Genomic DNA, 57,671 nt, shown 5'->3' with positions numbered 1-57,671 from the left:
ACCTGGCCACGATGCGTTCGCCCAAACCTGCCACTTCGTAATCAATTTCTATGTTTTGGGCGGTCGTTATTTTTATCGTTTGCATCGCTAACAAATATATTTTTATTGCCGGAAATAATTATCTTACCCAACAATTAAAAACGTCTTTATCGAAAAATTTATACCCTAAAAGAAGCATGCGCGAAGCTTTATTTATCAAACAAAATTCGGATAAGTGGCAAAAGTACGAGCAGATGCAAACGCAAGACCCGGACGAACTGGCGCAGCGTTTCATCAGCCTGACCGACGACCTGGCTTATGCCAAAACTTTTTACCCGCAATCTAAAACCACGGCTTATTTAAACGGCTTAACCGGGCGTTTGCACCAATCCATCTACAAAAACAAAAAGGAAAAAACAAACCGTTTTATTTTGTTTTGGGAGCAGGAACTGCCTTTGCTTTTTAAGAAGTACCAGCGGCAATTGCTGTACGCGTTTTTGTTTACGGTTGTTTTTGCCTTGATGGGCGCATTATCGGCCAAGTACGACAACAACTTTTTGCGTTTGATTTTGGGTGACCACTACGTCAACATGACGGAAGCCAATATTGCCAAAGGTGATCCGTTTGGCGTTTACAAGCGCGAAAACCCGTACACCATGTTCTTTGGGATTGCCTTTAACAATATTTTTGTGGCTTTTTACTGTTTTGTTGGCGGCGTGTTTTTGTCGCTGGGGAGTATTTACGCATTGATCCGAAACGGGATTATGCTCGGTGCTTTCGAGTATTTTTTCTTTAGCAAAGGTTTTGGGCTGAAATCAGTTCTGGTGATCTGGATCCACGGAACGTTAGAAATTTCTTCCATTATTATTGCCGGCGCCGCCGGTTTGGTTTTAGGCAAAAGCATCCTTTTTCCGAAAACCTACACGCGGATGGAATCTTTTAAACGCGGCGCAAAAGACGGGACAAAAATGGTGATCGGCTTGGTTCCGATTTTTATTGCCGCTGCTTTTTTAGAAAGTTTTGTAACCCGCCACACCGAAATGCCGACCTGGCTCAGCGTAACGATACTGTTTTTATCGGCAGTTTTTATCGTTACTTACGTGGTCATCTACCCAAATTATCTCCATAAAAAACTCAACCTAAACCTAAATTAAACCAACATGCAACCAAAAATTGAATTAGTTAAAACCCGCGATTTCGGGGAAATTATCGGCGACACATTTACTTTTATCGGCCAAAACTGGAAGCCTTTGTTAAAATCTTACGTCATTATTTGCGGCTTTTTTATTGTGGCAAATCTGATTGTGACATTGTTGCAGCAAAAACAGTTGATTGGAGCAATGGGCAATCAAATGACTAACGTTCCATCTCAAGAATGGCGTGGAAGGTTATTAGGGATGTTTGGAATATCTTATTTTCTAAGTTTAGTTTTCGGTTTGTTATCGCTTACTTCCCTTAGTTTATTGCCGCTTTCCTTCATGGCTTTGTACAAAGAAAAAGGAAACGTTGCGCCCGATACCGAAGAAGTTTGGGGCTATTTTAAACACTACTTTTTCCGTTTTTTAGGCAGCTATTTCGTTATCGCAATAGTCTTTATCATCGGTTTTGCGCTTTGTCTCGTTCCCGGCTTTTATTTGATGCCCATTTTATCGCTCATCCTGCCGGTCATCGTTTTTGAAAACGTGGGTCTGGGCCAAGGCTGGTCAAAAAGTTTTAGGCTGATCAAAGAAAACTGGTGGCAAACTTTTGGCGTGCTCATCGTCATCACCATCATCACTTATGCAGCCATGATGGTTTTCGTCCTTCCGGCAACGCTTTTAACGGTTGGCTCTATGTTTTTATCGAAAACAAAGCCAACTTCTTCCGGCCTGATGCTTACCACCGTCGTTTCTGCGCTTTGCTACGTGTTTTACATGTTGCCCTCCATCGCCGCCGCTTTGTGCTATTTCAATTTAAATGAACAGAAAGAAGGAACCGGTTTGATGAACCGCATCAACAACTTTGGCAATAATGATTTGGATGCAGGTTTACCAAAAGAAGAATACTAATTTGATGCTGAAAGTTTTCGGTTTGCTTTGCCTACTGTTTTTGAATGCTTCTTTTATCGCACAAAAATTGGTATCAAAAAAAGCTGCGGCCATTGTGCGTGCAGACAGCAGCAAAGTACAAATCCGGAATTTTAACGCCGTTACGCTAAATGATTACCGGCAGCAGCGCGATTTTAAATACGCTGCCGATGCGGAAGAAGGCTTATCCTTATGGAACCAGTTTTGGAATTGGTTTTGGTATCAGGTGGATAACCTGGCGCGCGGCCGTGTAACCGGCAGCATTTTGCAATGGCTTTTTATCATTTTGGGCACCGCGGCTTTGGTTTTTTTGGTTTTAAAAGTGATGGGAATGGACGTGATGCAAATTTTTACCGGTAAAACAAACACGGTCGAAATCCCTTACAACGAATCGGTCGAAAACATCCACGAAATCAGTTTTGAAGAAGAGATAGAAAAAGCCATTGCCAGCCGCAATTTCCGATTGGCCGTGCGTTTGCTTTTTTTGAATTGTTTGAAGAAGCTGAGTGATGCTGGTGCCATCCAATGGAAAGCGGATAAAACGAACTTGGCTTATCTGCACGAAATACAAAACCCGGAGCAGCAGCAAAAGTTCGGTTTGTTAACGCGGCAGTTCGAGTACGTTTGGTATGGCAATTTTAAGGTTGATCAGGAAAATTTTCAGCAGATCAAAAACGCGTTTCAGCAATTTAACCCAAAGCTGCGATGAAAGACCTGAAAATTTACGTAGCCATCGCTTTTGCGCTGCTCATATTTTATTGCGTGGTGCAGTATAACCGGCCAAAACCAGTGGATTGGAGCCCGACTTATCTCGACACGGATAAAATCCCCTATGGCACTTACCTGTTAAACCATCAGTTAAACGATATTTTTCCCGGCGCCACCATCCAAACTACCCGGATGCCGGTTTACAATACCTTGTTTGATGCGGTGAATGAACACCGTTACCAGCCCGGCAGTTACTTAATTATCGCGCAAAAAGCAGATATTGATGCCGCTGATTTTGGCCAAATGCTGGATTACATTAAAAAAGGGAATGCTGTTTTTATCGCCTCTTTTTATGTGAGCAAGTTTTTAAGCGATACGTTGAAATTAAAAATCAACAGCGAGCCATCGTTTTCTTCCACAAAAAAAACTAAGCTGAGTTTTACCAATCCGATGTTGGACCCAAAGAAAACTTATATGTTCGACAGGCAAATCGGCAATCAATACTTCAGTAAATTTGATACTTCCAAAGCTGTCGTCCTCGGCAAAAACCAATATAAGCACGCCAATTTTATCCGCTACGCTTTTGGCCGAGGCTTTTTGTATTTGATGCCGAGCCCCGATTATTTTACCAACTACAACTTGCTTAAAACCGAAGGCAGCGATTATGCCGCCAAAGCGCTTTCGTATTTGCCCGCAAAAGGAGAAATTATTTGGGATGAATACGCTGCGGCCGGGCCGGAAGGCGAGGGCGATTCGCCAATGCGCGTTTTTTTAAGCCATCATGAATTGCGCTGGGCTTATTTTATTGCTTTGTTTAGCCTGCTTTTTTTTGTGTTGTACGAGGCGAAACGCCGGCAGCGCATCATTCCGGTTGCCGATCCGCTTCAAAATACAACCGTCGAATTTGTGCAGGTGGTTGGCCAGGTTTACTACCAGCAGCGCAACAATTTAAACATCGCTGCCAAAAAAGTTACTTTCTTTTTAGAACAAATTCGCAGCCGTTATCAATTGAAAACTAACGTAATTGACCAGGAACTGATGCAAACTTTAATCCGTAAAAGCGGCGCAAATGCCGATTTGGTTGCGGATATTTTTAAACATATTGATTACGTGCAAACCGGAAAACAGATTTCGGACAAGGAATTAATCCAACTCAATCAGTTAACAGAACAATTTTACAAGCAAACAGGCTTATAATGGAAGAAGAAATTTTTAGCGCGAGGACCGATCTCACGCAATTAAACCAATCGGTAACTGAAATAAAAAATACGCTGGCAAAAGTAGTGGTAGGCCAGCAGGAAATGATTACGCTGCTGATTGCCGGAATTTTGGCCAACGGACACGTTTTGATTGAAGGCGTACCCGGCGTGGCCAAAACTTTGACGGCCAAACTCATCGCCAAATGTATTGATGCCAGTTTTTCGCGCATCCAATTTACGCCCGATCTGATGCCTTCAGATGTGTTGGGCACTTCGGTTTTCAACCCAAAAGAAAGCGAATTTGAGTTTAAGCAAGGTCCAATTTTTGGCAATGTTATTTTGGTGGACGAGATTAACCGCGCGCCGGCAAAAACGCAATCTGCTTTGTTTGAGGTGATGGAAGAGCGGCAAATCACGATTGATGGGCAAACGTACCCGATGCAGGAACCGTTCGTCATCCTCGCCACGCAAAACCCAATTGACCAGGAAGGAACTTACCGTTTGCCGGAAGCGCAGCTCGACCGTTTTTTGTTTAAAATTGAAGTGAAATATCCTTCATTACAAGAAGAAACGGTTATTTTGCAGCAACACCATCAGCAAAAAGCAACCGAACAATTAGACGAAATTAAACCGATTTTGACGGCTGCACAAATAGGAATTTACCGCAACCAAGTGCGTAGTTTGCATGTCGAATCCAAATTGCTGGAGTTTGTCGCCAAAATTATCCACGAAACGCGTAACAGCAAATCGCTTTATTTGGGCGGTTCGCCGCGTGCTTCGTTGGCCATTGTTAACGCCGCCAAAGCCATTGCCGCCATCAGCGGCCGTGATTTTGTTACGCCCGAAGACATCATTTACGTTACGCCTGCTGTTTTGCGACACCGCATCATGCTTTCGCCGGATAAAGAAATGGAAGGCGTAACACCGGATGAAGTGGTGCAGCAAATTATCCAAAAGTTAGAAATACCACGGTAAAAGAAGTATCTTGAAAAACCTTTACACCAATTTTTACCAAAACCTTTTCCTCGGCGGCCGCTTGTTTTTCGGTTTAGGCTTGTCGGTGATACTGTTTTTACTGTCCTTTTTTTTCAGTTGGATGGGCGATGTGCCGCTGTTCTTTTTTTGGGCTTTGCTATTGCTGCTGCTGATTGACCTGGTTTTGCTATACCGAACAAAAAATGGTGTTTTTGCCCGAAGGAACGCTCCCGAACGTTTAAGCAACGGCGACGAAAACGACTTGGGGATTTACGTAGAAAACTTTTATCCGTTCGCTATCAATTTGGGTTTGATTGATGAAACCCCCTTTCAATTTCAAAAACGTGATCTTTGGTTTAAAACCAGTTTGAAATCGCGTGAGCATAAAATGATCAATTACCAGCTTCGGCCAACTAAACGCGGTGAATATGAGTTTGGCGATATTCTTGCTTACGTTCAGTCACCAATTAAACTCATTAGCCGCCGTTACACTTTTGAGCAGGCAGAAGTATTGCCCGTTTATCCTTCTTTTTTGCAGATGCAGCAATACGAACTGCTGGCTGTTTCTAACCGTTTGACCGAAATTGGTGTTAAAAAGATTAGGCGGATTGGGCATAGCATGGAGTTTGAGCAGATCAAAAACTATGTTCCCGGCGATGATTACCGAACCATCAACTGGAAAGCCACTGCCCGAAAAGGCGATACAATGGTGAATGCTTTTACCGACGAAAAATCGCAGCAGGTGTTTTGCATCATTGATAAATCGCGGGCGATGAAAATGCCGTTTGAAGGTTTGAGTTTGCTGGATTATGCCATCAACGCAACGCTGGCTTTGTTAAATGTGGCAATGCTGAAAGAAGACCGCGCAGGTTTAATCACCGTTTCCGAAAAAATTGGCGCTGTGGTTCCTGCTGACCGTCGTTCCGGCCATCTTCATAAATTATTGCAAGTACTTCATAAAGAAAAAACGCGCTATTTAGAAACGAATATGGAAGCGTTGTACGGCACTGTTCGTGGGGCAATAAAACAACGCAGTCTGTTGATTTTTTTCACCAATTTCGAAAGCCTTGCTGCCATGGAGCGGCAGTTGCCTTTTCTGCGGAAAATTGCCCGTTTACATTTGCTTTTAGTAGTATTTTTTAAAAATACAGAACTGGAAAAAATAACACGAGAGCCAGCGAACGATGTAGAAGATATCTACATTAAAACCATTGCTGAAAAGTTTTTGTATGAAAAGAAACTGATTGTAAAAGAATTGAACCGATTTGGTATTCAATCCATTTTGTGCGATCCCAAAGATTTAACAGTTACTGCTATTAATAAATACTTGGATATTAAAGCAAGACAACAAATTTGAAAAAGTAAGTTTTTTTCGATAATTTTCTTTTAATACCAATTACAACAGAGAAAATAAAATAGTGGGGACTTCTAAAGCTACCCAGTCAATCAGGATAGTCCTAAAATGTTTCTTTTTTGTGCAAAGTGCTTTCATGTCTTTTATGGTACAAACTTAATGCCTGCAATTTTCTAAAGTGTCATATTTATATAAGTTTAAACATTTAATCGCTTGATTAAGTTAGAAAAGCAAATTCCTTAACAATTTCTTAAAGCAATACTTCTTTTACCACACCATTTTTGGCAGAAAATAGGAAAGCCTGTCTGATTTAACAGACAGGCTTTCAGTATATATTAAAAAGTGTTTAAGAATGAAACGGCTTGATTACATCATGCCGCCCATGCCACCACCACCCATTGGAGGCATACCGGCACCGCCTTTTTCATCTTCCGGGTCGTCTGCCAAAACCACTTCTGTTGTCAGCAACATGGCTGCGATAGAAGCTGCATTTTCCAATGCTACGCGGCCTACTTTAGTCGGATCAATCACACCGGCGCCAATTAAATTTTCGTATTTATCGGTACGGGCATTGTAACCAAAATCAGCAGTACCTTCTTTTACTTTTTGCACTACGATAGAACCTTCGATACCTGCGTTTTCGCAAATTTGGCGCAATGGTTCTTCAATAGCACGACGAATAATTTGGATACCTGTATTTTCGTCTTCATTTTCGCCTTTCAAATCCTTTAAAGAATCTACCGCGCGGATAAAAGCAACACCACCACCGGCAACAATACCTTCTTCAACCGCAGCGCGGGTTGCATGTAAAGCATCGTCAACACGGTCTTTTTTCTCTTTCATTTCTACTTCGGTAGCAGCACCAACGTAAAGAACAGCAACACCGCCGGACAATTTGGCCAAGCGCTCTTGCAATTTTTCGCGGTCGTAATCAGAAGTAGTTGATTCAATTTGAGATTTAATCTGGTTAACGCGGTTTTTAATTTCTTCGGATTGGCCTGCACCATTGATTATGGTTGTGTTGTCTTTATCAACCACAATTTTTTCGGCAGTACCTAAGTAAGAAAGGTCGGCGTTTTCTAATTTGTAACCTCTTTCTTCAGAAATTACCGTTCCGCCAGTTAAAATTGCGATATCTTCCAACATTGCTTTACGACGATCACCAAAACCAGGCGCTTTAACAGCAACCACTTTTAGCGAACCACGGATTTTATTAACAACCAAAGTTGCCAATGCTTCTCCGTCTAAATCTTCAGCAATAATTAATAACGGTTTGCCTGTTTGAACTTGTTTTTCCAATACCGGCAACAATTCCTTCATCGAAGAAATCTTTTTATCGTAGATCAAAATGTAAGGGTTTTCTAATTCCGCTTCCATTTTATCCGCATTGGTAACAAAATATGGGGAAAGATAACCACGGTCAAACTGCATACCTTCAACCGTTCTCACTTCAGTTTCTGTGCCTTTTGCTTCTTCAACAGTGATTACGCCGTCTTTGCCCACTTTTTCCATTGCGGTAGCAATTAAAGCACCAATCACTTCATCGTTATTGGCAGAGATAGAAGCAACTTGTTTGATTTTGTTATTGTCTTCACCAACAGTTTGAGATTGTTTTTTCAAATCTTCAACAACAGCCGCAACCGCTTTATCAATACCGCGTTTCAAATCCATTGGGTTTGCACCGGCAGCCACGTTTTTAATACCGGCCGTAACGATAGCCTGGGCCAAAACAGTAGCCGTAGTTGTTCCATCACCTGCAATATCGGCAGTTTTAGAAGCCACTTCTTTTACCATTTGTGCGCCCATGTTTTCTAAAGAATCTTTCAGTTCGATTTCTTTAGCAACCGTTACACCGTCTTTGGTGATAATTGGTGAACCAAATTTTTTGTCGATGATAACGTTACGGCCTTTTGGGCCTAAAGTTACTTTAACTGCATTAGCTAAAATATCAACACCGCGTTTTAAAGCATCGCGTGCTTCTACATTGTATTTAACTTGTTTTGCCATTGTATTTTTGAATTTTACTTTTTGAAATAAATCGTTTTAATAAAAATCAGTTTAAGTTTACAGCACCGCGTAAACATCTGATTCGCGCATAATTAAGTACTCTTTACCTTCGTAAGTAATTTCAGTACCGGCATATTTGCCATATAAAACCTGATCGCCAACTTTAACAACTAAAGGCTCATCTTTTTTGCCTTCGCCCACTGCAACGATGGTTCCGCGTTGTGGTTTTTCTTTTGCAGTGTCAGGAATGAAAATGCCGGATGCAGTCTTTTCTTCGGCAGCGGCAGCTTCTACCACTACTCTGTCTCCAATTGGTTTGATGTTTAATGACATAGTTATTTTTGAATTTTTAGTTTTAGATAAAAAATATGTTTTTGCAGACGGTTCAACAGCAACTGTGCCAAATGTACTTTTGTGCATATATTGGCTTATTGGCTGCTCTGGCTTGTCAAAATTACGTTTTTAAAAACAGAGGAAGCTGTTTTTAAAATAAACGAACGTGCCATCCTGGCAGAAAGAATAGAAAACAAAAAAGGCTTCCGGTTGTCCAAAAGCCTTTTTAGCTGATACTGTTTTTATGCCTATTTTTTTGCTGGCGACTGCGGGCTGGTTACCGGCGGCAAATTAAGCGGACCGCTGACCGGGGCAGTAAGTTTAGAAGCTTTTTCAATTTGTTCCTGGTTTTGGATGTTGGTAGCTCTTGCCGGCCCGCTTTTGGCAACCACATTGATGGCCAGCGAAAACACCATCAGCACAATGGCCAAAACCCAAGTGCCTTTTTCTAAAAAGTCGCCGGTTTTTTGCACGCCCATCATTTGCGTTGAACTCGAAAAATTAGAATTTAAACCGCCGCCTTTCGGGTTTTGGATCAATACGATCAAGCCAAGCAGGATGCACACAATAATAATCAGGATAACAAGCACTAAATACATTTCGGGTATGGGTTAATTTATTTTTTGTTCGATCAAATCAATTTGGGCGGTAAAGTAACGGTTTTTTTCCGGAAACTTCAACAGCAGCTTTTTATACGTATCCAGGGCTTTGTGGTAAAGCATTTGGTCTAAATAAATTTTGGCCAGCGTTTCCGTTACCAAAATGTCCGCATCTTCCGAGCTTCTTTTAGCCTTGTTTTCCGTGTCCAATTTATCGCTGCTAGGCGGATGGATGTGCGGTTCCTGGATGATAAAACGCTCGATCAACTGGTCTTCCTTGCGTTTTACCGGCGGCTCGATCACCGGTGGCAAACTGCTTTCCGCCATTTCGTGCGGCGGTTTGGTATGAAAAATACTTTCGATGTATTGCTGGTGCAGTTCCGGGCCAACACTCAAATTACTTTCCGGCTTTTCGTTTTGCTGGTTTTTTACGTAAGGCTGGTAAGTTCCGGCATATTCTTTCCGGGTTTTGTCGAGCCACCACATAAACGTGTACGGCATTTTGTCATCATGGTATTTTGATACCGTTTCGGGCTCCGTTTGTTCCGATAACTCCGGTTTCGCCAGAACAATTTCCTGCTTATCTTCCGCTTTTTCCTGAACAGAAGGCGTTTGGTTTTGCCCGAACTTGTTGTTAAAAGTGAAGTAATCAATAGAAGCAATGCTGCTCAGCATATCTTTTTCCGCCTTGTCCTGAATGGTGAAAGCCGGTTTTTCTTCCGTTTTAGTTTCAGGTTCAGTTTCGGTTTCAGGCTGAGGTTCAGCTTCAGGTTTTTGCGGCGATGCTGTTTTTACCACCCCAAAATCCATGTCCTCAATCGCCATGATCTCCTCAAAAACCTCTTCGTCAATTTCATTGGAAAAAGAAGCATCGGGCAAAGAAGAAGGGTCGGTTTCCTGTATAATATCTTCCTGTATTGAAAAAGGGCTCGGCGTTTCTTCAACCAAAACCAGTTCGGTTCCTAATTCCGCAGACTGTTCAACTTGTGCATCCGTGTTGATAAAATTTAAGCTGACATCTTCTACGCGAAGGTCGTTTTCGGCAGCCATCGCTTCTTCCGGTTTCAGTTCGATGCCAGGGTCAACGGTTGTCAATTGCTCTTCGGACACCAAATTTATGCCGGTAAAAGAAGCATCCGGATTTTGTTCGATTTTAGCATCAATAATTTCCGGCTGCTCTTCGGACACCAATTTTATGCCGGTAAAAGAAGCATCCGTTTTTGGCGGAACAATCTCTTCAGAAACCAAAACTTCATTGTCATCTGATAACGAAATTACCGTTGCAAAAGAAGCATTCAGTTTTAAAGGTTCTGCTTTTTGCGGGATTTGTACCGGCGGAAACAGTTTTTCCGGTTTTGCGGCAGCCAATAATTCCGGTTGATGGATTAGCTTAAACAAAACTTCGCGGTTGGCTACGTTCACAGCGGCAGCTTGCAATCTTTTTACCGCTGTTTCTGCTTCGCTTGATTGTGCCGCTTTGGCCAGCAGCAAGTGGAAAATGCTGCAAGCCGGATAAAGCTGCACCAACGCTTCCAAAGCTGCTATATTATTTATATTGGCAGCAGCCGGATTGGCAATCAAGCTTTGTAAAATTTCGGGCTTCGCCCCGGTTTGTATTTGTTCCACGGTTGAAAAACGATTTAGCTTACCAATTTGCAAAAGCCCGGTTAAAAATATCTTCCGTCAACTGTGGGATAATGGCCGCGATCAAAGCCTGTTCCTGCGTCCCGATATCGCCCTGGTAATCTTTGTAACGCGAAAACGGCTGCTCAAAACTCTGTTTCGGGTCTAAACTGTTGGTGTATTTTACAGTAACCGTAATCGTTAAACGGTTGGTGTTTACAATCGGCGCGGTGTTGGTGGTGTTGGCCGGCAAAACAGTTGGCGCGATGGAATAATTGGTGATGCGGCCTTCCAAAGTTGCATCTGCTTCTCCGCGAACCGTGCTTAAACGGGTTTGCGTACGGATACGGTCTTGCAATGCCTGGGTAAAAGTCTGGCTTAAATTATTGATAACCAAAGGCGCAACGTTTTCAAAATACATTACGTTTACGGTTTTTAAGTTTCCAACCGAACCACCGCTTAACGAATAAACGCCGCAGGATTGAAACAGCAACAGCAAAGGTACAATCAGCAGCAGCACATATTTTTTCATGGTAAAAGAAGCATTGCCTTATCGGCTTTTAATGGTTTTTATAAATTAAGTTCTTTGATTTTTCGGTACAAAGTGCGCTCGGAAATGCCCAATTCCTGCGCGGCAAATTTGCGTTTGCCTTTGTGTTTTTTCAACGCTTTTTTGATCAGGTCCGATTCTTTTTCCAGCAGCGAAAGCGATTCTTCCACTTCTTCGGCTTCGTGCGTAATGTTCAGTTCTTTGTTGTTGTTGTTTTGAACGATGGGCTGTTGAATGGTTAAAGTGGGTTCCTGCTGATGGTTTTGGTGAAGCTGGTTTGGGTTTTGGTGATGGTCGTTTTCCAGTTCCACATCGCGGTACAACTGGTTTAAAACCTGTGGGTTGGCCGAATAACTGGAAGCCACGCCGCCATGTTCAATGATATCTACCACTAATTTTTTCAAATCCGTCATGTCGCGCTTCATGTCAAAAAGCACTTTGTATAAAATATCGCGCTCCGAAAAATCGTCTTTTTTCTGTTGATTGATGCGCATCGGCAAATTGCTGCCGTTTTCCTGCGGGATATATTGCAGCAGGCTTTGCGCTGTAATGGTATGGTCGCGCTCCAAAACGGCCAATTGCTCGGCAATATTTTTTAACTGGCGCACGTTTCCCGGCCAACTGTAATTGATCAGCATTTGCTGCGCTTCTTCGTTCATTTGGATGGGCGGCGAACGGTATTTCGCTGTAAAATCAGCCGTAAATTTTCGGAACAACAAATAAATATCTTCTTTCCGGTCGCGCAACGGTGGAATCCGCAGCGGCACCGTATTCAACCGGTAATACAAATCTTCCCGAAACTTTCCTGATTTTACCGCTTCATAAACATCAACATTGGTTGCCGCGATGACACGCACGTTGGTTTTTTCGACTTTGGAAGAACCAACTTTAATGTACTGCCCGGATTCTAAAACCCGAAGCAAACGCGCCTGCGTTCCTAAAGGCATTTCGGCAATTTCATCCAAAAAAATAGTGCCGCCGTTTACCGTTTCAAAATAACCTTTCCGCTCGCCGATGGCACCGGTGTAAGCGCCTTTTTCGTGCCCAAATAGTTCAGAATCAATGGTTCCTTCAGGGATGGCGCCGCAGTTTACCGCGATAAAAGGGCCATGTTTCCGCGGACTCATCTGGTGGATGATGTGCGAGAAAACTTCTTTTCCGCTGCCGCTTTCGCCGGTTATTAAAACCGAAATATCGGTTGGCGCAACCTGGTTTGCAATATAAATGGCGCGGTTAAGCAAAGGAGAATTGCCGATAATGCCGAACCGCTGTTTTATTTCCTGTATCTCCATACTGTTTTTACCCTACAATTTTACCGATCAAGGTAGCCGTTGTACATTTTTCGATCAAAACGTTTACATAATCGCCTGGTTTAAAACGGTCATCCGCCGGAAAAACCACGGTTGCATTTTTATCGCTTCTCCCGCTGTAATCCAATGCTGATTTTTTGGAACGCTTCTCGATCAAAACCTGCTGCACCTGGCCAATTTGTTCTAACAAACGAAGGTGGGAATGTGCTTGCTGTTTGTCAACTATTTCTCGCAAACGGTGGCCTTTTACGTCTTCCGGAATATCATCCGTATATCTTTTGGCGGCTAATGTTCCCGGCCGTTCAGAATACATAAACATGTAAGCAAAATCGTACTGCACGTAATCCATCATGCTCAGTGTTTCCTGATGTTCTTCTTCGGTTTCAGAACAAAAACCAGTAATCACATCGGTAGAAATAGCACAACCTGGGAGAATGCGGCGAATGGCATCAATCCGGTTCATGTACCAGGGGCGGTCGTAAGTACGGTTCATCAGTTCCAAAATCCGGCTGTTGCCCGATTGAACCGGCAGATGGATGTATTTGCAGATGTTATCGTACTTTTTCATTGTGAACAACACTTCATCAGTAATATCTTTTGGGTGCGAAGTAGAAAAACGAACGCGCAGTTTTGGGTTGATCAACGCCACAAACTCCAGCAAACCGGCAAAATTCAGGGTGATGCCATCTTCATTCGTCCATTTGTACGAATCCACATTTTGGCCCAACAACGTAACTTCTTTATAACCGGCGTTAAATAAATCCGCACATTCTTTGACGATAGAAAAAGCATCGCGACTACGTTCGCGGCCGCGGGTAAACGGAACCACACAAAAAGAGCACATGTTATCACAGCCGCGCATAATCGAAACAAAAGCGTTGATGCCATTACTGTTCAACCGAACCGGACTGATATCGGCATAAGTCTCCTCACGGGAAAGCAACACGTTTACGGCTTTTTGTCCGCTGTCCACCTGTTCAATTAAATTTGGCAAATCACGGTAAGCATCCGGGCCAACCACAACGTCAACCAATTTTTCTTCTTCCAGAAATTTAGCTTTTAAACGTTCGGCCATACAACCCAAAACGCCCACTACCATTCCAGGGTTCCGTTGTTTGGAAACCTTGAATTCTTTCAGCCGGTTTCGCACGCGTTGCTCTGCATTTTCGCGGATGGAACAGGTATTGATAAAAACCACGTCCGCTTCTTTAAAATCCAAAGTGGTTTCAAAACCCTGATCGGCCAAAATAGAAGCCACAATTTCGCTGTCAGAAAAATTCATGGCGCAACCGTAACTTTCGATGTACAACTTGCGCCCGTTATTTTTCAGCACTGGTTTATCCAGCACCAACGCTTCGCCCTGCCGGCTTTCATCGTGTTTACTGGTTGGAAGATCCAAATTCATGAGTTAAAAAATTGAGAAGGCAAAAGTAAGAAAATCCTGATTAACTAAATGACAGTTTGGCAGCATTTACAGAACAAGCAGATGTAATTTTTCGGGCTGGTTTAAATGCGGCAATCAATTTACCAACGCCCATTTTTAAAAACTATTTCTATATCTTGTACAGATTTGTGCTGTTTAAGCGTATAAGCAAGCAGCAGAAAGATAATTACGGGATGACGTTTAAAAATTTGATCGGTAACAAGTGGTTTAAAAGAATTGGCTGGCCCTTGCTGGCTTTGCTGTTTTTGATGCTGCTGATCGGGCTGATCCTAAATATTTATTTTTCCCCGGTCCTTTCAACCCGATTAAAAAGTACCGTTTTTAAGCTGAGCAACGGTTTGTACCAAATTGATTTTGCCAACAGCAGTTTGCATGTGCTTCCCGGTTTTATCGTGATTGACCACCTCACGCTAAAACCTGACCTTGCTGTTTTTAACCGGCTAAAAGAAGCAGGCACCGCGCCAAATAATTTATATACTTTATCGGTTGATAAGATTGTATTGAAACATGTCCATCCGTACGATTTGTATTTTAAAAATCAATTGGTTATCAATGCCATCGAACTAAAAAACCCTTCGCTTAAAATTATTTACCGCCAATTGCGCAACCACGATTTGCCCGACAGTGGTAAAAAAACGTTCTATCAGCGCATTTCCGGTTCGTTAAAAAGCGTTCATATCGGGCAGTTGTTGTTTACGAATATTGATTTGCTGTACCAGGAAGAGCTGAACAACCAGACCAAAATTACCCGTTTAAAAGATGTTGACGTTACCGGAACCGATTTGCTGATAGATTCTTCCAGTCAAAATGATAAAACGAGGTTTAATTTTTTTAAAGATATTACGGCCGTATTCCACAATTATCGTGGCTTTACGGCAAATGGTTTGTACCAGTACCGCGCCAATTCGGTTACGTTTTCGAGCGCCAAGGCCAGCGTTAAAATTGCCGATGCTGTTTTTATGCCTATAAAAACAGCATCGGCAAATGAAGCTTTGGCAAGAAGGAGTTTTAATTTGATAACGGATTCGGTAGTGATCAACCGTTTTGATTACCACAACTTTATCAGTTACCGTAAATTTATTGCTGCGGATATTAACGTTTACGGAAACAAAGCCGAAGTTTTTTTCAACGGAACTTTGCCCAGAAAGCCTACCAATTTTTCGAAAAGCGGTTTGTATGCGCTGCTCAAAAACGTGCATCAAACAATGAATATCAAAACTGTGCGAATTTATAATTTGGATGTGGTTTATACAGAAATCAACGCTAAAACCAAGTTGCGCGGAGCCATCAGTTTTGGAAAATTAAGCGGCACAATCAGCAATATTGTTACCGGCGAAGACACAATCGGGCAAACCAACCGGAAGCTAACGGCAAACTTTTCCACCTATTTAATGGGTTACGGCAAGCTGGATTTGCGGCTGCAGTTTGATCCGGCCGATACTTCCAATACATTATATTACCAGGGAAATTTAAAATCAATGAATTTGGTGAATTTGAATCCGGCCACCAAACCGCTTGGCCTGATCCAATTTACAAACGGCATTGTAACCTCATTAAATTTCGATATGCAGGCCAACGCCAAAAAAGCGACGGGCAAGGTTACTTTTTTGTATCGCGATTTGAATGTGATGCTGCTGCGGAAAGATGAAAAAAATGCACTTAAAAAGATGCCTTTCGTTTCTATTTTGGCCAATGCTTTTCTGCTGATCCGCGACAATCCACGTTTTAACGATTCTGTCCGCGTGGCCAATGTGGTTTACCAACGGCCAGAAAACAGTTCTTATTTGGGTTTGCTTTGGCGTTCGGTTTATGTCGGCATCAAAGAATCCATTGGTTTATCGGCAGAAATCGAACAAAACCTGCGGCAAAAAGCAGCCGACTACAAACAGAACAAGCAGGAACGGATAGCGCAAAAAGCCGAGCGCCAGGAGAAAAGAAAAATGCGCCGGTTAAAGCGCATTGAAAAAAGGGCGTTAAAAGAAGCACGCCGATAAAGGTTTTTCTGTCATGCCGAACTTGTTTCGGCATCCCTCAGGATCAATGCTTCTTTTATCGGCATAAAATCAATGTCCTGAGAGATTCTGAAACGAGTTCAGAATGAATAAGAAGCTGTTTAAAAACGACTTTGAATATATTTTTTAATTGCCGTTGGCTTTAGCCAACGGAACAATGGCAGGCATTAAAGGGCTTTAGCCAAAAAATGGTTATCTTGATTCGGCTAAAGCCTGCTTTCTAATTTCTGCAACCGTCCCGTCAACGGGACGGCAATGAATTTCTTCCATAATATATTCTTTAAATCAAATTTAAACAGTTTCTAAGTGTTGCCACTAAAATTAAATTATTGTCATCCTAAACTTGTTTCGGCATCCCTCAGGATCAATGCTTCTTTTATCGGCATAAAATCAATGTCCTGAGAGATTCTGAAACAAGTTCAGAATGACTAATTATTTGCAAGCCTTTATTGCAATGCTTCTTTTATACGATATAATTCCAGTCGTTCAAGTCTTCAGTTCGCCCGTATTTCAGGTCATCCAAAGCGCGGCGCAGTTTAGGTGCAAATTCGCCTTTTGCAGGATCTGGCAACGAAAAAATTTCTCCGTTAAAACCAATTTCAACAATAGAAGTAATGGTTGCGGCCGTGCCAACGCCAAAAGCTTCGGTCAGTTTTCCGTTTTTAATGCCTTCCAAAACTTCGGTTACGGCAACGCGGCGTTCTTCCACCGGTACGTTCCAGCTTCGGGCAATTTCTAAAATACTGTCTCGCGTTACGCCTTTTAAAATCGTGTCGCGGGTTGATGGCGTTACGATTTTGCCGTCTATCACAAAAACGATGTTTGCCGCGCCCAGTTCTTCCACATAAGCATGTTCGCGCGAATCCGTCCAGATCAACTGGTCAAAACCTTCTTCCGATGCTTTTTTCATTGGCAACATCGAGCCTGCATAATTTCCTGCTGCTTTGGCAAACCCAAACCCGCCATCGCAGGCACGGGAATATTCAGTCTCGACTTTAACTTTTAAATTTTTAGAGAAAAAAGGGCCAACCGGACAAGTGAGCACACAAAACCGGTAAGTGGAGGAAGGGTGAACGCCCAAAGCCGCTTCGGTAGCAAACATAAACGGACGGATGTACAATGCGTGGTTTTCTTTATTCGGGATAAACTGGCGGTCAACTTCTACCAGTGCGGCAATGCTTTGTATAAACAAATCTTCGGGCAGTTGCGGCATGCACAAACGCTCGGCAGATTTGTTAAAACGTTCGGCATTTTTATTAGGGCGGAAAATAGAAACGCGGCCATCGGCCAGTTTATACGCTTTTAACCCTTCAAAAAACGTTTGTCCGTAATGTAAAGCAGAAATTGCCGGGCTCATGCTCATATCGCCGTAAGGCAAAATTTGGAAGTTTTGCCACTGGCCATCGGCATAATCGGCCACCAGCATGTGGTCGCTAAAATGCCGGCCGAAAACTAAATTTTCAAAATCAATTGCGGACAAACGCGAAGTTGCCGCTTTGTTGATTTGTATATCAAGCGTATCTGAAACCATGATGCTAAAAATTGAATTGTTATTGCTCGCAATTTACAATTTTTTGTTTGTTTTTTGTGGAGTGGGGAGCGAAGTTAAAGGAGCGTTTTTTCAATGCTTCTTTTATACACTAAAAAATTGGTTTGCTAAATTGCAATTGTAATGAAAACGGACGGCAGTGTTCGTAATCGGACATACGCAATCATGATGGAAAGTTGATAATAAGCTATTTAAGCAGTTGGCGCAATATCTGTTTCAAGTAAAGCTAAAATTAAAAGAATTTAAAGCAGATTGTAAAAAAGGTAATGCTTCTTTTATCACCCTAAATTTAGGGTGATAAAAGAAGCATTCAAAATAGGTTGAAAGATTTTTCCTGTTCCAAATAATAATTTGTGTGGTTTAAAAAATAATATGATGAATGCAATAGATTTCAAAATTGCGGTCCGGTCTTTTTTAAAAGGCAAATGGTATAACTTTTTAAACATTGCCGGACTGGCGCTTGGCCTGGCAGGTTTCATTTTTGTAACTCTTTACGTTGATAACGAAACCAGTTATGATCAGTGGAACAAAAATATAAATCGTATTTTTTTGGTGGAGAGGGAAATGCCAACCGGCCCGTCTCCTTACACGCCTAGCAAATTAGCGGCAACAATTAAAAGCCAATGCCCGGAAGTTGAAGAAACAGGAAGGACGAACACCGCTTTATTTCAGATTCCGTTTTATACTTCTTCAGGAAAGTTTTTAATCAAAAAATGGGTTGGCGCTGATTATTCCATTGCCAAAATACTCGGCATCAAACCAAAAGGCTTCAATTTAAACCCGAAAAGCACTACGCCAACCATGCTGCTTTCAAAAGCAACAGCAAACGTACTCTTTCCTGCCGGCACTTCTGTTCAAAACAAGACGGTGAATATGATGTCAAAATCAGGAATGCCAATGACGGTTGCAGGAGTGGCCGAGGATGCGCCGGGCAATACCACTTTGCAATTTGATTGCCTTGGTTTTGCCGGAGATATTACTTCCGGGAAAGATCAAAGTTATGCCAATCAAATTTATCAAACGTATTTGCTGGTAAGGCCGCACACTGATATTAACCTGCTTTCCAAAAAGATTGACAAAATTTATAAAGAAGCAGCATTGGCAGACACCAGCCAAGTTGCCAAAGAAGCATTAAGCCGAGCCGGAGCAGCTATTTATTTGGACCCATTAGAAAACCTACATTTAAAACCACATTATGCCTCGCATGTAAACGACCAAATTGTAAAAGGCTTGATCGTTCTGGCTTTGATCATATTAATTATAACCGGCGTTAATTTTACAAACCTTTATATTTCTCAGGCTTACAAACGATCAAAAGAAATTGGGATCAAGAAAGTTAACGGTATCATCAAAAGGCAGATAACGCTTCAGTTTTTGTTGGAAATATATATTCAATGCCTGATTGCTTTAATTGTTGCTGTTGGCATCGTAATCATTGCTTTGCCTTATTTCAATCAATTGCTACAAGTTAAACTATTGGTTTCTGGCATCAACTTCCACATCATTGTGCAATTGTTCCTTGCATTAATTTCGATTACGCTGATTGCAGGAATTTACCCGGCTTTAGTGATGGCCGGTTTTAAACCAGCCGAAGTTTTAAGGGGAAATCAGTTTTTTAACGGAGGAAAATTTTCCTGGCTGCAAAATTCGATAACCGTGTTTCAGTTCACTTTTGCTATTGTCTTCACCATAATTCTAATCGTTATCAACCAACAGGTTACTTACATGAAAACCGAAAATCCTGGTTTTACGGCCAAACAGGTTTTATATATTGATAACCTCGCACTGTTTAACAATCCTAAGAAATTTGAACCTGTTAGAAACCGGATCAAAGCTATACCCGGCGTGAAAAATGTTACCGTTGCTTCTCATGTTCCGGGCGGTATCATTCCGGCTTCTTATGACTATACTTTTCAAAGTAAAGCGTTTGCAATAAATACAATTGGTGTTGATTACGAATATTTTGAAACCTTAAATATTGGATTGAAAGAAGGAAGGGTTTTCTCATCGTCTTTTCCGGCAGATTCTGCAAATGCGGTTATTAATGAGGCTGCAGCAAAAGCAATGGAATTAAATGATCCTGTTGGTAAAACCATAAACGGACGTGGCAGCAGCTACAAAATAATGGGGATCATTAAAGATGTAAAAGCTAATGGATTTGAAGAAAATATTAAGCCAACAATCTATTTACTTAACTATCATTTTTGGATGCCTAAAACACAAATTATGATCAGTGCCGAAAGTAATGCCATACCAACCATCCTAAAAACGTTAAACCACCAATGGAAAGATATTGACAAACTTGACGGCGAGAATTTCAACTATCATTTTTTGGATGAGTTGTATGGCCAGCTTTTTATCAAGCAGGAGCAATTGCAAACAGTGCTGACCTGCTTTTCCATATTGGCCATATTTATTGCTTCGTTAGGCCTTTTTTCTTCGGCAGCATACTCAATTCATCTACGCACAAAAGAAGTTGCCATCAGAAAAGTGGTAGGCGCAAAGGCAGAACAATTGATGGTAACATTAAGTAAACCGTTTTTTTATCGGGTTTTAATTGCTAACGTTATTGCCTGGCCTATTGCAATAGCAATTGCAAACCAGTGGTTAGCAACCTTTGCTTATCGCGTTACGCTTTCCATTAATCCTTTTGTAATTGCTTTGGCGGTTTCAGTTTGTATCGTTGTGTTTACGGTTTGTTTGCAAACAATCAAAGCAGTTAAAATCAATCCTGCCGATAAGCTGAAAACATAAATGATAAACTGTTTTTTCAATGCTTCTTTTATACACTAAAAATTCGCCTAAAAATCTTATCTATGTATCACAAATGCACAGCTCATGGAATTTAGAAAGATATTAATTGGGATTGATGACAGCCGGCAATCAGAAAAAGCAGCCGTTTACGGGTTTGCTTTGGCCAAAGCATTGGGCGCCGAAGTTGGTTTGGTAGAAGTGGTAGAACCGATCATGATTGCGCCGGTAAATTCGGGCCTTGTTGGCAGCGATATGAATATGTTAAACACTACGTTTCCACCAATGGAAATCCTGGATGCGCAAGAAGAATCGGCCAAAACGGTAATGCACCGGTTTGTGGCGATGTATGGCGAAGAATTTCAAATCACAAAATTTTTGGAAAACGGCGACGCGGCAACTATTCTGATTGATACGGCCATCAAATTTAATGCGGATTTGATCGTAGTTGGCTCTCACGGCCGCAGCGGTTTTAACCGTTTGCTTTCCGGCAGCGTTGCTGAGGATGTTTCGCGCCATTCGGAAATCCCGGTGCTGGTTGTTCCTTTGAAGGAGAAATGATTTGAGTTGAGAAGTCGGAAAGTTGGGAAGACCGAAAGTCCAGAAGACCGAAAGTTTGAAAGCACTTTGTCATCTCGATCTAAAGAGAAAAATCTTCTTCCAAAGGTTATTATGCAATGCTTCTTTTATCGGCTAAAAATTGGTGAGCAACATTGAAATAAGATTTCTCCCTTCGGTCGAAATGACAGAATTCAATGCTTCTTTTATCGGCTAAAAATCGGTGATAAAAGCAGCAGTTGGGAAGACCGAAAGCGTTTTGTCATTTAGCACCGCAGGTAGAAATCTTCTTGCTAAATTCAATGCTTCTTTTATCGGCTAAAAATTGGTAGCGATACTGAAATAGGATTTCTCCCTGCGGTCGAAATGACAGCAGCAGGATAAAAAACCTAAACTTCCGCTTCCGTTCTTTCGCCGATTTGCTGGCGCCACATGGCGTAGTACAATCCTTTTAAATCCAGCAGTTCGGTGTGTTTGCCGGATTCGATGATGCGGCCTTTTTCCAGCACATAAATCCGGTCGGCATGCAAAATAGTAGACAAACGGTGTGCAATCAAAATCGTAATATGGTTTTGCTGATCCGAAACATCGCGGATCGTTTTTGAGATTTCTTCTTCCGTGATCGAATCCAGCGAAGAAGTGGCTTCATCAAAAACCAGTAAATCCGGTTTCCGCAATAGCGCTCTGGCAATAGATAAACGCTGTTTTTCTCCGCCCGAAACTTTTACGCCGCCTTCGCCAATCACCGTATTCAAGCCATGTTCTGCACGTGCCAACAGATTGTAACAGGCTGCTTTTTGCAATACATCCATACATTCCTGGTCGGTTGCGTTGGGCTGGACGAAAAGCAGGTTTTCGCGGATCGTACCCGAAAAAAGCTGCGTGTCCTGTGTTACAAAGCCTATTTTTTCGCGAAGCTGATCTAAGTCAATTGAGGAGCTGCTGATGTTGTTGTACAATACTTTCCCGCTTAAAGGCTGGTACAAACCAACCAGCATCTTTACCAGCGTTGTTTTCCCGGAGCCGGAAGGGCCAACAAAAGCAATGGTTTCTCCTTTTTCCACACTGAAATTAATATCGGTAATGGCATTGCGGTTGCCGGTTAAATGCCGAAAACTCACCTGTTCGAAAGTTAAGGTATTGATTTTTGGCAGATGGACAGGATTGGTCGGCTTCACATCAATATCAGTACTCAAAATCTGCTTAAAATTGTTTAACGAAACTTCCGCTTCGCGCCAGGAAAGGATCACGTTGCCCAATTCTTGAAGCGGGTTGAATAGGAAAAACGAATAGAACAAAAAAGTAAAATATTGACCGGCAGAGATGGTTTTTTGGAAAATCAGAAGTAATAAAACGATCAGCATGGTACTACGGACGAAGTTTACCGTTGTGCCTTGCGCAAAGCTCATGCTGCGCACATATTTTACTTTTTTTAGTTCGAGGTCGAGGATTTGGTACGTGGTTTTGTTCAAACGTTTGATCTCCTGTCCGGCCAAACCCAAACTTTTAATCAGTTCGATGTTTCGTAAAGATTCTGTAGTTGAACCCGCAAGTGTGGTCGTTTGGCTGACAATTTTCTTTTGAATGGTTTTTATTTTCCGGCTTAAAAACATGCTGACAAAAGTGATGACCGGGATAGCGGCAAAGTAAATGAGCGTTACTTTATAACTTACATTTAAGGAATAAACGATGATAAAGATCATCCCGATCAAACTCACAAATAAAACACTGATAAAAGAAGTAATAAATTTTTCGATGTCAATCCGTACTTTTTGCAAAATGCCCAGCGTTTCGCCGCTGCGCTGGTCTTCAAAAACCTGGTAAGGCAATTTCAGCGAATGTTCCAAACCATCGGCATACATCCGTGCGCCCACTTTTTGGGTGATGATGTTGGTATAATAATCCTGAAAATTTTTCGCAATCCGCGAAATCATGGCTGCACCAACCGCTAACCCGACCAATGTTAACACGCCGTACAGATAATCGTGGTAGTTTAAAGCACCGGCTTTGTTGATATAACGGTCAACAATACGGCCGGTAATATATGGATCGAGCAGGGAAAAACCCTGGTTAATGGCAGCCAGCAACAAGGCAAGGATAACGTAGCCTCGGTAATTTTTTAAATAATCAATCAGGATCTTCATAGATTGTATAAAAATACAAAGAGGGAATAAGCCTTAATCTATTCCCTCTTTTAAATTGGATTTGTATGACAGTTGTTAAACCGTCATAATGTCTTTTTCTTTCACTTCGGCCAACTGGTCAACTTTGATAATGTAACTGTCGGTCAGTTTTTGCACTTCGCCTTCGCCTACTTTAATGTCATCTTCGGATACGCCTTCTGTTTTCAATTTCTTGATCTTTTCGTTGGCATCTTTGCGCAGGTTGCGGATGGTAATTTTGCCGCCTTCTGCTTCGGCTTTTACCCGTTTTACCAAATCGCGGCGGCGTTCTTCGGTTAAAGGCGGAACGTTAATGCGGATAATTTGTCCGTCGTTTTGCGGGTTTAAGCTGAGGTTAGATTCGATGATGGCTTTTTCAATCGGCCCTAACATGGATTTTTCCCAAGGCTGGATTACCAAAGTACGTGCATCCGGAGAATTAACCGTACCAACCTGACTTAAAGGCGTAGCCGTTCCGTAATAATCCACATAAACGCCGTCCAACATCGCTGGCGAAGCTTTGCCGGCCCTAACCTTCGTTAGTTCGCTATCTAAAAACTCAATAGCTTTGTCCATGTGAGTTTTGGTATCTTTTAACTGTTTCTTAATGAGTTCGCTCATTGTTTAATTTAGTTTTTGCAAAAATAAAAATCCTGTTCCGAAATAGGAATGCCGATGCTGTTTTTATACCCCTAAAATTAGTGTACCAAAGTCCCGATCGCTTCGCCTTCGGCAATTTTTCGGAAGTTGCCTGCTTTGTTCATATCAAAAACAATGATGGGCAGCTTGTTTTCCTGGCACAACGTAATTGCCGTCATGTCCATCACGTTTAAACCTTTATCGTAAACTTCCTGAAAAGAAATTTCATCGTAACGAACCGCATTTGGGTCTTTTTCCGGATCGGCAGAATAAATACCGTCAACACGGGTTCCTTTTAAAACCACATCTGCTTTAATTTCAATCGCTCTTAAAGAAGCAGCCGTATCCGTTGTAAAATAAGGGTTTCCGGTTCCGGCACCAAAAATAACCACGCGGCCAGTTTCCAGATGCGTCATCGCGCGGCGGCGGATGTAAGGTTCGCAAATCTGTTCCATTTTGATGGCCGATTGTAAACGGGTTTCAATCCCAATCCCTTCCAGCGCACTTTGCAGCGCCATACAATTGATCACGGTGGCCAACATGCCCATATAATCAGCTTGTGCGCGTTCCATGCCCGATTTTTCGGCGCTTAATCCACGGAAAATATTTCCTCCGCCCACCACAACCGCTATTTCAATGCCCGAATGAAACACACTTTTTATATCCTCTGCATACTGTAAAACACGTTTGTTATCAATGCCGTACTGGCGGTCGCCCATCAAGGATTCGCCGCTTAGTTTCAAAAGGATTCTTTTGTATTTCATAAATAATCAATTAGGGTTTAGGTTGAGGATTTGCTAAAATTTGCCCGTTAAAAACAGTATGCACGTGTTCGAGATCAGCATTAAATATGATGAAATCCGCACGGCAGCCTTTTTTAACCTGGCCTTTTGTTTCGTCATTTAACAGTTTTGCCGGATAAAGCGAAGCCATATTTACCGCTTCAGCCAAAGCAATATCGGCATATTTAACACAGTTTTGTACGCCTTTTAACATCGTTAATGCCGAACCGGAAAGCGTTCCATCCGGCATCACGTAATGGTTCTGGTTGAATTGATGCTGATAAATGCCTTCATTCGTTTCGGTAACGGCATCGGTGATGAGGAAAAGTTTTTCGCCCAGTTCCCTTTTGGCCAAACGGATCATCGGGAAATCAACATGAATCCCATCAGGAACAATACTGGTGTAAGGTTTTTGCTCAAAAATAGCGGGGATAAACCCAGGTTCGCGGTGGTGCATTTGTGGCATGGCATTGTATAAATGCGTAACTGCTTTTACGGGAGATTTTAAAAAACAGTTTGCCTGGCTAAAAGAAGCATTGCTGTGCCCAGCCGAAAGGATGATGTTTTGCTGCGCGAGAAAATCCAACACGTCGTCGTCCTGCAATTCCGGCGCAATCGTCATCATTTTTATTTCACCTTCGGCGAGTTCAAACCAATGTTTTAATTCGGTTACCGATGCTTTTCGGATCAGTTCTTCCGGGTGCGCGCCTTTTCGTTTTGGGTTGAGGAACGGCCCTTCCAAATGCAAACCCAAAAAATTGCCGATGCTGTTTTTACGGTATGTTTTTGCGGCTGCAATTCCCTGTTCCACAATTGCGGTTGTGTTGGTGGCGATGGTTGCGAAAAAACCGGTTGTGCCTTGCTGCAGCAAATCGGTTTCCATTTGGTGTAAAGCAGCCGTGCTTGGGTTTCCACCGAACAACTTTCCGCCGCTGCCATAAATTTGCAAGTCAATTAAACCGGGGGCAAGGTAAGCGCCTTGAAGATCAATACTGTTTTTATCGGCATAAAATTGGTCTTGGCCGATCACATCCAGAACAAAACCATTTTCAACCAAAACTACTTTGCCTTCGGAAATTGTTCCGTTAGTTACCAGTTTCAAGTTATAAAAAGCGGAGATCATTTTTTAACCGATAAAAAAAGCACAAAAAAAATCCCCGCTGGCTGGCGGGGATTTGAAATATTTTACGAGCCTAAAGCAACTCTTTTAAAAGCAGTTACCGTTAGCCCTTTATCCACAGTGTTTAAAAACTGCGAAACAGTTTTGGAAGAATCTTTTACAAACTCCTGGTTTAACAAAGTGGAGTCTTTGTAAAACTTGTTTAGTTTTCCTTGAGAGATTTTCTCTACCATTTCTTCCGGTTTTCCTTCGGCACGAATTTGCTCTTTTGCAATTTCCAACTCGCGTTGAATCGTTGAAGCATCCACATCACCTTTATCAATCGCAACTGGGTTCATGGCTGCAATTTGCATGGCCACGTCTTTTCCGGCTTCATCAACACCTTCGGCAACATGGTTTAAAGCAACCAAAACGCCCAGACGGTAATTTCCGTGGATATAAGGTACCACGCGCGCACCTTCCAAAACTTCGTATTTTGAAATGCTGATGCGCTCGCCAATTTTACCGGTTTGGTCTAAAATGGCATCGGCGATGGTTAAACGGTCGTTGTCCACGTCAACGCCTAAAGCAGTTAATTCGTCAATGCTGGTTGGCCTTTCATCTACTGCACGGTTGGCAATATCATTTGCAAAAGCGATAAAAGCAGCATTTTTGGCCACGAAATCGGTTTCGCAATTTACTTCGATCAAAACGCCACGTGTGTTATCGTTATTGGTACGTGCGATAATCACACCTTCGTTTGATTCGCGGTCCTGACGGCTTGCAGCAACTTTAGCACCTTTTTTTCTTAAAAAATCGATCGCTGCTTCAAAATCACCATTGGTTTCAGTCAGTGCTTTTTTACAATCCATCATACCGGCACCGGTTTGCTGGCGTAATTTGTTTACATCTGACGCAGAAATTTGTACTGTTGACATTTTCTTTATAGTTGTCTGTTGCCGGTTTCCTGTTGCCAGGCTAAGCGCAACAAATTGGTTAATATTAATAATGGATTGCAAATTAAAAGTACTTGTTAGCCGACTTATAATTTACAATCCACCATTGTTTATTTGATCATTTCCTTTTCAAGGATAAATTAAGCAGCCCCGTGTCCTTCTGTTGCGGTTGTATCCACAGCAGTTGCAGGTGCTTCGGTTTCGGCAGCATTTCTTCTACGACGAGTTCCTTCAGCAACTGCAGCATCTGGCTGAGGCTGATCGGCTTTTGCTTTTGCGGCAGCAGCTTCTTTTTCAGCTTCGTCTTCTTTATCGCGTTTGCGCTCTTCCAAACCTTCTTCAATCGCTTTGGTCATGATGCCGCAGATTAAAGCAATAGATTTAGTTGCATCATCGTTTGCCGGGATCGGAAAATCAATGTTTGAAGGATCAGAGTTGGTATCTACCATCGCAAACGTTGGGATGCTTAGTTTTAAAGCCTCAGAAACAGCAATATGCTCTTTCTTTACATCCACCAAAAATAAAGCAGCCGGCAAACGGTTCAAATCAGCAATACCACCCAAAAGTGATTCTAATTTGATACGCTCACGCTGAATCATCAACCTTTCTTTTTTTGAAAGGATGCTGTACGTGCCGTCTTTCGTCATCTTATCAATGTTAGACATCTTTTTGATTGACTTACGTACGGTTGCAAAGTTGGTTAACATACCGCCCAGCCAACGCTCGGTAACGAAAGGCATGTTTACAGATTTTGCAAAATCGGCTACTAAATCTTTTCCTTGCTTTTTGGTAGCAACGAATAATACTTTACGGCCTGATTTTACGATTTGTTTGATGGCAGCCGCAGCTTCATCAACCTTGCTTAATGTTTTATTTAAATCAATAATGTGGATACCGTTGCGCTCCATAAAAATATATTGCGCCATTTTCGGGTCCCATTTGCGGGTAAGGTGACCAAAGTGTACACCTGAATCCAGTAATTCCTGATATGTTGTTCTTGCCATGGTTTGTTTCCTCCTAAAAAATTAACGTTTACTGAATTGGAATTTACGGCGTGCTTTTTTACGGCCCGGTTTTTTACGCTCCACCATACGAGGGTCGCGCGTCATCAAACCTTTTGCGCTTAAAGCAGCTTTCTTTTCGCCATCTAATTCAACAATTGCTTTGGCAATGGCCAAACGTACGGCACCGGCCTGTCCGTTTACGCCACCGCCTGCTACGTTAACTTTCACGTCAAACTTTCCGGCCGAACCAGAAACTTCTAACGATTGGGTAACAATGTACTGCAACGGTAATGTTGGGAAATACTCCTTGTAATCTTTGCCATTAACGGTAATGGCACCGTTGCCTTCCTGCAAATAAATGCGGGCAACTGCAGTTTTTCTTCTGCCGGATGTGTTGGTAACTGACATTTTTTTCTCCTTTAAAAATTAAAGTGTAATGGCTTTAGGGGTTTGTGCTTCGTGCGGATGCTCGGCGCCTGCATAAACATGCAGGTTGCCAAATAAGGCTTTGCCCAAACGTGTTTTAGGTAACATCCCGCGCACGGCTTTTTCTACCACGCGTGTTGGATGTTTTGCCATTAACTCCTTAGGAGAAATGAATTTCTGGCCGCCCGGGTAACCGGTGTAAGAAACATATTCTTTTTCGCTGAATTTGTTTCCGGTCAGTTTTACCTTGTCTGCATTGATAACAATAACGTTATCACCGCAGTCTACGTTTGGGGTGAATCCTGGCTTGTGTTTTCCCCTGATGATCATCGCGATCTTAGAAGACAAGCGCCCCAAAATCTCGCCTTGCGCATCAACAACAACCCACTCTTTGCTGACGGTTTTTTTATTGGCAGAGACAGTTTTGTAACTTAACGTATTCACTTGCTTTGTATTAAATTAATTAAACTTTTACTTTTCCCCGTAATTTTCGGGACTGCAAAGATACTGGAAAATGTTTTATTACAAAGCGTTGGAAGAGAATTTTTAGGTGATAAAAGAAGTATTCAAACTTATTTAAATTTAGTTCATAAAAATTGCAGTGCTTCTTTTATGCCTATAATTTTGGCACTTAATTGTTACATTGATATGGAAGTAAAATCAACCGCTTGTTTTAGGGCGATAAAAGAAGCATAGGAGATATTAAGCTTTCGAGCTGTGAAACAAGATTTGGAACCGTTAAACAAATTGAAGTTTAAAAACCTTATGTTAATACTTTTGCATTGTACTTTTATCTTTTCGCAAAGTTAAAGACCTCTGATTATCTTCAAAAAGCAAATCCGGATCTAACAGCCATTGTTCCATCCGCTCAACCATCTGTTGTAACTGAATTGTATCTAACTGGCTGATAGCTGTTTTTGAACGATTAAGATGGTGATACCAAACATCTTGAAAAAGCCAATCCAAAACTATCCTATTAAAGCAATGATTATATCGGACGGGTTTTGTAAATGATGCCGGCAGTATTTCGTTTAATAGTTGTTTGTATCGGTTGACAGGAGAAATATCATCTTTCATATATCAAAACCTATATTTTATCTCTGTAAAGACATAAGAGCCTGTTTAGATTCAGATTAGAAAAAATACAATACTTCTTTTATCACCTAAAAACTGGTATGGGCATCCATTTAAATAAAATTTAAAACCAAAAGCAAACAGTTTTTAGGCGATAAAAGAAGTATGCGTTTCTGAAGTTGCGGGAGATTGTTTAAGCCGGATTTGTAAACCGATCAGCTCTTTTAAAGAATAAATTTCATCCATTTCCACAAATGATAAATATTCGTCATCAATAATTTGGAAATCTTCTTTTTCTTCATTTGAAAGTACAGTAATCTCCGGAAAGTCGTCCAAAGGAATTGAAATGAAACGTTTATTGGAAAGTTCAAGAATTATTGTGTTCTCATCCTTAAAACTAACGTTTGTTATGCCAAGTGCCTGTTCTGTAAGATTCATTTTTTAATTATTTTTATTTGTTGGTGGTTGTAAAATAACGCTAATTGTTTAAGTAACAGGTTCTGATGTTCAACAATCAAGTTCTTAATTTCTAACAACTCTTTCGTTGTAAAACCACCTTTTTTATTTTCATCTAATTTGATATCCGGTTCTAACCAAAACTTACACGATCTGATCGGCCCTTTGTAATTATAAGCCACATGGATATGTTTCCGGGACTCGTAAATATCAGTAGCATAAATTAAAAAGATGTACCTGGATAAAATTAATAATTTGCCCAATTTGGTTTGATAACGCTTACCAAATCTAAGCAATCAACAACAGAAAATGAAATTGATTAAACAGCAATGCTTCTTTTATCGGCATAAAATTGGTAACCAGTTAGTTAAGCTGCACGCTGTCCGGGTTTTATTAATTTATATTCTTTTATCAATGCTTCAGCCGGGATATGCAACAACTCGCTAAATTTACGAATCATCGTAATTGAAAGTGCTTGTTTATAATTCAAAACTTTACTTACAGTTCCTTTATCTCCGTATTCTTTTGCCAAGTCGGCAGATTTATAGCCAAAATCTTCCATCCTGATTTTAATCATTTCTACAGGATCTACTTCTGGTAAATCCCATTGTTCTTTTTCATATTCAGAAATAAGGTGCACTAACAAAAGTTTTTCTTTGTGGTCATCAGAACCTTTAGGAGCACGTTTAATTTCTTCATATCTGGCAGTTGCTATTTTGTAATCCTGCTCAGATTCTATTAAAAACCATTGTGGCTTAGTATTCATCTTATTTTATCTCCTTAACATAGGACGCAAATATGATTAGATCGTTTCAGCATCAATCTCATCATATTCGTCATGAGTTCCTATAAATCTTATTTCTACTGTTTCATCGAGATAATCTACCTCGACAATTAAGCGATATTTATTTCCAACTATCTTAAACCTTGCCCGATCACCTTTAATGATTTTAGCTGTAGGGAAACTTTGTAGAATATCTATACTTTGTTTCCAAATAGCTTTTTCTGTTATCGTTCTCCAAACGGCTAAGCTTTTACCTGAATCAGCGTGTTTACGAGAGAAATCTTGTACTCGTTTTAAATAAATAATTCTCATGAAGTGAAATGCTTGTTTTAAATTTTTTGATCTTTTTCATTTTGAGAATGTTTTTTGTAAAGATACAAATAGTTGGCAAAAACCCAACTATTTGTAAGATAAAATATATCAGAGCTTTTGTAGTAAATTAGATGTTTTAAACAGCAATACTTCTTTTACCACCTAAAATTCAAACTCCTATCTTTGCCGCCGCTAAAACAACACGAACATGCACGCTTCCAACCTTGCGCACAACCTTCACGGTTCTGAGATTATTAAAATTGCCGGCGAAATCAACGAACTGAAAAAGAAAGGCGAGCAGATTGCCAACCTTACCATCGGCGATTTTGATTCTTCTATTTTTCCGATCCCGGAGAAATTACAACAATTAATTATCAAGGCTTACGAAGCGCATCAAACTAATTATCCGCCGGCCGACGGCGTTTTAGAACTGCGCGAAAGTGTTTCGTCATTTTTAAAAGCAAGTTTTGAGTTGGAATATTCAACACAAGAAATCATCATTTCCGGCGGTTCGCGTCCGCTGATTTATGCCATTTATTTGGCGTTGGTAAACGAAGGCGAAAAAGTGGTTTTCCCGTCGCCGTCCTGGAACAATAACCATTATTGCGATTTGTTGCGCGCTGAAGCCGTGATCGTGCCAACACAACCCGAAAACAACTTTATGCCAACCGCGGCAGATTTACGTCCGCATCTAAAAGGCGCGGCGCTGCTTTCGCTTTGTTCTCCCTTAAATCCGACCGGAACGATGTTTTTAAAGGAAGATTTGGAAGCGATTTGCGATTTGGTGATCGAAGAAAACCAAAGCCGCAGCAAAAGCGAAAAGCCGCTGTATATTTTGTACGATCAAATTTATTCGCAGATAACTTTTGGTGCGCACGAACATTTTAACCCGGTTTCTTTACGTCCTGAATTGCGCGATTACGTGCTTTTTGTGGATGGCAGTTCCAAATGTTTTGCAGCAACCGGTGTTCGCGTGGGCTGGGGATTTGGTCCGGCTCCAATCATCAATTATATGAAAGCCATTATTGGGCACATGGGCGCGTGGTCGCCAAAGCCGGAGCAGGTTGCCATGTCGCAATTTTTGCAGGAAGATGAAGCCGTTGCCACTTACTTAACGGCTTTCAAACAAAAAATTCAGAAAAGTTTAGATACCTTGTACCAGGGTTTTATTCGACTAAAAGAAAAAGGCTTTGCGGTGGATGCCATTGAACCGATGGGCGCCATTTACTTAACGTTGAAAGTAGATTATGCCGGAAAAACCACACCCGAAGGCAAACTTTTAGAAACCTCAACCGACATCAATTTTTACCTAATAAAAGAAGCACAGGTAGCTTTTGTCCCGTTTTCCGCTTTTGGTACTGATGATAAAACCAATTGGTTTCGTGCCTCGCTTGGTGCAAGTACCGTTGAGGAAATCGAACAAATGCTGCCAAGGATTGAAGCGGCACTGTCGAGGTTGAAGTAGTTTCCGGGTGTGAGTTGCCTGTTGCCAGTTCGTTTTGTCATCCTGAACTTGTTTCAGGATCCCTCTTCCAAGGTTTAACCTTTTTGATGGGATGCCGAAAAAATTCCGGCATGACAAAACGCCACCAATTTTATACCGATAAAAGAAGTATCACAACTCAGCCCAAAACCGGCAACCCGCAACTTACAACCGGCAACCCTACTCAAGCCGCCTTACTAATATACTTCACCAAACTCCTTTTAGCAACGGGCAGCAAAGTTTGTTCCAGCGGGAAATTAATATCGCAGGCCACCTGGTAAACGGCCGGGTTGGGCAATTGCTTCCTGCTGTTGATCAAATCAATCTTGATAGATTCGGGCGTGTGGACAAAACTCAAACTGTAATTGGCAATATACGAAGTGTTGATGCCGCGGAATTTATCGTCTTTCCCTTCAAAAACACTAATGCTGTATTCGTAAACGTGCAAACCTTTTTCATCGCCGTTGCGGATAAACAAATAACCAAAATCGGGAACTAACGGAATCACGCCAACCGAATCAATCAGCAAACGCGTCTCCACGAAATCGTAAATTTCTTTGCCTTGCTGCAAGGCCGGGTTCATTTTTTCTAACGAGTAAGTGATGATCTGCTCGATTTCCTGCATCACGTAATCGTCTTTCACCATCTTTTCATATGTCAGTTTTAAGGCGTCAAAATCAGCTTTGGTCAATCGCTGCGGAAAGTTTTGCTGCATCAAAACCTTGTTGTTTTTAAAATGCAGCAGGTTATTGTAATGAAATATTAGATCGCCTAAATCCGGGTACAACTGACTGCTGCGGAAATGCTTGTTGATGTGCTGCAAATAAGCCAGCAAAACGTACTTTTTGTGCTCAAAATCAATCGAGCCTTCAATAAACCAGTTGATGCCTAACGCCTTCATTTATTGCTCCTTTTAAAATTAAATTTAGATAAAAAATCACACTTTTGTAGCGATGCAAAAAGGAAACCTGTTTTTAATTCCTGTACCGCTGGCCGATGAGGCCGGTTTAAAATCTTTTACGCCTTTTTTGAAGGAAAAGATTAACCATATCAACGAATATATTGTTGAAAACGAAAAAACCGCGCGCAAATTTTTAAAAGAAGCCGGTTTGAAAACGCCCCAAGCCGATTTAACGCTGCACGATTACGGCAAACACCAGCGCGGCGGCAGTTTGTCGTATTTTTTTGGCGGGTTGGAAGCCGGAAAAGATGTGGGTTTGATGAGCGAAGCCGGTTGCCCAGGCGTTGCCGATCCGGGAGCGGATATTGTTGCCGAAGCGCACCGGCGAAACATAAAAGTAGTGCCGTTAGTTGGCCCAAGTTCTATTTTGCTGGCTTTGATGGCTTCGGGTTTTGATGGACAACGCTTTACTTTTCACGGTTATTTGCCGATTGACAAAGCCGAACGTTCCCGGAAAATCAAGGAGTTGGAAGGCTTTTCCGAACGTTACCAGCAAACACAGATTTTTATCGAAACACCTTACCGCAACAACCAGTTGCTGGAAGAAGTATTGAAAAGTGCGCATCCAAAAACGTTGTTGTGCATCGCCTGTAATTTAACGGCTACCGATGAAATGATTGCTACCAAAGATATTGCCGAATGGCGCAAGCAAACGTTGGATCTGCATAAAAAACCAACGATTTTTTTGTTGCAGCGGCTATAGATTTTATGCCGATAAAAGAAGCATTGGTGGAAAAAGCAACCAACTATTTTCGGGTTTCTTCGTTTCTGAAAAATGATCCCTGCCCAAGGCCATTATCCTGTTTTAATTGTCGGTGCCGGGCCTTCCGGTTTGATGATGGCTGCGCAACTGCTGCGTTACGGTGTTCAACCGATCATAATTGATATAAAAAAAGGGCTGACAGATCAATCCCGGGCCTTGGCCGTGCAAGCGCGTTCTATGGAAATTTACCGGCAAATGGGTTTGGCTGATCGTGCTTTGCAGGAAGGCATTCAGGCAGAAACGGTTTCCATCCAAAACGATCACGGAGAATTGGTCAAACTTTCGCTCCAAAACCTCGGACAAAATACCACGCCTTTTCCGTTTGTGCATCTGCTCGAACAAAGTAAAAACGAACGCATATTGCTGGATTTTCTTACCCAAAATTGTTGTCCGGTTTATTGGAACACGGGTTTGTCGGATTTTTCTACGGAGGAAAATAAAATTACGGCGCACCTAAAAAGTGATGATAAAAGAAGCATGATCACTTGCGATTGGTTGATTGGTGCAGACGGTGCGCATAGTTTCATTCGGAAAAAGCTACAAATTGAATTTAAAGGAGATGCTTATGCCAACAAGTTTTACTTAGCCGACATCGAACTGAACCAGTGTTTTGAGGAAAAGCAAATTACTTTAAGATTGGGCGATACTGCTTTTACCGGCTTTTTCCCGATGAAAGGCGTTAACCGTTTCCGTGTGGTGGCTACTTTGCCCAAGCAATTTGCAGATCGGGAAGAGGTTAAGTTTGAAGAAATAAAATCAGATTTAACTCGATCATTACCCGAAAATGTGGCGATAGAAAAATGCCACGCTTTTTCGATTTACAAGCTGCATCATCGCATGGCTGCAAAATTTAGCGATAAAAGAAGCTTTTTAATTGGCGATGCAGCGCACATCCATTCGCCTGTTGGCGGACAAGGCATGAATACCGGTTTGCAGGATGCGTACAATTTGGCCTGGAAACTGGCCGGCGTAATCAACCAAAACCTGCAGCCAGCAATTTTAGAAAGTTATGCCGAAGAACGGATGCCGGTTGCACGACGATTACTGCAAACCACGGATCGTTTTTTCAACCTCATCAATGCTCAAAATACTTTAAACCGGTTTTTTAGAAATAACATCTTACCAAATCTGATCCGCTTTTTTTGGAAGCAGGAAAAGTTCCGGGAGTTTGGTTTTGAAACGATTTCGCAAACCGGGATTAATTACCGCCAAAGCAAAATCAACTTAAATTTCAGTAAAGCTGAAAATGTAAAAGCAGGTGACCGTTTGCCATTCATCCAGATTTTTGACGAAAAGAAAAAGCAGCAAACCGATTTGCACGCCTGGTGCAGCAAACCAGGTTTTACTTTTATCGCTTTGGGTAAGCTAAAGGAAAATGATCTGTTTAACCTGGCGCGATGGATCACGCAGCATTATCCGCAGCAATTAAACTTTTTTTACCTGCCTTTTTCTGCTAAAAATAAAGCTGTTTTTGATTGTTTTGAATTGAAGGAAGACCAGCATAAAGCTGTTATCGTTCGGCCGGACATGTACATTGGTTATTTAAACGATACGATCCATGTGGATTTGATTGACCAATATTTGGAACAAGTTGCCGGGTGTATTAAGGCACCAAAAAAACATGCGTAAAAGAAGTATGGCCGCTTTTTGTCATGCCGAAATTTTTTCGGCATCCCATCAGAAAGGTTGCAACCGTGGAAGAGGGATCCTGAATCAAGTTCAGGATGACAACGCAACTTTTTAACCATGGATCGTTTCGCTTTTACCATAATTCTGCACCACCTGCGCCTCGTATTCCAAAAATGTTTTCCATCGGCTTTCCACATCAATTGTCGAAGCATATTTTTTGGCCAAACGGATAAACATCGAATAATGCCCGGCTTCGCTCACCATTAATTCATGGTAAAAAGCAGAAAGTTCGGCATCATGGATATGTTCAGACATCACTTTAAAACGTTCGCAACTGCGCGCTTCAATCATAGCCGAAAACAACAAACGGTCAATTAACTGTGCTTCCCGTCCGCCGCCTTTGATGATAAATTTGGCCAGTTCGTTTACGTAATTGTCTTTCCGTTCGCGTCCTAAAACAAAACCGCGTTGCAAAATAATGTCGTGCACACGTTTAAAATGATCCATTTCTTCCTGCACCAATTGCGCCATTTCCTGCACCAATTCTGATAAATTCGGGTTTTGTACGATCAACGTAATGGCGTTGCTGGCAGCCTTTTGCTCGCAAAAAGCATGGTCGGTCAAAATTTCTTCAATGTTGCTTTGCACCACATTGGTAACCCATTGCGGATCAGTTGGCAATTGCAGTTTTAAAATGGTTTTCTCGCTCACAAAGCAAAGATAGTGAAATGGGTTTTAGTTGATGGTTCATTGGTTATGGTAGCTACCATAACCAATGAACCATAATCTATGAACTTTTTTTCTTATTCCTCGTCGTTTAAAGCCGGATTGTTGGATAAAAGTCGGGCTTGGTGATGGATGGTGAGTACTTCAAGCAAATCCTTAGTTTTATAGCGATAAATAATAATGTAATTTCTAAATATTAATCTCCGAGCCTCAATATTTTTATAATTAAAAGGCGCGCCAGAATTGGGAAAAGTATAAAGTTGATCTATCGCTTCAATAATCAACCGTTTTTCAATTTTAGCGTATTTCACAGATTCTTTGGCGATATATTGGTAAATATCGTTCAAATCAGCTTTAGCGGTAGGAAGAATTTCAATATTTACAAGTCCTCTTCGCTTAGCCATTCTTTCTTAAATTCTTCCCAGTTCTGTCCTAAGCCTTTGTTGGATTCTTCCAATGCCTGTTCAATTTTAGCCGTCAGTTTTATTTGGTCAACTACCTCGTCAACATCAATTTCCTCTGGCATACGGTTGATTAAATGAAGTATTTTTTCTTTTGCAATCACCATAAGTTTTTCTTTTTATAAAGATAACGAAATTAACGGTACAAGTTTTTACTGTCAATAAATTCCAGCACGTTGTCCGGCAAAAAATACTGCACATTCTTTTTTTGGGCGATGGATTTTCGGATGAAAGTGGAAGAAATTTCAATCAGCGGCGTATCTGTTATCGTTACCGAAAAATGGTTGCTAAAAACAGTATCCTCAAAACCGGGCCTCGGATAAACATAGATTTGATAATCGCGCAGCAAAATTTCGTAGTTCTTCCACTTTTGCAGTGAGTTCAAATTATCAGAACCCATAATCAATGTAAATTGATGTTGCGGGAATTTTTCCTGTAGATGAATGAGCGTATCAATAGTGTAAGACGGCCGCGGCAGTTTCAGTTCAATATCGCTCACTTCTATTTTATCGGAGTTTTCAGTTGCTAATTTTGCCATTTCCAAACGATCATAAGTATTGATCAGATCGCTTGCTTTTTTGAGCGGGTTGTGCGGCGAAACCACCAGCCAGACTTTTTCCAAATCCGTGTGGTTGGCCATGTAGCTGGCAATAATTAAATGGCCGGTATGGATGGGGTTAAAAGAGCCAAAAAACAAACCAATCTTCATGCTTCTTTTATCGAGTAAAAATTGTTATCGGCCAATAAAATCAGAAACTAAATCCTTAGCTTCCTGGCAGGCCGTTTCCAGATCGTAGTTTTTCAGGATCACATCAAACTGCGGTGCGAAATTCAATTCTTTTTCGGCTTTGGCATAACGCTCCAGTAGCTTTTCTTCGCTGTCGGTCCCGCGTCCGCTTAAACGTTCAATCAAAACCTCTAATGACGGTGGTTGCACAAAAATAGCCAGCGCTTTTCCGTCGTATTTCCGCTTCAAATGCAGACCGCCAACTACATCAATATCAAAAATAACGTGTTTGCCCTGGTTCCAAATCCGTTCTATTTCTTTACGCAAAGTGCCGTAAAATGTGCCCGAGTAAACCTCTTCAAACTCTACAAATTCTTTCTGTGCAATACGGTGCAAAAACTCGGTTTGCGAGATGAAATAATAATCTTTTCCGTGCTGTTCGTCGCCGCGCGGTTTGCGCGTAGTGGCCGAAATGGAAAACTCCAAACTATCAAATTTGCTCAGCAAATGATGCACAATGGTGGTTTTACCAGCTCCGGAAGGCGCAGAAAATATGATGAGTTTGCCGTTTTGGTTCATAGGTTTTGGTTTATGGTTGATAGTTTATGGTTCATGGAAGCTGCTATGATCCATAAACCATGAACCATTAACTAAAGCACATTCAGCAATTGTTCCTTTATCTTTTCCAGTTCTTCTTTCATGCCAACAACCAATTTTTGTATGATCGCGTTGTTCGCTTTTGAACCCAGCGTGTTTACCTCGCGGCCAATTTCCTGAGCAATAAAACCTAATTTTTTACCGTTTGCATCGGCGCTTTTTAACGTTTCTACAAAGTAATCGCAATGCGTTTTCAGCCTGATTTTTTCTTCGGTGATGTCCAGCTTATCAATGTAATAAATCAATTCCTGCTCAAAACGGTTTTGATCAATGTTTTCGCGGCCAACAGCTTCGGCCAAAAAACTGTTTAAACGTTCTTTGATGGTAACAATCCGTGTTGGTTCTTCAACTTCAACTTTTTCAAGGTTTTCGAGAATGTTGCTGATGCGCAGTTTCAAATCGTTTTCCAGCATGTTCCCTTCGTCCGACCTGAATTGCTGAAAGGCTTCCACCGCTTTGTTAAAAACCTGTTTTACGGTTTTCCACTCGTCTTCCGAAGCTTTTTCTTCCGTGAATTTTACCACATCGGGCAAACCCAAAGCCAGTTGTAGTAGGTTAGAGGTTGGCTCGTTTAGCTGGCTGCTTACTTCTTTTAGCTGTTGTAAATATTGTTGGAGCAAAACCACATCAATGCTTGCGACCGCAGTTTTTACTTCATTTTGCTCAACATTAAAGCTGAGGTTTACTTTGCCGCGGTCAATCAAACGGCTGCATTCGTTGCGCAGTTCAAATTCTTTTTCGGCAAAAGTGCGGGGCAATTTAATAGACAGTTCGAGGAATTTACTGTTGAGGGATTTTATTTCGACTGTGTATTTTACGTTTCCCAAATCCTGGCTGCTGATGCCAAAACCGGTCATGGATTTAATCATTTGCAAAGATAAAAATTTATCAGTACGGCTAAAGTTTTAAGCTGACCGCACTTGTAAAGTTGCCGATACTGTTTTTACCGGCAAAAAATTGACCTTAACATACTTTAACAGCTTCGCGTTTGCTTTTTCGTATTTTTGTTGGAATGTTTAATCGAATCCTTTTTGTAATTAAGCTGATGTTGATCCTTGCTTTCATCGGCCAAAGTCCGGCTGTTTTTGCTCAACAGGAGTTTGTGCTGAAAGGTGTTTTGTTCCAAAAGCAAAACGCACAACGGGTTTCTGACGCCTTGATATTCAATTTAAAAAAGAAAATTACGGTTGCCAGCAACGATTTGGGCGCGTTCAGCATCAAAGCAAGTGTTGGCGATACCTTAAAAGTTTTCAAAAAAGATTATACCGAATATATTTTTACGGTTGTGGATGAAAAAGATGTTATGCTGCAACTTTCGCCGGTCATTCAATTAAGCGAAGTGCGCGTGGTTGGCCAAACCAAAAAGCAGGAACTGGAAGAAGCGTTGCGGCAGTATCGCGGGCAGGGAAGTATTTACAACGGTAAGCCGCCTGCACTTTCGATGGTTACAAATCCAATAACAGGTTTGTACGAACTTTTTGGGAAAACGCCACGTCAGGCCAAGCATTTCCAGGAATTTGCCAAGAATGAGATTGAGCAAACCAACGTGGATAAACGCTTTAACAAAGCTTTGGTTCAGCAAGTTACGGATTTGAAGGAAGAGCAAATCCAGCCGTTTATGGATTCTTACCGGCCAAGTTTCGATCAGCTTTCTGCCTGGAACGATTATGATTTGATCAATTATGTTAAGAAATCGGCACAGGGTTTTAAGGAAGGAAAAGGCTTGCCGCCGCTTAAAAAGCTGTATTAAAAGAAGTATGATTGCTGTCATTCCGGTTTTTGTCATCTCGACGATAGGAGAGATCTTCTTCAAAACAAAAAAGGTTTTAATGCTTCTTTTATCACCTAAAAATTATTGTTCTTGTTAAAAGAAGATTTCTATTCAAAGCGAATGTTAATGCTTCTTTTATCACCTAAAAATTGATGTTTTGTTGAAATAAGATTTCTCCCTTTGGTCGAAATGGCAAAGCAGACCATCAAATCCCCAAAGCTTCGCAAGCTTTTTCGGCGGCCAGTTTTTCGGCAGTTTTTTTGTTGAACTCTTTGCCGTTGCCTACCACTTCGCCATCAATACAAGCCTGCACGGTAAAAAGTTTGGTGCTTTCGCCCTGCTGGTTGGTAATCAATTCAAAACTAATGTCTTTGCTGTGGCGCTGGCACCATTCAATCAATTTACTTTTGAAATTGGTTTCCGTGTTTTCCAGTTTATGGATATCAATATGCGATTTGATAATTCGGTTTTCCAGAAAACTTTTGGTGAAGTTGTAGCCTTTATCCAGATAAACGGCACCAATTAAAGCTTCAAAAGCATCGCCCAGCAAAGAACTTTGTCTGCTGGTATTGATCACACGGCTGTCAAACTCGACCAATTGCTCAAAACCAAGCTTTCGGCCTAATTGGTTGAGGTTGATTCGGCTAACGATTTTCGAACGCAGTTCTGTCAAAAACCCTTCATCCTCATAAGGGTACATTTTGAAAAGGATTTCGGCTACGACCGAACCAAGCACGGCATCGCCCAAAAACTCTAACCTTTCGTTGCTGTTTTTAACCCCCTTTTTTACAACCTGCGCAACCGATTTGTGCCGGAAAGCCAAACGGTAAAGCATCAAATTACCGGGTACAAAGCCAAGCAGGTTTTTTAACAGCTTAACGTATTTTCTGTTGGGAGATAAGTAAAGCTTGTAAAACCTTGAAATCGGCATTAAAACTATTCTTCGTATTTTTTGAAAATCACAGAGGCATTGTGGCCGCCAAAACCGAAAGTATTGCTCAACGCAGTGCGTACCGTCCGTTTTTGAGGTTTGTTAAAAGTGAAGTTTAATTGAGGGTCAAACTCCGGGTCATCTGTAAAATGGTTGATGGTAGGCGGAACGATGTCGTTTTTGATAGCCAGCACAGAAGCAATGGCTTCGATCGCACCGGCCGCGCCCAGCAAATGGCCGGTCATGGATTTGGTAGAACTGATGTTTAATTTGTAGGCATCATCACCAAATAAACTCACGATAGCTTTGGTTTCGCTGATATCGCCAAGCGGCGTAGATGTTCCGTGAACGTTGATGTAATCAATATCGCTGGTAGTTAAACCGGCATCGCGCAGGGCGTTGCCCATTACCAAACGTGCGCCCAAACCTTCCGGGTGCGGTGCGGTAATGTGGTTTGCATCGGCACTCATGCCGCCGCCAACCATTTCGGCATAAATCTTGGCACCACGTGCTTTGGCATGTTCCAAACTTTCCAGGATCAGCGCACCCGCCCCTTCACCGGCAACAAAACCGTCGCGGTCTTTATCGAAAGGGCGGGAAGCTGTTTTCGGGTCGTCGTTTCGGGTGGACAAAGCGTGCATCGCATTAAAACCACCCATGCCGGCTTCATTGATAATGGCTTCAGAACCGCCGGAAATGATGACATCTGCCACACCCAAACGAAGATAATTGAAAGAATCAATCAAAGCATTGGTGCCCGAAGCACAGGCAGAAACGGTAGAAAAATTGGGGCCACGCAAACCATATTTGATAGAAATATGGCCTGGCGCAATGTCCAAAATCATTTTTGGAATAAAGTAAGGGTTGTAACGCGGCGTACCATCACCTTTGGCAAAGTTGGACACTTCATCCAAAAAAGTTTTTAAACCACCAATTCCGGCACCCCAGATAACGCCAATGCGGTTGGTGTCGAGGTTTGGAAAATCCAAATCTGCATCGCGCACGGCTTCGTCAACCGAAACCATGGCGTAATGCACAAAAGGATCCATCTTGCGCGCTTCTTTTTTGCCGAAAATATCTTCGGCAGAAAAGTTTTTTATTTCGCAGGCAAACTTTGTTTTGAATTTTGTGGTGTCGAAACTTTTGATGATGTCAGCCCCACTCACTCCATTGATCAGCGCGCCCCAATAATCCGGGACGCTGTTGCCAATTGGAGTAAGTGCGCCCAAACCGGTTACAACTACTCTTTTTAACTCCATTTATTTAGCAAAAAGCGCTATTATTTAACGTTTTTTTCCAGATAAGCGATAGCCTGGCCAACGGTGCCGATAGTTTCTGCCTGGTCATCAGGGATAGCTACATTAAATTCTTTTTCAAATTCCATGATCAGTTCTACAGTATCTAAAGAATCTGCACCTAAATCATTCGTGAAACTTGCTTCTGGTGTAACTTCGTTCTCGTCAACACCTAATTTTTCTACGATAATTGCTTTTACTCTGGAAGCGATATCAGACATAGTCTTTTAATTTTTTGGGTTAAATAAATCTGTGCAAAGAAAAATAAATTAAATCAAATATCAAACCGCAATAAAATTTTGATCGGCTTAAATCTTTTGCCGTACACATACTGTTTTTACCACTATATTTTTGATGTGGTAAATGTGGATAACTGTATAATAACTTCAAGTTTATTTAAGTTTGATTTGTAGTTTAGATAACCCTAAGCATCACCTGGTTTTGAGTAGAAAGATACTAAGTTTTGAGTTAGACCTCGACTTTATATTAATTGCCCTGCGGTCGCCGCTGCGCGATTACCGGCTTTGTTACCATATCAACAAAGAACTGTGCACCGATTTCAGGAAAACGGCCGATTACTGCCTGCCTTTGTTTGCCGGTGCCGAGCCGATGCAGTTTTCGCAATATGTGTACAACATTGAAGCTTCTGAAACAGAATTTTATGTTATTGCCAACCATGGCGCAAGCGGATGCCTGATCCCCGAGTTGGGCAGCACTAATTATTTTTTGATGATCAAAAACCATTTTGACGACGAAGACCTGGAAAATGTGTTGCTGAGGTTGAAAAAGATCGCATTTATCGAGTCGGTAAAACAAATTGACCCTAAAACAATCAAATCCCACGAAAACCTGTTGTTTTAAACATTTCGCTTAGTGTTTAAATTACACTAATTTTACCCTGGTAAAAGAAGCATCACAATTTATCTAATCAAAATTTATCTTTATAAATGAAAATTTCGCACAAAAGAACTAAAATAGTTGCCACGCTCGGGCCGGCTTCTTCTCAAAAAGAGATGTTGTTATCCTTAATCCGGGCCGGTGTTAACGTTTGCCGGTTAAATTTTTCTCACGGAAAACAGGAAGACCACCAAATTGCCATTGACAATATCCGTGAAATTAACGAACAGTACAAACTGAACGTTGGCATTTTGGCTGATCTGCAAGGGCCAAAAATCAGGATCGGAATGGTTAAAACAGGGGGCGTGCAACTGATCAACGGGGCAACAATCAACATCACGACGCACGAATGTGTTGGCGACGAAAAACAGATTTACATCACTTACGATAGTTTTCCGAAAGATGTAGTGGCCGGCGAAATGATTTTATTGGACGACGGCAAGCTGCAAATGCGCGTTAAAGAAACCAACAATAAAGATACCGTAGTTTGCGAAGTGGTTTACGGCGGAATTTTAACTTCCCGCAAAGGCGTTAATTTGCCAAACACCAAAGTTTCGATCCCGAGTTTAACGGAAGAAGATTTGGACAACCTGGAATTTGCCTTGAAAAATGATGTCGAGTGGATCGGATTGTCCTTTGTCCGCACAGAATTGGATATTGTTGATTTGAAACGTATCATCAGCCGGAGCGGAAAATCGGCACGCGTAATTGCCAAGATTGAAAAGCCGGAAGCGATTGAACATATTGATGCGATCATCGAAGCAACAGACGGCGTGATGGTTGCCCGCGGCGATTTGGGCGTTGAAATGCCGATGGAACAGGTTCCGTTGCTGCAAAAAATGATTGCCCGTAAATGCCGCGCCGCTTCTAAACCGGTAATTGTGGCTACCCAAATGCTGGAAAGCATGATCACGGCGCCAAGGCCAACACGTGCCGAAGTGAACGACGTGGCCAACTCAGTTTTGGATGGTGCCGATGCAGTGATGTTGAGCGGGGAAACTTCGGTAGGCGAGTTTCCGGTGATCGTGATCGAAACGATGCAGAAAATCATCAAAAACGTAGAAGAATTTGGCTATCCGTTTAACACGCCAAAACCGGTCAACGAAAAATCTGCTACCATTTTGTCTGATGCGGTTTGTAGTTCGGCAGTTTACCTGGCAGAACAAACCAATGCAATCGGGATTGTTACCATGACTTCATCCGGTTATACCGCTTTCGAAATCTCCAGCCATCGCCCAAAAGCCAATACTTTTATTTTTACCCGAAACCGTCATTTGTTGCGCACATTAAGTTTGCTTTGGGGCGTCCGGGGTTTTTATTATGATAAATTTGATGTCAACTCTACCGACAGCAGCATCCAGGAAATCAATGATATTTTAAAAAGCCAGAATTTGGTGGAAGAAGGCGATGTGGTGATCAACACGGCAGCCATCCCAATGGAGAAAAAAGGCAGGACAAATATGATTAAAGTTAGCGTGATCTAATTTTATGATAGAAGTTTTTATGTTGAAAAGAAGCCGGTTTTATTAAGTCGGCTTCTTTTTTTTGATTTTGATTTTTCCTTCAACAATCAATTATTCTTTTGGTGATGCTTCTTTTAGCACCTAAAAATCAGTGAAAGATTTAGGGCCGAGACCAATTTTTAGGTGCTAAAAGAAGCATCCAGTTTTTTTCAGATGTAAATTCAAACAGTTTCTATCCTCCTGGTTGATACTTCTTTTATCGCACAAAAATTGATGTATGATTAGAGCCGATACCAGTTTTTATATGCTAAAAGAAGCATTCAGTTTTTTTTCAGATGTAAATTCAAACAGCTTCTATCCTCCTGGTTGATACTTCTTTTACCGCACAAAAATCAGTAAAGGATCAGAGCCGACACTAATTTTTAGGTGCTAAAAGAAGCATTCAGTTTTTCTGAAAGTCAAACCCAACAATCACCAAAAACAAAAAAGCTGCCTCCTTTTGGAAGCAGCTTTTTCAAAAACTTTATACAATCAATTTTACAACTGAATCTTTTTAGGTGATTTTTGTGCTTTCACCCGGAAGTGCGGTTTGTTGGCCGGGTTGATTTCTGCCGCGCCAATCATGCCCATCGCACAACGGAAACCAACTTCGGCGTTCGTATCTTCTTCGTCCATAAAACGGCGTGTGGCCGGGTTCAGCCAGTAAGCGCGGTCGTTCCACGAACCGCCCTTGTAAACTTTAGAATGATCGTTTACCAAAGTTGTGTTACCGTATAAAGAAGAATTTACAGAATCTTTATAACCGCGAACATCAGGCGTAAAGGCTTTGCCCGAAGCATTTGCAGCAATAACCGCAGTTTGGTTTGGATTAGCATTGGCCGCATTGGTTTCTGCGGCCGTGGCAGCTTGTCCGTTCAGTTCGCTCCATTTTTGTTTTTTGGATGTTTTGGCCAAATCTTTAATTGGTTTGCCGTATTTATCTTTTGCCAATAAACCCCTGTCTGTGTTGGCCAACCTTTTGTTGGTGTAAATATTACCGCGAAAAGGGTTAAAATCTTCAAAATCTTCGTACGATAACTGGCGGTAAGTATCACCAGTCCACTCGTTTACGTTTCCGGCCATGTTGTACAAACCGAAATCGTTTGGCGGATAAGAACGTACCGGTGCCGTGATATCAGCTTTATCATTTAAATAACCACCGGTTCCCATGTTATCGCCGGCACCACGTTTAAAGTTGGCTAGGATCAAACCGCGCGTACCTTTTTTAGGGGAACGGACGCCCATACCGTTCCAAGGGTAAACTTTTCCGTCGCTGATGTTTTCATATTGCGTATTTCCGGCCAAAGCCAATGCGGCATATTCCCATTCTGCTTCGGAAGGCAAACGGTAAGGCTGTTTCAAAACACCATCTTCAATCCGTGCCGGGCGTGTAGCCGCTTTTCCGCCTTGACCTTTTATGGCCGGGTTTAAATCTTTCGGCATGTGTTTGCCGTCAATTCCGGCACCGCGGTATTGTCCGTTCAGGTAAATGTCTGTGTTAAAAGCAGCACCGGCACCCGTTTTACCGCTTTTGCTCATGGTTTTCCAATCGGTGATGATGCCGCGTTCGCGCAAAATCTCTTCGTTCACGCGTTGGGTACGCCAGTCGCAATAATCGTTTGCCTGGTCCCAGCTTACGCCTACAACCGGATAATCCTGGTAGCCCGGATGGCGCAGGTAATTATCAACATAAGGTTCGTTGTAAGATAAAGGCTGGCGCCAAACCAGTGTATCCGGCAAGGCATTGTAGTACATTTCGCGTTCTTGCGGATAAGTACGCTTGATCCAGTATAAATATTCCAGCCAGTCGGTATTGGCCACTTCCGTTTCGTCCATATAAAAAGAAGCTACGGTAACGCGGCGGCGGATGTTGTTGTAGTCAAACTGCAAATCTTCGTTTAAAGAACCGCCCAGCACAAAAGTACCACCTTCAATAGGTACCAAGCCCGGGCCCGGGGCAGGGTGTTTTTTGGCAAAAACCTGGAAACCGCCGTTGGTACGGTCGTTATAGGCCCAACCGGTTTTTGGCGATTTTGCTTTATTGCAACTGCTAAAAATCCCGCCAATCGCCAACACCAATAAAGTACATCTGTAAAAATTTCTTTTCATTTTTTCAATTCCTGTCGAACGTAAATTTAATACATTTCGTAAAAAACGCCAATAAAAAATTTAAGCATCAAAATTATCTTTTCAAAGATATTATTATATTGAACGAAATTACTTCTTTAGGGTTACAGCAGATCAAAAATTAGTTAGCTTTGGCAATAAGCAACTTATAAAGAAGTTATTTGCATGGTACAACGGTTTTAAGGTTTGTTTTATTTTTTCTACTATCGAAAAAAAATTAGCGCTTGCTTTAAACTTATTATTTTAGTTTGATGGATATCAATACAATTATTAAGCGGTTTTTAATACTAACAATAAGTTTAGGGTTTAATATGTATAATGCACAGGCGCAGGTTGGCGGTACCAATACCAATGGGAGTTCAACGGCAGGTGCTATCCAAACTGCCGTCCCTTTTCTTACCGTTTCCCCGGATGCACGTTCTGGTGCCATCGGTGATGCCGGCGTGGCTTTGGCAACCGATAAAAACGCAAATTACTGGAACCCTTCAAAACTGGCTTTTATCGAAAACGGCGACCAGTTTTCTTTGTCGTACAGCCCGTGGCTGCGCCGTTTGGTGCCCGATATTAACCTCGCTTATTTAAGTTATGCACATAAACTGGACGACCGGAACACCATCGGCCTTTCTCTAAAATACTTCAACCTCGGCAAAATCCAATTGGTGGACAATAACCAGCAGGACCAGGGAACTTATACACCAAACGAATTTGCCATTGACGGCAGTTTTGCCCGAAAGTTTGGCGAGAATTTTTCGCTCGGGACTTCGTTGCGTTTCATCTATTCCAACTTATCCAACGGCAGTTTTTCCGAAGGCCAGCAAACCAAAGCCGGAACAGCAGTGGCCGCCGATGTTTCTTTGTATTATCGAAACCCGACACAGTTTTTGGGCAAAGACGACTTGTTTGCCTTTGGCGTCAACATTTCTAACATCGGCTCTAAAATCAGTTATACCGAAACCGGGCAAAAGTATTTTTTGCCAACCAATCTACGGGTCGGTGTTGCCAACACTTGGTATTTAGATACTTATAATGAATTGACTGCAACTTTGGATGCCAATAAACTGCTTGTTCCTTCCAACCCTAACTCAACGGCTTCGGTGCCTTCCGGTATTTTTGGTTCTTTCAGCGATGCCGGTTTAAGCGGGGAACTGAAAGAAATTAATTTTGGTGGCGGCCTGGAATACTGGTACAACCACCAGTTTGCGTTGCGCAGCGGCTACTTCTACGAAAACCCAAATTACGGTAACCGCAAGTATTTAACGTTGGGCGTAGGCTTCCGTTACCAGGATTTCAACCTCGATTTTTCTTACCTCGCGGCCAACCAGCAGCAAAGTGCGTTGGCCAATACGTTGCGCTTTACTTTGGGCTACAGTTTTGGCAGAGATTTATCAAAAGGACGGTAAGCACGCATGAAAATAAAAGTTGGGTTTGGGTTTGATGTGCATCAACTTAAAAAAGGCCATCCGTTTGTGATGGGCGGCGTTCACCTCGAACATATTTCCGGCGCTTTCGGCCATTCGGATGCGGACGTTTTGGTGCATGCCATTTGTGATGCCTTGCTGGGTGCAGCCAATTTGCGCGATATCGGTTTCCATTTTTCCAATACCGATGAACGTTGGCGCGGCATCAGCAGTTTAATCCTGCTAAAAGAAGTCGTGCGGTTGCTTAGAGAAAAAAGCTGGACCATCGGAAATATTGATGCGATGATTTGCTTGGAAGCGCCAAAAATTAACCCGCATATCCAAGAAATGAAAACTAAAATTTCTGAAGCTGCCGGGATCAACGAAGAGGATATTTCCATCAAAGCCACTACCAACGAGCAAATGGGTTTTATCGGCCGCGAAGAAGGCGTGGTTGCTTATGCCGTTTGTTTGATCGAGAAAATTTAGGCGGTAAAAGAAGTATGCTTGCGCTGTTATTTCGACGTTTTTTGTCATCTCGATTCGCAGGAAGAGATATTCTTTCAACTTGATGCTTCTTTTATCACCTAAAAATCCAAAGATAACTTCTTGAATTTTTGAAGAAGATTTCTCACTTCGTTTCGGAATGACAAAGCGTAAATTATTCAAAACCGATTTCCTGTTTTCTTTTGAATAAACCAAATTTTTACCCGATAAAAGAAGCATCAATCATCGGGCGCACTTCAACCCAAAACCTTATTTTTGCAATTGATGATCAACAAAGCCACCATTGACCGCATTTTTGAAGCAACCGACATTGTTGAGGTGATCGGCGAGTTTGTGCAGTTGAAAAAACGTGGTGCCAATTACGTTGGCCTTTCGCCTTTTGCCAACGAAAAAACGCCTTCGTTCACGGTTTCACCGGTGAAAGGGATTTTCAAGGATTTTTCGACCGGGCTTGGCGGTTCTGCGGTTACTTTTTTAATGGAGCACGAGAAATTTACGTATCCGGAAGCGTTAAAATGGCTCGCCAAAAAGTATAATATTGAGGTAGAAGAAGACAAGCAAACGCCCGAAAACAAGGAAGAAGACAACCGCCGAGAAAGCCTGATGGTGGTTACTGCTTTTGCCGCCAGGTTTTTTCAGCAAAGTTTGCTGGAAACGCCGGAAGGGCAAAACATCGGGTTGAGTTATTTTAAAGAGCGCGGTTTTCGGGAAGATATCATCAAAAAGTTTGAGCTGGGTTACTCCCCTGATAATTGGGACGCGTTTAGCACGGCGGCCATCAAACAAAATTATCAGCAGGAATTTTTGTTGGAAAGCGGTTTGTCGGTGAAGCGTGATAACGGTTCGTTGTACGATCGTTACCGCGGCCGCGTGATGTTCCCGATCCATAGTTTTACCGGCCGCGTGGTTGGTTTTGGCGGGAGGACTTTGAAGAACGACAAAAGCGTTCCGAAATACGTTAACTCACCCGAATCGGAAATCTACCATAAATCCAATTTGCTTTATGGTTTGTACTTCGCCAAAAAAGCCATCCGCGAAAGCGATAATTGTTATTTGGTGGAAGGTTATGCCGATGTAATTTCTGTTCATCAGGCCGGGATCGAAAATGTGGTTGCTTCTTCCGGAACTTCTTTAACGGTTGAGCAAATCCGGCTGATAGGTCGTTCTACCAAAAACATTACGATTTTATATGATGGCGATGCGGCAGGCATAAAAGCTGCTTTGCGCGGATTGGATTTGATTTTGGAAGAAGGGCTGAACGTAAAAGTGGTTACTTTCCCCGATGGCCACGACCCGGATTCTTTTGTGCGCAAGGTGGGAACAAATGCTTTCAAAACCTACATTGATCAGCACCAAAAAGATTTTATCCTGTATAAAACCGGCGCGCTGCTAAGCGAGGCCAAAAATGACCCGATAAAAAAAGCAGAGGTGATCCGCGAAGTGGTGGAAAGTATTGCCAAAATTCCGGATTCGATCAAAGCTTCAGTTTTTGTGAAAGAATGCAGTTCGTTGCTGCAAATGGACGAGCGTTCGCTGCTGACCGAGCTGAACAAAATGCGGCAGGCTAAAGCGAAAAAGCAGGACCAGGCTTCGCCAAAACCCATTCAGCCGGAAACCGAACACACCGAAATTATACCGGTAAAAACAGTATCCGCAGAAGACACGCAGGAAAAAGAAATTGTGCGCCTGCTCATTACTTACGGCAACAAAATGATTGATTGGGACGGCATTGCCAACACGTACATCGGCCCGTTTATGATTTCGGAACTGAGCGATGTGGAGTTTGAAAACCCGGAAAGCAAAAACCTGGTGGATATTTATCGGCAGGAACTGGAAAACGGCCGTCTGCCCAATGAAGCTTTTTTTATCCATCATCCAGATCGTAAAGTGACCGATTTGGCCGTTTCCATGATTTCCACGCCTTATGTTTTAAGCGAGAATTGGTACGAGAAGCATAAAATTTTGGTTTCGAGCGAGGAAGACAATATGAAAGCCACGATTCTGGGTGCCATCTTCCATCTCAAAAAACGGAAAGTTGACCAGATTTTGGAAGGCATCCGCCGAAAATTGCAAAAAACAACTTCCAACGACGACATTGATGTGTTGCTGAACCAATATCAGCACATGAAAAAAGTGGAAAAAAATATTTCTGATTTTCTCGGTTCGGTAATTTTAAAATAATGGCCGAACACAATAACTTAGGCCGCAAAGGCGAGGAGCTGGCCAAACAACATTTGGAAAATGCCGGTTACGAAATTTTGGACGAGAACTGGCGTTTTCAAAAAGCAGAGGTAGATTTAATAGCTTATCACCATAAAACCATCATTTTTGTAGAAGTGAAAACGCGTACCGGAAACGCTTTTGGCGAACCGGAAGATTTTGTGGATTTTGCCAAACAAAAGCTGCTGGTAAGCGCGGCCGACGAGTTTATAGAACTGATGGATTTTAAGGGCGAAGCGCGTTTTGATATTGTCGCCATTTTGTTTGATAAGCAGGGCAATTATCGTTTAAACCATATTCAGGATGCTTTTTGGCCTGACCCATATTAAAAATAAAACATGAATAAAAAGTTGATCCTGTTAAGTTTGGCCGCTGTTTTAAGTTTACATGCTTGTCAAAATAAACCTAAAAACCAGGAAGATAACAGTACTTTAAGCCTAAGTCCGGAGGCTGGCGGAAATATTCAGGCCGGAAAAGATGTGCCTTTGCAGGTAAAAGCGCCGCAAGGTTACAAAGCAGATTCTGTGGTTTATTTGATGGACGATGTTCGGCTTGGTGCAAAAACAGATTTATCGGCTTTTACTTTAAAAACGGATACACTTCCGTTGGGCGTTAAGCAAATCACCGCCCAAATTTATCAGGGTAAAAACAGTACGCCGGTTACCACCAATATTGTTTTGCTAGCTGCCAAAGCACCGGAAGAATTGACTTACAAGGTAGAAAAGGTGTTTCCGCATGATACTTCGTGTTATACGGAAGGGTTGCTTTATCAGGATGGTTTTCTGTACGAAAGCGGCGGCGGCCGGTTAAAACCACCACAAGGCGAACCTGCCGAAGGGCAATCCAGTTTAAGGAAAGTTGATTTAACCACCGGAAAAGTATTGAAAAAAGCAATGGTTGACCCAACTGTATTTGCCGAAGGGATTTCTATTGTCGGCAATAAAATCATCCAATTAACTTGGACTGAAAAGATTGGTTATGTTTATGATAAAGCTACGTTCAAACTCCTCAACACGTTTAACAACAATGTTGGCCAGGAAGGTTGGGGAATGTGTTTTGACGGGAAGAAATTGTACATGGACGATAAAACCAACCGCATTTGGTTTTTAGATAAAAATACGTATCGCGCCATTGGTTTTATTGATGTTTATGATGATAAAAAAGCCATTGACAGTATCAATGAATTGGAATATATTAATGGGAAGTTGTATGCAAATGTTTATCAAACCAACGATATTATTGTGATTGACCCAAAGACTGGTGCTGTTTTACAAAGGATTGATTTGGCAAACTTGTACCGCGACCGGCTTCCAAATGCGGATGTTTTAAACGGTATTGCTTATGATGCAAAAACCAAACGTATTTTTATCACCGGCAAAAAATGGCCGCATTTGTACCAGGTTAAGTTTGTGAAAAAAGGGGTGTAAAAGAAGTATTCTCAAAAATCCAATTAAATATTTATGCAACCGTTTATCAAGAGTAATCTTTCGCAAATACAACAATTGATGCGTTTGTATGGCGTAGAGCAGGCTTATCTTTTTGGCAGTGCCGCATCAGGTAAAATGAAAGCTGATAGTGATGTAGATTTTTTAATTCGATTTTCTCCTAATTTGGATTTCCAAATTTATGGAAACAACTATTTTAAGCTACTGTATGCTTTGCAGGATTTATTGAAATTGGAAGTAGAGTTGGTTGCAGAAGAAACTTTAAATAATCCATATTTAATTGAAAGCATCAATAATAATAAGTTACTTGTGATATGAATCTTTAGGAGAAGAAATTACTTACTGATGTACTACAAGCTATTTCGTCTGTTGATGGACATTTAGAAGGAAAACGAATATTTACAGAATATAAAGCTAACAAAACCAAACGCCGTGCAGTTGAACGTGAACTTGAAATTATCGGCGAAGCTGTAAATAAATTATTGAAAATTAATCCAAGTATCGAAATTTCTTATGCTCGGATGATTGTTGATCTTCGCAATAAAGTAATCCATGCTTATGATAATGTAAATGATATTGTAATTTGGAATGTTGTTGTAAATCATCTCCCAGTATTACAAGCGGAAGTTGAAATGTTATTGGAAGATTAATTACAATTGAGTTTCATGAAAAAGTATAGATAAAAGAAGCATCTGCAACAATTACAAATGCTTCTTTTATCAACCCCAAATTACCGCCACTCCTTATACTGGTTAATCAAACCATTAGTAGAAGAATCATGGTCTTTAACCCGTTCATCACCTTTTAATTCTTTTTGGATTTTAACGGCCAATTGCTTGCCCAGTTCTACGCCCCATTGGTCAAAACTAAAGATGTTCCAGATGATGCCTTGCACAAATATTTTGTGTTCGTAAAAAGCAATCAAACTGCCGAGAGAACGCGGCGTAATTTCTTTAAACAAAATAGAATTGGTTGGCCGGTTGCCTTCAAAAACTTTAAAAGGCGCCAGTTTTTCTATTTCTTCTGCAGTTTTGCCGGCAGCTTTTAATTCTTCGGTTACTTCTTCTTGGGTTTTGCCGTTCATCAAAGCTTCGGTTTGGGCGAAGAAGTTGGACAGCAAAATCGAATGATGATCGCCGGTTGGGTTATGGCTTTGTGCCGGTGCAATAAAATCACAAGGGATTAATTTAGTTCCCTGGTGGATCAACTGATAAAAAGCATGTTGGCCGTTGGTTCCGGGTTCGCCCCAAATAATTGGCCCGGTCGAGTAATCAACTTCATTTCCGTTCCGGTCCACATGTTTTCCGTTACTTTCCATATCGCCTTGTTGAAAATAAGCAGCAAAACGATGTAAATATTGGTCGTAAGGCAAAATAGCTTCCGTCTCTGCCCCGAAGAAATTATTGTACCAAATGCCAATTACGCCAAGCATGACCGAAATATTTTGCTCAAAATCTGTATTTCTAAAATGTTCATCGGCAGCGTTGGCACCGGTAAGCAATTCCTTAAAATTATCAAAACCAATGCTTAAAGCTATGGACAAACCAATGGCGCTCCACAACGAATAACGGCCGCCAACCCAATCCCAAAACACAAACATATTTTTGGTATCAATGCCAAAAGCTTCCACAGCTTTGCTGTTGGTAGATAAAGCGGCAAAATGCTTCGCCACATCTTCATCTTTGCCGCCACCTTTGATAAACCAATCGCGCGCGGTATGCGCGTTGGTCATGGTTTCTTGCGTGGTAAAGGTTTTGGAAGCAATTAAAAACAGCGTGGTGGCCGGGTTTAATCCTTTTAAAATCTCGGTGATTTGCGTGCCGTCAACATTAGAATCAAAGTGCAGGTTCAAACGTGTTTTGTAAGGTTTTAAAGCTTCAGTAACCATCACCGGGCCTAAATCCGATCCGCCGATTCCGATATTCACCACATCCGTAATTTCATCGCCTTTGTAACCTTTCCACTCACCGGAAATAACCGCGTTAGAAAAAGTTTCCATCTGCTTTAAAACCGCGTTTACTTCTTCCGTAATGTTTTCACCATCAACAGTTAACGGTTTGTTCGTTACGTTTCTTAAAGCGGTATGTAAAACGGAACGGCCTTCGGTTTCGTTGATTTTCTCGCCGGTAAACATCGCTTCGATGGCTTCTTTTAGCTGGCATTCTTTTGCCAATTGGATCAACAATGCCAGCGTTTTTTCATCTATGCGGTTTTTGGAGAAATCAAACAAAATATCTTCAAACTTAATGGAGAATTTTTTAAAACGATCCAGGTCCTGGGCAAACAAATCCTTCATTTGTTTTTCGGCCATTTGCGGAAAATAATCAGTGAGATAGCGGAAAGCTTCGGTTTCGGTAAAATTTATTTTTGGTAACATGCTCTTGGTTTTAGTTCAAAACTATGTATTAAAAGAAAAGAGGTGCTTAAATTGTTCTGAATAGTTTTGGATTGAAACCAAGAATGCGTGATTCCAATTTTTAGGTGGTAAAAGAAGCATTCGGAAAAAGACGGAAAGTCGGGAAAACGGAAAGTTAAAGCATCGCCTAAACCCTTTTTATTTTGGGGAATATTAGCAATAGGATTTTACCTGTTCAAATTTATTTTTCGTCCAAATAAACCTCCGGGAGTTGCGCCAACAGGGGCACTAATTGTGGCGCTATGTGCCGTTAAGTTTGTGATATAGCTTTTTTCAGGAACCCCATTTAATCTAATACCAAAAGGGACAATTAAAATTGTAGCATCAGAAATCAGGCTATAACTCAAAGTATCCAGTTTTGTGCCTTCTTTGATATAAATCCGGTTATCTGTCCTTAGGTCAAAATAGTCGCCTGTTTGTCCTGCATAATTTACCGGGTGATTGTTTGCCCCAACTCCGGCAAAAGTCGAGTCGTTTATAATATTCCATTTTCCCAAAATGTTCGTAGTGTTTTTTGGGGAAACTGAACCTTTTTTGCAAGAAGCCGAAAAGAAAGTGATAAATATGGTTAATATAAATGAAACTTGGATTTTCATATTGTTCGATTTAATGTTATTTAATTGAATATTTAAAAAATCTACACACCATAAAAAGTACTGGTAAAAGAAGTATGCCGTTTTAGTTTATGTACAAACAAATTTGAAGGTTTGCTACAACAAAAACAAATTTTACATGCTTCTTTTATCGCATAAAAATCAGTGAAGTATTAGCTGCTTCCGCCAAAACCAAATTTCTATATTTGCGGCATGACAAAAGAACAAGTTCAAGACTTGAGGGATCGCGTAACTTCCCTGAGGAGGCATCTTTGACGTCGAAACCAAATTATACCGACTAAAAGAAGAAGAAGATTTGACCCTGGCGCCCGATTTTTGGGATGATTCGAAGAAAGCCGAAAAAGTGCTGGCTTCCATGAAAAGTAAAAAAACATGGACGGATGCTTTTAAAGCCGTAGAAACTTCGGTGGAAGATACCGTGGTGATGCAGGAGATGAACCAGTCCGGCGATGCAACGGATGAGGAAGCCGACGAGCAATACCAAGCAACTTTAAAACAACTCGAAGACCTGGAATTTAAAAACATGCTTTCGGCAGATGAAGATCAGTTGAATGCGGTTTTACAGATTACAGCAGGAGCAGGCGGAACGGAAAGCTGCGATTGGGCCAGCATGTTGATGCGGATGTACACTATGTGGGCGCAAAAACACGGCTACAAAGTGAGCGAACAGGATTTCCAGGAAGGCGAAGTTGCGGGCGTAAAAACCGTAACGCTGCAAATTGAAGGAGATTTTGCATACGGTTATTTAAAAGGCGAAAACGGCGTGCATCGTTTGGTGCGTATTTCTCCGTTTGATAGCAATGCCAAACGCCATACTTCTTTTGCATCGGTTTATGTTTACCCTTTGGTGGATGATACGATTGAAATTGATGTCAACCCGGCTGATATTGAGTTTGAAACTTTCCGTTCGGGCGGTGCCGGAGGCCAGAATGTAAACAAGGTAGAAACGGCCGTTCGTTTGTACCACAAACCTTCGGGCATCATTATCAAAAACCAGGAATCGCGTTCGCAGTTGCAGAATAAAGAAAACGCCATCCGTTTGTTAAAATCGCAATTGTACGAAGCAGAATTGCGCAAACGTATGGAAATTACCAACGCCATTGAAGGTGCGAAAATGAAAATTGAATGGGGTTCGCAAATCCGGAATTACGTTTTGCATCCGTACAAATTGGTAAAAGATGTGCGCACCGGCCACGAAACTTCCAACGCCCAAGGTGTTTTGGATGGCGATTTGGATGAGTTTTTGAAAGCTTATTTGATGGAGTTTGGCGGGAATAATTAGAATATATAAATGCTGTTTTTATCACACTAATTTTTAATTGATAAAAACAGCATTTAAGTTAAGCACTTTTATCAACGTCAGAATTAACTTTAGGAAATTCTAATCTTCCCTGTTCAGCTCTGCCTATATGCTTGATTATTTTCGTTATTTTATATGATTTATTAATATAAGTATTGATAGATTCATCAAATTGCTGGCGAATTTCAAATTCTGCTTCTAAAGAATCTCCTTTAGAAAATTTCTCACCTCGTTCAATCAATTTAACAAATTCTTCATCCTTAATGTGAGCTGATATTTTATTTCCTTCAAAATAAAAATTCCATTTTACGTTTTTATCGAAAGACAAGGCTGATATAACTAAAAATCCAGTTTTTGATATTATTGTTTCATCAGCCGCAACAATGCTTGCATCATTGTTTGCTATAGCTGCAAAGTCTTCTTTTACAATTTGTACTATTGGCTTATCTTCTTTATCTAATAATTCAAACCCTGTGACATTTGGATCATTTTCCAAAGTTTCAAATTCTTGAGCAATTGTTTCTCGTACCGATTTATTATTTTGGTAAATTTTTACAACTCTGTTATCAATATACGTAACATCTCCTTTCGTATTTTTAATTTTAGTGGAGATATCATTAGACTCCATAACCTCTGGCTTTCCTCCCTTTAAAAACTTTGCAAATCCAAAGAGACCGCCAACAACTGCAAAAATATTAGCTGCAATTTCTATATTATCCTTCGTAAATAGTCCTTTTATATTGTCAATTAAGTTCGCTTCAATAACAATATGCACAAGAAAGCTACCTTCTTTTAAAGCGTTTACTTTTATTTCTATTTTTCTATCTGTTCCAAGTTCTCTATTTATTTCGTGAGTAAGATTGGTAAAATGGAGCAAGCTATTGATAAGTGTATTTGTTTCAATTTGATGAGTTTCTCCATCAAATTTTATTTTTAGATCATCCATTTGTTTATTTTTTATCAAGTGCTATTGATATTAGCATATTTAACAATGAAGTTGTTTAAACTTATTTAGAGGGTAAAACAAGGTTCCCAATAAAAGCTGATTTTTGTGGTGCAAATCATAAAAGGTCAGATCAAGATTGGGAACCGTGGATAAAGGTACGATAGGGGAATTAATTTTGCCACATT

The 57,671-nt window shown here is 41.4% G+C and carries 59 protein-coding genes (1 of these 59 running past the window's edge); 23 read left to right on the top strand and 36 right to left on the bottom strand.

Translation table 11 applies throughout. From position 1 onward, the window contains the following. A protein-coding gene (locus V5804_RS11325) for an RDD family protein (protein WP_369591496.1) crosses the window boundary here: on the bottom strand, positions 1–85 show its start. It extends 647 nt beyond the left edge of the window; the window shows 85 of its 732 coding nt (coding positions 1–85); it begins with the start codon at positions 83–85; its stop codon lies beyond the left edge, outside the window. A 91-nt stretch (positions 86–176) separates the two neighbouring features. Between V5804_RS11325 and V5804_RS11320 the strand changes: the two genes are divergently transcribed. From V5804_RS11320 to V5804_RS11295, 6 genes are read left to right on the top strand one after another with little or no spacing between them, the layout of a single operon-like run. After that, a complete protein-coding gene (locus tag V5804_RS11320; protein WP_369591495.1) occupies positions 177–1,133 on the top strand; it encodes a stage II sporulation protein M in 957 nt (318 codons plus the stop codon). 6 nt (positions 1,134–1,139) lie between these two features. Continuing rightward, positions 1,140–2,027 (top strand): hypothetical protein, encoded by an 888-nt coding sequence (locus tag V5804_RS11315; RefSeq protein WP_369591494.1) that lies wholly within the window; start codon positions 1,140–1,142, stop codon positions 2,025–2,027. Positions 2,028–2,031: 4 nt separating this feature from the next. After that, positions 2,032–2,754: a DUF4129 domain-containing protein gene (locus tag V5804_RS11310; RefSeq protein WP_369591493.1), complete on the top strand. Its 723-nt coding sequence runs from the start codon at positions 2,032–2,034 to the stop codon at positions 2,752–2,754. Next, on the top strand, positions 2,751–3,950 hold the full coding sequence (locus V5804_RS11305) for a DUF4350 domain-containing protein (protein WP_369591492.1): 1,200 nt from the start codon (positions 2,751–2,753) through the stop codon (positions 3,948–3,950). Before V5804_RS11310 ends, V5804_RS11305 begins: the two co-directional genes overlap by 4 nt. Beyond that, positions 3,950–4,927: an AAA family ATPase gene (locus tag V5804_RS11300; RefSeq protein ID WP_369591491.1), complete on the top strand. Its 978-nt coding sequence runs from the start codon at positions 3,950–3,952 to the stop codon at positions 4,925–4,927. The genes V5804_RS11305 and V5804_RS11300 overlap by 1 nt, the downstream gene beginning before the upstream one ends. 10 nt (positions 4,928–4,937) lie before the next feature. After that, positions 4,938–6,284 carry a DUF58 domain-containing protein gene (locus V5804_RS11295; RefSeq protein WP_369591490.1) on the top strand — a complete coding sequence of 449 codons (1,347 nt, stop codon included), beginning with the start codon at positions 4,938–4,940 and terminating at the stop codon, positions 6,282–6,284. Between the two features lie 363 nt (positions 6,285–6,647). Here the strand turns inward: V5804_RS11295 and groL are convergent, their stop codons facing one another. The 7 genes from groL to miaB all read right to left on the bottom strand — a co-directional run bounded on the left by groL (position 6,648) and on the right by miaB (position 14,108). Further along, complete coding sequence (groL, locus tag V5804_RS11290) at positions 6,648–8,288, bottom strand: chaperonin GroEL (RefSeq protein WP_369591489.1); 1,641 nt, start codon at positions 8,286–8,288, stop codon at positions 6,648–6,650. 57 nt (positions 8,289–8,345) lie between these two features. After that, entirely contained in the window at positions 8,346–8,621 is a 276-nt protein-coding gene (gene groES, locus V5804_RS11285; RefSeq protein WP_299288051.1) for a co-chaperone GroES, read from the bottom strand. Positions 8,622–8,869: 248 nt separating this feature from the next. Next, positions 8,870–9,220, bottom strand: a complete 351-nt coding sequence (gene secG, locus V5804_RS11280) for a preprotein translocase subunit SecG (protein WP_369591488.1) — start codon at positions 9,218–9,220, stop codon at positions 8,870–8,872. 12 nt (positions 9,221–9,232) lie between these two features. Further along, positions 9,233–10,846, bottom strand: coding sequence for a hypothetical protein (locus V5804_RS11275; RefSeq protein WP_369591487.1), 1,614 nt, complete (start codon positions 10,844–10,846; stop codon positions 9,233–9,235). Positions 10,847–10,865: 19 nt separating this feature from the next. Beyond that, positions 10,866–11,375 carry an LptE family protein gene (locus V5804_RS11270; protein ID WP_369591486.1) on the bottom strand — a complete coding sequence of 170 codons (510 nt, stop codon included), beginning with the start codon at positions 11,373–11,375 and terminating at the stop codon, positions 10,866–10,868. Positions 11,376–11,413: 38 nt separating this feature from the next. Then, positions 11,414–12,685, bottom strand: a complete 1,272-nt coding sequence (locus tag V5804_RS11265; RefSeq protein WP_369591485.1) for a sigma 54-interacting transcriptional regulator — start codon at positions 12,683–12,685, stop codon at positions 11,414–11,416. Between the two features lie 7 nt (positions 12,686–12,692). After that, positions 12,693–14,108 (bottom strand): tRNA (N6-isopentenyl adenosine(37)-C2)-methylthiotransferase MiaB, encoded by a 1,416-nt coding sequence (gene miaB, locus V5804_RS11260; protein ID WP_369591484.1) that lies wholly within the window; start codon positions 14,106–14,108, stop codon positions 12,693–12,695. A 56-nt stretch (positions 14,109–14,164) separates the two neighbouring features. Between miaB and V5804_RS11255 the strand changes: the two genes are divergently transcribed. After that, the gene (locus V5804_RS11255) at positions 14,165–16,141 is read left to right on the top strand and encodes a hypothetical protein (RefSeq protein WP_369591483.1); all 1,977 of its coding nucleotides are present in this window, start codon (positions 14,165–14,167) and stop codon (positions 16,139–16,141) included. A 481-nt stretch (positions 16,142–16,622) separates the two neighbouring features. Here the strand turns inward: V5804_RS11255 and V5804_RS11250 are convergent, their stop codons facing one another. Next, on the bottom strand, positions 16,623–17,690 hold the full coding sequence (locus V5804_RS11250) for a branched-chain amino acid aminotransferase (protein ID WP_369591482.1): 1,068 nt from the start codon (positions 17,688–17,690) through the stop codon (positions 16,623–16,625). A 390-nt stretch (positions 17,691–18,080) separates the two neighbouring features. Between V5804_RS11250 and V5804_RS11245 the strand changes: the two genes are divergently transcribed. Beyond that, positions 18,081–20,462 carry an ABC transporter permease gene (locus tag V5804_RS11245; protein WP_369591481.1) on the top strand — a complete coding sequence of 794 codons (2,382 nt, stop codon included), beginning with the start codon at positions 18,081–18,083 and terminating at the stop codon, positions 20,460–20,462. 84 nt (positions 20,463–20,546) lie between these two features. Next, positions 20,547–21,020: a universal stress protein gene (locus tag V5804_RS11240; protein ID WP_369591480.1), complete on the top strand. Its 474-nt coding sequence runs from the start codon at positions 20,547–20,549 to the stop codon at positions 21,018–21,020. 386 nt (positions 21,021–21,406) lie between these two features. Here the strand turns inward: V5804_RS11240 and V5804_RS11235 are convergent, their stop codons facing one another. The 13 genes from V5804_RS11235 to V5804_RS11175 form a co-directional block, all read right to left on the bottom strand. Beyond that, complete coding sequence (locus V5804_RS11235; RefSeq protein ID WP_369591479.1) at positions 21,407–23,161, bottom strand: ABC transporter ATP-binding protein; 1,755 nt, start codon at positions 23,159–23,161, stop codon at positions 21,407–21,409. A 75-nt stretch (positions 23,162–23,236) separates the two neighbouring features. After that, a complete protein-coding gene (gene frr / locus V5804_RS11230) occupies positions 23,237–23,800 on the bottom strand; it encodes a ribosome recycling factor (protein ID WP_369591478.1) in 564 nt (187 codons plus the stop codon). A 77-nt stretch (positions 23,801–23,877) separates the two neighbouring features. Continuing rightward, complete coding sequence (gene pyrH / locus V5804_RS11225; protein ID WP_369591477.1) at positions 23,878–24,582, bottom strand: UMP kinase; 705 nt, start codon at positions 24,580–24,582, stop codon at positions 23,878–23,880. Positions 24,583–24,592: 10 nt separating this feature from the next. Then, the gene (gene nagA / locus V5804_RS11220; protein WP_369591476.1) at positions 24,593–25,723 is read right to left on the bottom strand and encodes an N-acetylglucosamine-6-phosphate deacetylase; all 1,131 of its coding nucleotides are present in this window, start codon (positions 25,721–25,723) and stop codon (positions 24,593–24,595) included. Between the two features lie 62 nt (positions 25,724–25,785). Beyond that, positions 25,786–26,637 (bottom strand): translation elongation factor Ts, encoded by an 852-nt coding sequence (gene tsf / locus V5804_RS11215; protein WP_369591475.1) that lies wholly within the window; start codon positions 26,635–26,637, stop codon positions 25,786–25,788. A gap of 158 nt (positions 26,638–26,795) precedes the next feature. Further along, entirely contained in the window at positions 26,796–27,659 is an 864-nt protein-coding gene (gene rpsB / locus V5804_RS11210) for a 30S ribosomal protein S2 (RefSeq protein ID WP_369591474.1), read from the bottom strand. A 21-nt stretch (positions 27,660–27,680) separates the two neighbouring features. After that, on the bottom strand, positions 27,681–28,067 hold the full coding sequence (rpsI, locus tag V5804_RS11205) for a 30S ribosomal protein S9 (RefSeq protein WP_369591473.1): 387 nt from the start codon (positions 28,065–28,067) through the stop codon (positions 27,681–27,683). An 18-nt stretch (positions 28,068–28,085) separates the two neighbouring features. After that, entirely contained in the window at positions 28,086–28,529 is a 444-nt protein-coding gene (rplM, locus tag V5804_RS11200) for a 50S ribosomal protein L13 (protein ID WP_369591472.1), read from the bottom strand. 324 nt (positions 28,530–28,853) lie between these two features. After that, entirely contained in the window at positions 28,854–29,162 is a 309-nt protein-coding gene (locus V5804_RS11195; protein WP_369591471.1) for a hypothetical protein, read from the bottom strand. A gap of 144 nt (positions 29,163–29,306) precedes the next feature. Continuing rightward, on the bottom strand, positions 29,307–29,597 hold the full coding sequence (locus V5804_RS11190; RefSeq protein ID WP_369591470.1) for a hypothetical protein: 291 nt from the start codon (positions 29,595–29,597) through the stop codon (positions 29,307–29,309). Next, positions 29,594–29,878 carry a DUF4160 domain-containing protein gene (locus V5804_RS11185; RefSeq protein WP_369591469.1) on the bottom strand — a complete coding sequence of 95 codons (285 nt, stop codon included), beginning with the start codon at positions 29,876–29,878 and terminating at the stop codon, positions 29,594–29,596. Before V5804_RS11185 ends, V5804_RS11190 begins: the two co-directional genes overlap by 4 nt. 104 nt (positions 29,879–29,982) lie before the next feature. Beyond that, the gene (locus V5804_RS11180; protein WP_369591468.1) at positions 29,983–30,381 is read right to left on the bottom strand and encodes a type II toxin-antitoxin system HigA family antitoxin; all 399 of its coding nucleotides are present in this window, start codon (positions 30,379–30,381) and stop codon (positions 29,983–29,985) included. Between the two features lie 36 nt (positions 30,382–30,417). Then, positions 30,418–30,711: a type II toxin-antitoxin system HigB family toxin gene (locus V5804_RS11175; protein WP_369591467.1), complete on the bottom strand. Its 294-nt coding sequence runs from the start codon at positions 30,709–30,711 to the stop codon at positions 30,418–30,420. A gap of 208 nt (positions 30,712–30,919) precedes the next feature. On the opposite strand from V5804_RS11175, the gene V5804_RS11170 reads away from it, so the two are divergent. Then, complete coding sequence (locus V5804_RS11170) at positions 30,920–32,176, top strand: pyridoxal phosphate-dependent aminotransferase (RefSeq protein ID WP_369591466.1); 1,257 nt, start codon at positions 30,920–30,922, stop codon at positions 32,174–32,176. 202 nt (positions 32,177–32,378) lie between these two features. Here V5804_RS11170 and V5804_RS11165 read toward each other — a convergent pair whose 3' ends face one another. After that, positions 32,379–33,095: a hypothetical protein gene (locus tag V5804_RS11165; RefSeq protein WP_369591465.1), complete on the bottom strand. Its 717-nt coding sequence runs from the start codon at positions 33,093–33,095 to the stop codon at positions 32,379–32,381. Positions 33,096–33,147: 52 nt separating this feature from the next. Between V5804_RS11165 and V5804_RS11160 the strand changes: the two genes are divergently transcribed. Beyond that, entirely contained in the window at positions 33,148–33,858 is a 711-nt protein-coding gene (locus V5804_RS11160; RefSeq protein WP_369591464.1) for an SAM-dependent methyltransferase, read from the top strand. Between the two features lie 72 nt (positions 33,859–33,930). After that, the gene (locus V5804_RS11155) at positions 33,931–35,547 is read left to right on the top strand and encodes an FAD-dependent oxidoreductase (protein WP_369591463.1); all 1,617 of its coding nucleotides are present in this window, start codon (positions 33,931–33,933) and stop codon (positions 35,545–35,547) included. A 111-nt stretch (positions 35,548–35,658) separates the two neighbouring features. Here V5804_RS11155 and V5804_RS11150 read toward each other — a convergent pair whose 3' ends face one another. From V5804_RS11150 to V5804_RS11125, 6 genes are all read right to left on the bottom strand, one after another. Beyond that, positions 35,659–36,258, bottom strand: a complete 600-nt coding sequence (locus V5804_RS11150; protein ID WP_369591462.1) for a tRNA-(ms[2]io[6]A)-hydroxylase — start codon at positions 36,256–36,258, stop codon at positions 35,659–35,661. A 92-nt stretch (positions 36,259–36,350) separates the two neighbouring features. Further along, positions 36,351–36,677 (bottom strand): type II toxin-antitoxin system RelE/ParE family toxin, encoded by a 327-nt coding sequence (locus V5804_RS11145; RefSeq protein WP_369591461.1) that lies wholly within the window; start codon positions 36,675–36,677, stop codon positions 36,351–36,353. Beyond that, entirely contained in the window at positions 36,653–36,799 is a 147-nt protein-coding gene (locus tag V5804_RS11140; protein ID WP_369591460.1) for a hypothetical protein, read from the bottom strand. Before V5804_RS11140 ends, V5804_RS11145 begins: the two co-directional genes overlap by 25 nt. A gap of 71 nt (positions 36,800–36,870) precedes the next feature. Next, positions 36,871–37,443, bottom strand: a complete 573-nt coding sequence (nadD, locus tag V5804_RS11135) for a nicotinate (nicotinamide) nucleotide adenylyltransferase (protein WP_369591459.1) — start codon at positions 37,441–37,443, stop codon at positions 36,871–36,873. Positions 37,444–37,467: 24 nt separating this feature from the next. Next, the gene (gmk, locus tag V5804_RS11130; protein ID WP_369591458.1) at positions 37,468–38,040 is read right to left on the bottom strand and encodes a guanylate kinase; all 573 of its coding nucleotides are present in this window, start codon (positions 38,038–38,040) and stop codon (positions 37,468–37,470) included. Between the two features lie 71 nt (positions 38,041–38,111). After that, entirely contained in the window at positions 38,112–38,987 is an 876-nt protein-coding gene (locus tag V5804_RS11125; protein WP_369591457.1) for a YicC/YloC family endoribonuclease, read from the bottom strand. A gap of 176 nt (positions 38,988–39,163) precedes the next feature. On the opposite strand from V5804_RS11125, the gene V5804_RS11120 reads away from it, so the two are divergent. Further along, on the top strand, positions 39,164–39,868 hold the full coding sequence (locus V5804_RS11120; protein WP_369591456.1) for a hypothetical protein: 705 nt from the start codon (positions 39,164–39,166) through the stop codon (positions 39,866–39,868). A 226-nt stretch (positions 39,869–40,094) separates the two neighbouring features. Here V5804_RS11120 and rnc read toward each other — a convergent pair whose 3' ends face one another. The 3 genes from rnc to V5804_RS11105 are packed head-to-tail and all read right to left on the bottom strand — an operon-like array spanning position 40,095 to position 42,336. Then, on the bottom strand, positions 40,095–40,820 hold the full coding sequence (gene rnc, locus V5804_RS11115; protein WP_369591455.1) for a ribonuclease III: 726 nt from the start codon (positions 40,818–40,820) through the stop codon (positions 40,095–40,097). 5 nt (positions 40,821–40,825) lie between these two features. Then, on the bottom strand, positions 40,826–42,079 hold the full coding sequence (fabF, locus tag V5804_RS11110) for a beta-ketoacyl-ACP synthase II (RefSeq protein ID WP_369591454.1): 1,254 nt from the start codon (positions 42,077–42,079) through the stop codon (positions 40,826–40,828). A 20-nt stretch (positions 42,080–42,099) separates the two neighbouring features. Next, positions 42,100–42,336, bottom strand: coding sequence for an acyl carrier protein (locus tag V5804_RS11105; RefSeq protein WP_008241990.1), 237 nt, complete (start codon positions 42,334–42,336; stop codon positions 42,100–42,102). Between the two features lie 220 nt (positions 42,337–42,556). On the opposite strand from V5804_RS11105, the gene V5804_RS11100 reads away from it, so the two are divergent. Next, positions 42,557–42,976, top strand: a complete 420-nt coding sequence (locus V5804_RS11100; protein WP_369591453.1) for an IPExxxVDY family protein — start codon at positions 42,557–42,559, stop codon at positions 42,974–42,976. Positions 42,977–43,062: 86 nt separating this feature from the next. Further along, entirely contained in the window at positions 43,063–44,496 is a 1,434-nt protein-coding gene (pyk, locus tag V5804_RS11095; protein WP_369591452.1) for a pyruvate kinase, read from the top strand. A 516-nt stretch (positions 44,497–45,012) separates the two neighbouring features. Here the strand turns inward: pyk and V5804_RS11090 are convergent. Next, on the bottom strand, positions 45,013–46,623 hold the full coding sequence (locus V5804_RS11090) for an SUMF1/EgtB/PvdO family nonheme iron enzyme (protein ID WP_369591451.1): 1,611 nt from the start codon (positions 46,621–46,623) through the stop codon (positions 45,013–45,015). 329 nt (positions 46,624–46,952) lie between these two features. Between V5804_RS11090 and porV the strand changes: the two genes are divergently transcribed. The 7 genes from porV to V5804_RS11055 all read left to right on the top strand — a co-directional run bounded on the left by porV (position 46,953) and on the right by V5804_RS11055 (position 52,860). Next, positions 46,953–48,041 (top strand): type IX secretion system outer membrane channel protein PorV, encoded by a 1,089-nt coding sequence (porV, locus tag V5804_RS11085; protein ID WP_369591450.1) that lies wholly within the window; start codon positions 46,953–46,955, stop codon positions 48,039–48,041. 6 nt (positions 48,042–48,047) lie between these two features. Then, a complete protein-coding gene (gene ispF, locus V5804_RS11080) occupies positions 48,048–48,527 on the top strand; it encodes a 2-C-methyl-D-erythritol 2,4-cyclodiphosphate synthase (RefSeq protein ID WP_369591449.1) in 480 nt (159 codons plus the stop codon). Between the two features lie 282 nt (positions 48,528–48,809). Continuing rightward, positions 48,810–50,726 (top strand): DNA primase, encoded by a 1,917-nt coding sequence (dnaG, locus tag V5804_RS11075; protein ID WP_369591507.1) that lies wholly within the window; start codon positions 48,810–48,812, stop codon positions 50,724–50,726. Then, positions 50,726–51,094 (top strand): YraN family protein, encoded by a 369-nt coding sequence (locus V5804_RS11070; protein ID WP_369591448.1) that lies wholly within the window; start codon positions 50,726–50,728, stop codon positions 51,092–51,094. The genes dnaG and V5804_RS11070 overlap by 1 nt, the downstream gene beginning before the upstream one ends. Before the next feature lie 9 nt (positions 51,095–51,103). Beyond that, entirely contained in the window at positions 51,104–52,192 is a 1,089-nt protein-coding gene (locus tag V5804_RS11065; RefSeq protein WP_369591447.1) for a glutaminyl-peptide cyclotransferase, read from the top strand. Between the two features lie 33 nt (positions 52,193–52,225). Beyond that, positions 52,226–52,528 (top strand): nucleotidyltransferase family protein, encoded by a 303-nt coding sequence (locus tag V5804_RS11060; protein WP_369591446.1) that lies wholly within the window; start codon positions 52,226–52,228, stop codon positions 52,526–52,528. A 41-nt stretch (positions 52,529–52,569) separates the two neighbouring features. Then, positions 52,570–52,860, top strand: coding sequence for a DUF86 domain-containing protein (locus tag V5804_RS11055; protein WP_369591506.1), 291 nt, complete (start codon positions 52,570–52,572; stop codon positions 52,858–52,860). Positions 52,861–52,940: 80 nt separating this feature from the next. On the opposite strand, the gene pgi is transcribed toward V5804_RS11055, so the two are convergent. Together pgi and V5804_RS11045 are read right to left on the bottom strand one after the other, a co-directional pair. Beyond that, positions 52,941–54,587, bottom strand: coding sequence for a glucose-6-phosphate isomerase (pgi, locus tag V5804_RS11050; protein ID WP_369591445.1), 1,647 nt, complete (start codon positions 54,585–54,587; stop codon positions 52,941–52,943). Between the two features lie 206 nt (positions 54,588–54,793). Then, positions 54,794–55,222 (bottom strand): hypothetical protein, encoded by a 429-nt coding sequence (locus tag V5804_RS11045; protein ID WP_369591444.1) that lies wholly within the window; start codon positions 55,220–55,222, stop codon positions 54,794–54,796. 210 nt (positions 55,223–55,432) lie between these two features. On the opposite strand from V5804_RS11045, the gene prfB reads away from it, so the two are divergent. After that, positions 55,433–56,522 (top strand): peptide chain release factor 2 gene (gene prfB / locus V5804_RS11040; RefSeq protein ID WP_369591443.1). Its coding sequence is split into 2 segments (ribosomal slippage): positions 55,433–55,492 and positions 55,494–56,522, totalling 1,089 coding nucleotides; the frame shifts between segments, so codons are not numbered across the junction. 58 nt (positions 56,523–56,580) lie between these two features. Here the strand turns inward: prfB and V5804_RS11035 are convergent. Then, positions 56,581–57,486: a hypothetical protein gene (locus tag V5804_RS11035; protein ID WP_369591442.1), complete on the bottom strand. Its 906-nt coding sequence runs from the start codon at positions 57,484–57,486 to the stop codon at positions 56,581–56,583. Positions 57,487–57,671: the final 185 nt, after the last annotated feature.

Source organism: Mucilaginibacter sp., assembly GCF_041088075.1.
Lineage (GTDB): Bacteria > Bacteroidota > Bacteroidia > Sphingobacteriales > Sphingobacteriaceae > Mucilaginibacter_A.
The sequence above is the reverse complement of the archived record's forward strand: the minus strand, read 5'-3'. Positions and strand labels throughout refer to the sequence as shown.

Bases quoted from the DNA above. Each gene is read 5' to 3' on its own strand.
- V5804_RS11320 (WP_369591495.1), top strand. From the start codon at position 177: ATGCGCGAAGCTTTATTTATCAAACAAAATTCGGATAAGTGGCAAAAG.
- V5804_RS11315 (WP_369591494.1), top strand. From the start codon at position 1,140: ATGCAACCAAAAATTGAATTAGTTAAAACCCGCGATTTCGGGGAAATT.
- V5804_RS11310 (WP_369591493.1), top strand. From the start codon at position 2,032: ATGCTGAAAGTTTTCGGTTTGCTTTGCCTACTGTTTTTGAATGCTTCT.
- V5804_RS11305 (WP_369591492.1), top strand. From the start codon at position 2,751: ATGAAAGACCTGAAAATTTACGTAGCCATCGCTTTTGCGCTGCTCATA.
- V5804_RS11300 (WP_369591491.1), top strand. From the start codon at position 3,950: ATGGAAGAAGAAATTTTTAGCGCGAGGACCGATCTCACGCAATTAAAC.
- groL (WP_369591489.1), bottom strand. From the start codon at position 8,288: ATGGCAAAACAAGTTAAATACAATGTAGAAGCACGCGATGCTTTAAAA.
- groES (WP_299288051.1), bottom strand. From the start codon at position 8,621: ATGTCATTAAACATCAAACCAATTGGAGACAGAGTAGTGGTAGAAGCT.
- secG (WP_369591488.1), bottom strand. From the start codon at position 9,220: ATGTATTTAGTGCTTGTTATCCTGATTATTATTGTGTGCATCCTGCTT.
- V5804_RS11270 (WP_369591486.1), bottom strand. From the start codon at position 11,375: ATGAAAAAATATGTGCTGCTGCTGATTGTACCTTTGCTGTTGCTGTTT.
- V5804_RS11265 (WP_369591485.1), bottom strand. From the start codon at position 12,685: ATGGAGATACAGGAAATAAAACAGCGGTTCGGCATTATCGGCAATTCT.
- miaB (WP_369591484.1), bottom strand. From the start codon at position 14,108: ATGAATTTGGATCTTCCAACCAGTAAACACGATGAAAGCCGGCAGGGC.
- V5804_RS11250 (WP_369591482.1), bottom strand. From the start codon at position 17,690: ATGGTTTCAGATACGCTTGATATACAAATCAACAAAGCGGCAACTTCG.
- V5804_RS11245 (WP_369591481.1), top strand. From the start codon at position 18,081: ATGATGAATGCAATAGATTTCAAAATTGCGGTCCGGTCTTTTTTAAAA.
- V5804_RS11240 (WP_369591480.1), top strand. From the start codon at position 20,547: ATGGAATTTAGAAAGATATTAATTGGGATTGATGACAGCCGGCAATCA.
- V5804_RS11235 (WP_369591479.1), bottom strand. From the start codon at position 23,161: ATGAAGATCCTGATTGATTATTTAAAAAATTACCGAGGCTACGTTATC.
- frr (WP_369591478.1), bottom strand. From the start codon at position 23,800: ATGAGCGAACTCATTAAGAAACAGTTAAAAGATACCAAAACTCACATG.
- pyrH (WP_369591477.1), bottom strand. From the start codon at position 24,582: ATGAAATACAAAAGAATCCTTTTGAAACTAAGCGGCGAATCCTTGATG.
- nagA (WP_369591476.1), bottom strand. From the start codon at position 25,723: ATGATCTCCGCTTTTTATAACTTGAAACTGGTAACTAACGGAACAATT.
- tsf (WP_369591475.1), bottom strand. From the start codon at position 26,637: ATGTCAACAGTACAAATTTCTGCGTCAGATGTAAACAAATTACGCCAG.
- rpsB (WP_369591474.1), bottom strand. From the start codon at position 27,659: ATGGCAAGAACAACATATCAGGAATTACTGGATTCAGGTGTACACTTT.
- rpsI (WP_369591473.1), bottom strand. From the start codon at position 28,067: ATGTCAGTTACCAACACATCCGGCAGAAGAAAAACTGCAGTTGCCCGC.
- V5804_RS11195 (WP_369591471.1), bottom strand. From the start codon at position 29,162: ATGAAAGATGATATTTCTCCTGTCAACCGATACAAACAACTATTAAAC.
- V5804_RS11190 (WP_369591470.1), bottom strand. From the start codon at position 29,597: ATGAATCTTACAGAACAGGCACTTGGCATAACAAACGTTAGTTTTAAG.
- V5804_RS11180 (WP_369591468.1), bottom strand. From the start codon at position 30,381: ATGAATACTAAGCCACAATGGTTTTTAATAGAATCTGAGCAGGATTAC.
- V5804_RS11175 (WP_369591467.1), bottom strand. From the start codon at position 30,711: ATGAGAATTATTTATTTAAAACGAGTACAAGATTTCTCTCGTAAACAC.
- V5804_RS11170 (WP_369591466.1), top strand. From the start codon at position 30,920: ATGCACGCTTCCAACCTTGCGCACAACCTTCACGGTTCTGAGATTATT.
- V5804_RS11165 (WP_369591465.1), bottom strand. From the start codon at position 33,095: ATGAAGGCGTTAGGCATCAACTGGTTTATTGAAGGCTCGATTGATTTT.
- V5804_RS11160 (WP_369591464.1), top strand. From the start codon at position 33,148: ATGCAAAAAGGAAACCTGTTTTTAATTCCTGTACCGCTGGCCGATGAG.
- V5804_RS11155 (WP_369591463.1), top strand. From the start codon at position 33,931: ATGATCCCTGCCCAAGGCCATTATCCTGTTTTAATTGTCGGTGCCGGG.
- V5804_RS11145 (WP_369591461.1), bottom strand. From the start codon at position 36,677: ATGGCTAAGCGAAGAGGACTTGTAAATATTGAAATTCTTCCTACCGCT.
- V5804_RS11140 (WP_369591460.1), bottom strand. From the start codon at position 36,799: ATGCCAGAGGAAATTGATGTTGACGAGGTAGTTGACCAAATAAAACTG.
- nadD (WP_369591459.1), bottom strand. From the start codon at position 37,443: ATGAAGATTGGTTTGTTTTTTGGCTCTTTTAACCCCATCCATACCGGC.
- gmk (WP_369591458.1), bottom strand. From the start codon at position 38,040: ATGAACCAAAACGGCAAACTCATCATATTTTCTGCGCCTTCCGGAGCT.
- V5804_RS11125 (WP_369591457.1), bottom strand. From the start codon at position 38,987: ATGATTAAATCCATGACCGGTTTTGGCATCAGCAGCCAGGATTTGGGA.
- V5804_RS11120 (WP_369591456.1), top strand. From the start codon at position 39,164: ATGTTGATCCTTGCTTTCATCGGCCAAAGTCCGGCTGTTTTTGCTCAA.
- rnc (WP_369591455.1), bottom strand. From the start codon at position 40,820: ATGCCGATTTCAAGGTTTTACAAGCTTTACTTATCTCCCAACAGAAAA.
- fabF (WP_369591454.1), bottom strand. From the start codon at position 42,079: ATGGAGTTAAAAAGAGTAGTTGTAACCGGTTTGGGCGCACTTACTCCA.
- V5804_RS11105 (WP_008241990.1), bottom strand. From the start codon at position 42,336: ATGTCTGATATCGCTTCCAGAGTAAAAGCAATTATCGTAGAAAAATTA.
- pyk (WP_369591452.1), top strand. From the start codon at position 43,063: ATGAAAATTTCGCACAAAAGAACTAAAATAGTTGCCACGCTCGGGCCG.
- V5804_RS11090 (WP_369591451.1), bottom strand. From the start codon at position 46,623: ATGAAAAGAAATTTTTACAGATGTACTTTATTGGTGTTGGCGATTGGC.
- porV (WP_369591450.1), top strand. From the start codon at position 46,953: ATGTATAATGCACAGGCGCAGGTTGGCGGTACCAATACCAATGGGAGT.
- ispF (WP_369591449.1), top strand. From the start codon at position 48,048: ATGAAAATAAAAGTTGGGTTTGGGTTTGATGTGCATCAACTTAAAAAA.
- dnaG (WP_369591507.1), top strand. From the start codon at position 48,810: ATGATCAACAAAGCCACCATTGACCGCATTTTTGAAGCAACCGACATT.
- V5804_RS11070 (WP_369591448.1), top strand. From the start codon at position 50,726: ATGGCCGAACACAATAACTTAGGCCGCAAAGGCGAGGAGCTGGCCAAA.
- V5804_RS11065 (WP_369591447.1), top strand. From the start codon at position 51,104: ATGAATAAAAAGTTGATCCTGTTAAGTTTGGCCGCTGTTTTAAGTTTA.
- V5804_RS11060 (WP_369591446.1), top strand. From the start codon at position 52,226: ATGCAACCGTTTATCAAGAGTAATCTTTCGCAAATACAACAATTGATG.
- pgi (WP_369591445.1), bottom strand. From the start codon at position 54,587: ATGTTACCAAAAATAAATTTTACCGAAACCGAAGCTTTCCGCTATCTC.
- V5804_RS11045 (WP_369591444.1), bottom strand. From the start codon at position 55,222: ATGAAAATCCAAGTTTCATTTATATTAACCATATTTATCACTTTCTTT.
- V5804_RS11035 (WP_369591442.1), bottom strand. From the start codon at position 57,486: ATGGATGATCTAAAAATAAAATTTGATGGAGAAACTCATCAAATTGAA.